The sequence below is a fragment of the Leifsonia sp. NPDC056824 genome, from assembly GCF_042789575.1.
In the GTDB taxonomy this organism is placed as follows: domain Bacteria; phylum Actinomycetota; class Actinomycetes; order Actinomycetales; family Microbacteriaceae; genus Leifsonia.
Genome location: NZ_JBHUAV010000001.1, coordinates 599762 through 656163 on the forward strand (window position 1 = coordinate 599762; position 56402 = coordinate 656163).

A 56402-nucleotide genomic window follows, 5' to 3' on the forward strand; every position below is an offset into this window, starting at 1 on the left:
CTCCACAACCACCGGCCCCCCCCCCCCCGCCTACACGGCCTACCCCCCCCCAACTCCCCGCCCCAAGGACTACTCGGCCCCCCCCACATCCTAATTCCGCCACGAATCGCGGCGGTCAGTTCCCCTTCGTGCAGGTCTGCTGCGCCGCCGTCTGGCCGGTGACCGAGGAGGGCAGGGCGACGTCCGTGGACGTCGGAGCGGGCGTCGGAACGGCCGCCGTGCCCGTCGGCGCCGGCGTCGGCGCAGCGGCCGTGGTCGGTGCGGTCGGCGTCGGTGCGGCCGTAACGGTCGGAGCCGGCGTCGCACCGGGCGCCGCGACCGTCCCGGAGCCGAGCGTCCCAGTGAGAGTGACGGGCGCATCATTCTGGAGCGCGCTCTTGAGCACCCTCGCCGCGTAGGTCGCGGGGACCACGCGGTTCGGGTCGTCCGGGTCGGCGGCGGCCGGATACTGCAGGAAGACGATGTTCGAGAGGCTGACTGTCTTAAGCGTCAGCGCCAGCGAGACCAGGGTGGTCGGCTGGGTCAGCGTGTCCGAGAGCTGCACGTTGGTGACCGCGGCGTGGGCGAGCTGGTAGAGCGTGATCGGGTTGCTGAGGACCCCGGCGCTCGTCATCGTGCGCAGCAGCGCGGAGAGGAAGAGCTGCTGGTTGCTGATCCGGCCCAGGTCGCTGCCGTCGCCGATGCCGTGACGACTGCGGACGAACGCGAGCGCCTGGGCACCCACCAGGGTCTGCGTGCCGGCCGGGAGGTTCAGGCCGACGTACGGGTCGTCCAGCGGCGTCGCGAGGCACACGGTCACGCCGCCGACCGCGTTGGACATCGCGATCACGCCGTCGAAGCTGATCAGTGCGGCGTCGCTGATGGTCAGACCGGTCAGCGCCTCCGCCGTCAGGACGATGCAGGAGAGCCCGCCGCGGGAGAGCGTCGTGTTGAACATCGCCTGATCGGTGGCGGGAACGGTGCCGCCGTTCGGGCCGGGGCACTCGGGGATCGGCACCATCAGGTCGCGCGGGATCGAGATCACCTCGGCGTGCTGGTGGTCGGAGGAGACGTGCAGCACCATCGTCACGTCGTTGCTGCCGGCCCCGGAGCTGCCCGAGAGCTCGTCCTGTGTGTTGAACTGGCCGCCCTGCCCGGTGCGGGTGTCCGTGCCGGCGAGGAGGATGTTCACCGCCCCGCTCTCGGCGCCGACGGTCGCGACGTTCTGCGCGGTCAGCGACTTGCCCTTCGCGGTGACCAGGTGGATGCCGGGTTTGATCGAGCGCACGGTGTCGAGCACCGCGTACGCGGCGACGCTCGCCGTGCTCACCATGCCGACCGTCACCAGCGCGACGAGGAACCGCACGATAAAGGTCCGCGGCCTCCGCCGGGGCAGACGGCCGTGCCGGATCGCGACGCCGTGCGACCGGCGAGGCCGTCGAAGCGACCCCTCGGTCGGGAGAGCGCGCGGGCCCGGTTCGTGATTCACACCCAGAAAATAGCGGATCGACCCGAAGACATGCACTGCCTGAATATGTGAAACACCAAACGATCCAGCGCCGATCGCACCCCAGTTCGGGGCGGAGCGCTATCCCGCCGCGACGCCGAGCTGTCCGGCCCACTCCAACGCCGCGGCCGCTGTCCACGACTGGTCGTGGCTGCCCAGCGGCTCCCCGGTGAACGGCTGGTAGTACTCGCCGAACGCGAGGTCGGCGAGCTGGGCGAGGGAGGCCGTGCGGAGGTCGGCCGCGAGTTCCGGGTCGCCGTGCCGGTCGACCGCCCAACCCAGCAGGAGGGTGAGGAACGGCCAGGTCGGGCCGCGCCAGTAGGTCGACGGCCGGAAGGCCGGGCTCGCCGGGGACGTCGACGGCGGCAGCGGGAAGCGCAGGCGGGGGTCGCCCATCCAACGCTCGCCGCGCAGCAGCGCGGTCTGACCGGACGCGATCCCGGCCGAGGTGCCCGCGAACAGCGGGGCGAACCCGGCGATCGTCTCGGCGCCGATCCACTCGCCCGCGCGCACGTCGAAGTCGCGCGCGAGCTGCGTCGCCGGGTCGATGGTGGAGCGCACGCCGAGGCGGAACCGGTCGGCGATGTCGCGGAGGCCCGGCACGAGGTCGGTGCGGCAGAACTCGTCGGCGAGGTCGGCCAGGACGTCGCTCGCGACGGCGAGGACGGCGGAGAAGAAGACGTCCTTCACCCGGAAGTCGACGACGTCCAGCGCGGCCGCGTCGTCGTAGTCGACCGACTTCAGTTGCTCGACCAGCCAGAGGTAGCGGGTGTACTCCTCGTTCGTCGGGCGCTCGCTCGCGTCGGCGACGTGCAACGTGTCGCGGCGCTGGAAGGGCGGCACCTCGCCCGGGTGGATGCGGGCGTACGCGGCGTCCCAGCGCGGCGAGTTGTCGAAGCCGGACTCCCAGCTGTGGTGGATCTCCACCAGCCCGGACCGGTCGGGGTCGCGGACCGACGCCAGCCAGTGGTGCCAGGCGGTCCACGCGTCGAGCGAGCCGCGCGCGAACTCCTCCGCCGCGGCCTCGTCCGCTCCACCGCGCTCGCGGCCCCGGTCGAGGATGTGCCGCACCGCGATCGAGTGCACGGGTGGCTGGCAGATCCCGCTGGTCTGCACGCCGGCGGGTCGCGCAGCCGCGCGTTCGGTCCCCCACCGGGCGAAGTCCGGGAAGTAGCCCGGCTCGTCCGGGTTGAAGACGATGTGCGGGATCATCCCGGTCGACCACTGCGCGTCGAGGAGGGTCTGCAGCTCGCGGATCGCGCGCGGCACGTCGAACCGCGCCAGCCCGATCGCGATGAAGGCGGAGTCCCAGCTCCACATGTGCGGGTACAGGCCGGGCGCGGCGCGGGTCATCGTGCCCGCGTCGTTGCGGCGGAGGACAGCGGCGGCGGCGCGGGCGATGCCCTCGACGGCCGGCCCTGCTGGCGTGGTGGTCATCGGGAGTCCTCCGTCGTTCCGTCGGGGAGGTGGCGGAACCGTCACCGTCCAGCCGATCGTCTCCCTCAGGTGGACGAACGTCAACTCGTCGTCGCGGCGGGGCTCACAGAGTGGACGGTTCCTCCCCGTCCGCGGCGCGCGAGGCCCGCCGCCGGACCGACGAGGCCGTGCCACGCAGGAACATCCACGCCGCGTAGAGGATCAGCAGCACGCCGACCGCCGGCAGCACCCAGGAGCGCTGGCTCTGGTCGAGCGCGCTGTTGACGTAGCCGATCAGCGGGACGCTGTACCAGACCACACCACGCACCTGCGCGGGCACCACGGGAGGGTCGGCCTCCGCGTTGTTGTCGCCCTTCGTCGTGAAGGTCATGCCGTTCGTGGTGGAGGTCGCGATCGCGATCACCCGGTGCGAGATGACGGCCGGGTCGCCCGACCGGATCTGGTAGGTCATCACGTCTCCGACGTGGATATCGTGGACGGCCTTCGGCTTCACCACGACGAGCGTCCCCGGCGGCAGGGACGGCTCCATCGAGGAGGTCAGCACGGTCACCGGGGTGGCGCCGGCGGCCCGCGGGATGACGATCACCACGGCCGCGACGAACAGCACCAGGCCGAGCAGGCCGACGCTGAGGCCGGTGACGACATACTGCAGCAGCGACCTGGTCGGTCGCGGTTCGGTTTCGCTCACGGTGTCACCTGCCTGAGGAAGAAGGACTGGGTCGAAGCGCCCGCCGTGCACGTCGTGGTGGTGAGCTGGCCTCCGCCGGCCGCCGCGGCGGTGGCGCACAGGGTCGTCGTGTTGCCGTAGCCGTTGCCGTTCCCGTTGCCGTTGTCGCCGGTGATCGTGTTGGCGGTGGTGAAGGACCCGTCGGCCTGCACCGTGAACGTCCAGAGCGTCGAGCCGTTCGTGGCCGTCCGCGAGGAGGTCACCGCAACGGGCGCGGTCCGGGAACCGGCCCAGATGTACTGGCCGCTCGACAGCGACGGGAGGGCGGAGGTCACGGTCGCCGTCGTCCCGGAGGAGGTGGTGAGGAGCCACTCCTGGCTGCCGCTGGCCGGGCTGGCGCACGCCGACTGGGTCAGCACGCTCCCGTTCGCGATCGCCGAGGGGACGGTCACGCACTGGCCGGTCGCCACGTTCACGAGCTGATACCAGGAGCCGGAGCTGTAGGAGCCCGCGGCCGACACCGCTGCGGAAGGCGTGGAGACGTTCCCGGCGGCGTCGGAGGCCGTCACGGTGTAGCGGTGCACGCCGGTCGCCAGGCCGGTGTCGGTGTACGTCGTGGTCGCGCCGCCCACCGTCGCGATCGCCGTGCCGTCGCGGTAGATCGTGTACGCGCTCACGCCGACGTTGTCGGTCGCCGAGAACGACAGCGAGGCGCTCGAGCCCGTCGTGCCGGTCAGAGTCAGCGTCGGCGTGCCCGGCGCGGTCCGGTCGTCGAGCACGGTCGCGGCCGGGGAGGTGAGCCCCACGGCGTCACGAGCGACGACGGAGTACGTGTAGGAGGTGTTCGGTGCGGCTCCCGTGTCGGTGAAGGACGTGGCGGCGGTCGAGCCGATCGGCGCGGTGGTCCCGGAGCGGTAGACGTCGTAGGCCACGACGCCGACGTTGTCGGTCGCCGCCGTCCAGGAGAGCGCGACGGAGGCGAACGTGCCGGGGCTGGCGGCCAGCCCGGTCGGCGCCGAGGGCGCGATGTCGTCGACGAAGGTCTGCGCGAGGCCGGCGGAGGCGGTGCTGGACCACACCGTCCCCGCGGTCACGGTGGCGGTGAAGAGGGGGTTCACGACGGACCCGCTGGCGATGCCGTGCGCCGAGGTCACGTCCATCGACTCCCGGACGCAGAAGGCGTAGGACGCACCGGCGGCGAGCGTTCCGGTGGTGGGCGCTGCGGTGGCGAGCGTCGCGAGTGTCCCGGTGACGGCGCCCGCGGGGATGACGGCGGCCGCCGTGCACGCGGAGGCCGACGCGACCGGCCAGACGCTCACCGCGACGACGGCTGCCAGCGCGGACGACGTCCCGGCCGCCAGCCCGAGCGACGAGCTGAAGGTGGTGCCGACGTTCCCGGTGTTGGTGACGACCACGCCGCCGGTCGTGGCGGTGTGGCCGGTCCTGAAGACGGAGTCGAACGGCTGCGGGATGGTCACGGTCGCCGAGACGGTGGCGGCGGTGATCGCTCCGGCCTTCGTGGCGGCGACACCGTTCCACAGCGCGTAGGTGCCGGCTCCCGGCATCAGCAGGAACGTGACCAGGGCCGCGCCGACGGCGGTCAGGGGGAGGGCGAAGCGTTTCATGTCTCTTCGCACCTCCCCCCGGCTCCGCTCGTGCGCTGGCCCGCGTGGGTTACTGCTGGGCCAGCTTGAACCCGAGCGCGCTCAGGTCGACGGTGCCGCCCTGCGCGACCGTGCCGGTCGTCGTGGAGTCGAACGGCAGCGCCACGGAGACGGTCAGCACCTTGGTGCCGGTGGTCCCGCTGACGGTGTAGGTGTTCGCGGCGGACCCTGCGGTGACGCCGGTCGGCAGCGGCGCACCGACGACGACGGTCATCCCGCTCGTGAGCGCCGTGACCAGGGCGGCGCTGGCCGGGGAGGCGTCTCCGGCCTTGATCGACATCGGGTCGATGCTGAGCACCGCGGAGAGGTTGTCGCCAGTGGCGGTGACGTCCACCTTCTGCGTGAAGGTCAGGACGTCGCCGGGGACGGCGCGGAAGTTCGCGATGTTCGGGATCGCGGTGGCCGAGCCGGAGCCGTGGGTTACGCTCCAGGTGCCCGCCGCGGCGTCGGCCGCGATGGTCATCGTTCCGGACTGGACGGAGCCGGCCGCGGCGCTGGCCGAGCCGTTCCACAGCGCGAAGGTGCCCGCGCCGCTGAGGAGAAGGAGGATACCGGCTGCGCCGGCGATCGCGCCCTTGGCGAACCTGTTCATGGGGACGTGCTCACAATCTGTCCGTGACATCGTCCGGGCAGCGCAGGGGTGAGCACCCGGGCGATGACGCACGGGTGTTACGGCCCCGACGTCGCTAGGTCGACGTTCGAGCTGAAGCCCTCCGGTCTCCCGGAGAGGTGGTGCACGAGGGGAGGGTCGGGTTCCACTCGGTAGGCCACCCGCGACCAGATTGTCGGGTAGGTCACGTCGGCCCACTTCGGACAATAGTGGGTCCTCATATTGGAGGACAAGAATTCCCGCGCACCCAGATCAGGGGTCATGCCGGGTAGCATGCGGCCCGGGAGGACGCGATGCGGGAACGGGTGCTCGACCTGGTGTTCCTCGTTGGCGTGCTGTTCAAAGGACTCGACGGCCTGGTGGAGCTGGTGGGCGGGTTCCTGCTGCTGTTCGCGACCCCGGCCACGCTGCTGAGCGCCGCGAACCGGGTGACGGCCGAGGAGCTGTCGGAGGACCCGCACGACCTCATCGCCAACCTGATCGTCCACGGCACAGCCCGCCTCCACGCCGGCGGCGTGTTGTTCGTGGCCGCGTACCTGCTGCTGCACGGCGTGGTGAAGCTGACGATCGTGGTCGCGCTGCTGGTCGGCTCGCGCCGGGTCTACCCGTGGGCGATGGCGGCGCTGGGCGTGTTCCTGATCTTCCAGCTGTACGAGCTGGTGACGAAGCCCTCCGTGGGGGTGGCGGTCCTGACGGTGCTCGACGCGGTCATCATCTGGCTGACCTGGCGGGAGTGGCGGCGCGGCCGCGAGCTGCGCACGACCTGGCGCGGGACGGTCGACTGGGTGTTCAGGCGGCCGCCGCCACCAGACCCAGCGCGCTGAGGATGCCGGCGACGATCGCCTCCGGCTCGGCGGCGACGTCGACCGTCACGGCCGCCTCGTCCGGCTGCGGCGGCTCGAGGGTGCGGAGCTGGGAGTCCAGCATCCCCGGCTTCATGAAATGGCCGCTGCGCGCGGCGATGCGGCTCTCGAGCAGTTCGCGCGTGCCGGACAGGTAGGCGAAGACCACGCCCTTCCCGCGGAGGACGTCGCGGTAGCGTCGGGCGAGCGCCGAGCAGGCGACCACCAGCGGGCGCCCGGCCGCGGCGCCGTCGCGGACGCGGTCCGCGATGGCCGCGAGCCAGGGAGCACGGTCGGCGTCGTCGAGCGGGACGCCGGCGCTCATGCGCTCGACGTTGCGGGCGGGGTGGAGGCTGTCGCCCTCCAGCAGCTCCCAGCCCAGCCGGTCGGCGAGGAGGGCTGCGACGGTGGACTTGCCGCAGCCCGCGACACCCATGACGACGATCGTGCTCGGCACCACATCGGTGCCCGCCTGGCTCGCGGTCATGTCAGCCTCCGATGACGAGCGCGATCACCAGCGTCCCGGCGAGGCCGACGACCGAGGCGATGCACTCCAGGACGGTCCAGCTGCGCAGCGTCTGCGGGACGCTGAGGCCCAGGTACTCCTTGACCAGCCAGAACCCGGCGTCGTTGACGTGCGAGAGGAACAGCGAGCCGGAGCCGATCGCGAGCACCAGCAGCGACACCATCGGGGTCGAGAGGTGGGCGGCGAGCGGCACCATGATGCCGGCCGCGGTGACCGTGGCGACCGTCGCCGAACCGGTGGCGACGCGGATGAGCGCCGCGATGAACCAGGCGAGCAGCAGGATGCCGATGCCGTTGCTGCCGTGAGCGAAGGACGCGATGACCTGGCCGATGCCGGTGTCGATGAGCACCTGCTTGAAGCCGCCGCCTGCACCGACGATGAGCAGGATGCCGGCGATCGGAGGCAGTGACGAGGTGAGGCTGGCCTGCAGCGACGTGCGGTTCATGCCGGCCGGGATGCCGAGCAGGAAGAAGCCGGCGAGCACGGCGATCGTCAGCGCGATGGCGGGTGTTCCGAGGAAGTCGAGGATCAGCTTCCACTCGGCGGTGGATTTCGAGGCGGTGATGTCGGCGAGCGCCTTGCCGAGCATGAGCACGACGGGAAGGAGGATGCTGATGAGGGCGAGCGCGAACGACGGGCGCTTGCGCCCCCTCTCCGCTGCGTCCTGCTCGTCGTCGCCCTCGGTGCCGAGGAAGAGGCCGGGGACGTCGACCGGCACCCACTTGGCGGCGAAGCGGCTGAACACCGGGCCGGCGAGGATGATAACCGGGATGGCCACGAGCACGCCGAAGGCGAGGGTCACGCCGAGGTTCGCGCCGAGCGCGCCGATGGCCACGAGCGGCCCGGGGTGCGGCGGGACCAGGCCGTGCATGGCCGACAGGCCGGCGATGGCCGGAAGCGCGACGCGCATCAGCGGCAGCTTCGACCGGCGGGTGACCAGGATGATCACCGGCATGAGCAGCACGAGGCCGATCTCGAAGAACATCGGCAGGCCGATGATCGCACCGACGAGGCCCATCACCCAGGGCAGGGCGCGGACGCTCGTGCGGGACACCAGCGTGTCGACGATGCGGTCGGCGCCGCCGGAGTCGGCGAGCAGCTTGCCGTACATCGCGCCCAGCGCGATGAGGATGCCGACGCTGCCCGAGGTCGCCCCGAAGCCGGTGATGAAGCTCGTGGTCGCGGCGTCGGCGGGCATCCCGGCGACCAGGCCGGTGACGAGCGAGCCGAGGAGCAGCGCGAGGAACGGGTGGATCCGCAGCCAGGTGATGAGGACCACGATGACGGCGACGCCGACGACCGCGGCGAGGATCAGCTGCGGCTCGGAGGAGGCCGGATGGGGGGCGGGAGGCGCGGCGGCCGCGGCGACGCGGAGCGCGCTGGACAGGACGGTGATCATGAGCATCCTTGGTCAGTGATGGGACGTGTGCTCGGCCACCCTACAGATAAATCAGGTAAATGCGAAGTTGCCATCGTTTTCATAAGCATTAATCGCGTCCAAGTTGCGTTTGATCGCACGTAAGGAATCCTCGATAATGAGGGGATGCCTCCCACGGACTCCCTCCACGAGCTGGCCATCGAGTCCGTCGGCCGACGCATCGTCACCGGCGAGATCGAGCCGGGATCGGTGCTGACCCCGGAAGGGCTCGGCATCTCCCGCACCGTCCTCCGGGAGTGCATCCGGGTGCTGGAGGCGCTCGGCCTCGTGCAGGCCAGGCGGCGCCGCGGCACGGTCGTCCAGCCCGCGAGCGAATGGCGCGTCCTCGACCCGCGGGTCATCGCGTGGCGCCTCTCCGGCCCCGACCGCCTCGCCGCCCTCGGCAACCTGAGCGAGCTGCGACTGGCGATCGAACCCGTCGCCGCACGCCTCGCCAGCGCCCGCGCGACCCCGGAGCAGTGCGGAGCGCTCACCGAGGCCATCGTCGGCATGGCATCGACGCAGCGCGCGGCCGACCACGGCGAATATCTGGCCTACGACCAGGCCTTCCACCGCATCCTGCTCGAGGCCTCGGGCAACCCGGGCTTCCGCGCCCTCAGCAACGCGGTGGTCGAGGCGCTCTCCGGCCGGACGCACCACGCGCTGATGCCGCACACGGCCAACCCGGAGGCCATCCGGCTCCACGAGGAGGTCGCCGGGGCGGTGCGCGCGGGAGACGGGGCGCGGGCGGAGGCGGCGATGCGGGCGATCGTCGAAGAGGCGGACGCTGCGGTGCAGGGGATGGCGCGGGAGGGTGCTGGCGGGTAGCCGGGGGTCACTCCACGAGGGCGTGGGTCAGCTCGTCGGCGTCGCCGGGGATGCAGCCGCCGGACATGTGGATCACGGCCGAGTAGTCCGTGATCCCAGCCTGAAGGAACACCCGCTCGGCGTCCATCGGATACGTGATGTCGAAACCGTTGCCCGATGGTTTCCGTTCGACGGTCACTCCGCCATACCCCCGAGACTCCCACAACTCCGCAATCTGCTTCACCACCGTCATTGAGTCGATCGTGACAAAGACACCGTCCTGACGGATGTATCTGGCTCCGGCGCTGCCATCAGGCAACGTGCACGTCCCGTACCACTCGCCATCTATCTCCCAATCGGTACCACCGATCAGTTCCCGCGTTGCCTCGAACAACTCCAAAGTGGCCGCCCGCGATTCGTCGGGAGTCGGATATGTAGCTGTTATCGAAGAAACTGCCTTTCCAGTCGGGGGCGCCGACGCGCAACCGGTGAGCTCTAGAACGGCGATGACAAGCATCGCGATCGCTGCCCAGCGACGCTCGCCTCCAAACGTGAGCACCGTCATCAACTCACAAGTGCGTGGGTCAGCTCGTCGGCGTCGCCGGGGATGCAACCGCCGGACATGTGGATCACGGCTGAGAAATCCGTGACGCTTGCGTGCAGATACAGCCGCTGCGCGTCCATTGGATAGGTGACGTCGTAGCCGACACCGTCGGGGTAGAGCTTGACCGTAACTCCGTGGTGGCCGCGGGATTCCCAGAACTCCGCAATCTGCTTTGACACTCTTACCGAGTCGTTCGTCGCCCTGACACCATCCTGGCGAACGTACTCGGCACCCTCGCTCCCATCAGGGAGGGTGCAGGTCCCATACCCGTCGCCATGGATTTCCCAGTCAGCCCCACCGATCAAGTCCCGGGTTGCCTCGAACAATTCCAAGGTGGTCGCTCGCGATTCTTCCGGAGTCGGATACGTAGATGTCATCAAAGGAACTGCCCTTCCAGTCGGGGGCGCCGAAGCGCAACCTGTGAGCGTTAGAACCGACAAAACGACGGCAACGGTAATTGCCATGCGCTTGCTCATTTCGCGACCGCCTCCGGGTGGCCCGTTGTGTGGGCGGCCATGTTGTAGAGCGACGTCGTGCCCTGGTCGTAGTAGCCGTACTTGGTGGCGTCGCTGGCGTGCACCGTCGCAACATGATCGGTGGTCCCCGCGGTCGTTTCCCCTTCGGGCGTACGGGCGTCGTCGGTGCTGAACGGTACGGCTCCATGTTCGGAGGGATCGGCCCGCCCACTGGAAAACCTCCCCAGAGTCGCGACGGTGTCGCTGCTGGCTTGGCCCGAGGCGATCCCGCCGTCGGGGACGTTCAGCGGAGCTCGATACGGGACTCGGCCGGCCACTTCAGTCGGGATACCAGCGGACCCGACCGACACGAACGCCCCGGCCGACGCCTGCTTCAATGCCTGGCCGGCCACCGCTGACCCATACGAGAAACCGACAACGGACAAGTGCTCGGATCGAGAAGGCCACTCCCGCGCGGCGAGCGTCCCCTCCAAGGCTCCCGCCAACGCCTTCCCGCCCGACCGGGCGGCCGAACTGTTGTTCACCTCCAAGAAGTCCTGCGGGACGTCGTAACCGATCCACGCGACCACCGCAATGCGAGCCGAGCCTCCCCTAATCTGTGCAAGGTCCTGCTGCTGGTAATAGAGGTTCTTACTCGCGTTGGTCCACCCACCGATATCCTTCGCCACAGTCGTCCCCATCCCCGGCACGTTGTACGTCACATGGTCGGCCGTATCCAGATCCCCGACCGCGATCGCCGCCTTCGGGTTCACTCCCGACAGGTCCAGCAGCAACAACTGCAGCGGCGGTTTCAGCTTCTCGGGGTTGTTGCCGAGCTTCTTCCGGATCGCCTCGATCGCCCGCAGTTTCACCTGGGCGGCCTCGTAGCCCGGGTCAGCCTTCCCGATCTTCTTCAGCTTCGCGCGCAGCCGTTCGAGCTCCGCGCGGTTCGCCGCGGAACGCGACGCCGCATCCACCCCGTCGAGGCCGCCGATCACCCCGGGGAGCTTCTTCAGGTAAGTTCGCCGCTCGGCCGGCGTCAGCGCCGCCCACCACGCCACCACCTGCGCGGGAGTCATCGCCGTCAGCTTCGCGGCCGGCAGTGTCGAGCTGGGCGCCGTCGCGGCCGAGACTGTCGAGGTGGAGGCCGTCACCACCCGGAGGCGCTCGCTCCGGTCCCGCGCGGTCGCGTGGAGCGCCCGGATCGCCCGCTCGAACTCGGCAGCGAACTCCTCGGCGGCGCGGTTGAACGCGGCGACCTCCCGGCGTGCGTTCTCCTCGCGCGCCAGCGCTGCGGGGACCTCGTCGACCTCCGGGTAGCGCATCCCTCCGTTGGCGGCCATCCACTCCTCGAGGAGGGGCGGGAGCTCCCACGCGTACATCCGCTGCACCGCGTCGAGTAGTTCGTCCCGCCGCCGCACCAGGTCGCGATGCGCGTGATACGCGGCCTCGGTCACCTGGCAGAGGTCCTGTGTGGTCGCGTGGACGGCCTCCAGCGCCGCCCGGTCCGGAGTCACGAGCCGGGCCACGGTGTCCGGCAGCCTCCGGGACCGGAAGCTCTCGGCGAACCGGCTTTGCGCACTCTCCGCCTCGCGCGCGTGCTCGACCAGGCGCGCGGCGGTGTCCCGGTAGTGCACGGCGGCCTCCGCGGCGCGGGAAGGGTCCACTATCGTCAGGTCGAGAAGGTCCTCCTCGCGGATCATGTGGCCACCCCGGGTGCCGGGATCGCGGCCATCATCCGGGCGCCGTCCTCGTCCACCGCGACCATGCCGTCCACGGCGTCCGCGCCCGTGCGCGCCAGTTCCCGGAACCGGAGGGCCGCGTCGCAGGGGGCGGGCGCCAGGCCCTGGACCAGCTCCGTCAGCGCCCACCCGATGGGGGCGTGGCGCACGGAGGAGGCCAGCTCCTCGCCCGTCGACCGGAAGACGGCCGCATCATGGTCGACGGCCTCCGCGACGGCCGCGAGCCTCGCCATCGCAGCGCGGGCGTCGTCGGGTCTGATCTCAATCTCCGCCATAGCGGACAAATATTACACGACACCATCTAGGCGTGAAACTCCACGCCCGAGTCGTTCAGCCTACGGGCCGGAGTTCGAGACGTCGTGCTCGAGCTGCTTGAGGTGGTCGCCGAGCGTGCCGCCGACCGCGGGATAGGTCTTCACCGGATCGGGGGACGACTGGCCGCCCGACGCCATCGAGCCGAGGGCGATCGCGATCACCAGGAGGACGAGCGCTCCGCAGGCGATGAGGATGCCGAGCATCCGTTTGCGGAGGCCGAGCACACGGCGCGAGGACCGCGACGCGTTCGCCGGCTTTTCGGCGGGCCGCTCGATCGGCGCCTGGCGCGTGCGCGGGAGCACGGTCGTCGCCGCCGTCGGCTGGAGCGCCTCGGTCTCCGCAGCATCGGTCTCCGCAGCATCGACCTCGCCGGCCGCGCCCGCGCCGGCGGCGATCCCCTCCGCAGCGATGCCCCCCTCCGGCGGCGGCAGCAGGAGCGTGCGTTCGAGTGTCTCGGTCGCAGCAGGAGCGCCGCCCGGCGCGCCCCGCGCCAGCAGTGCGGCCAGCTGCTCGGCGACCGTGTCCGCCGTCGGCCGGTGCCCGGGCTCGCGGGCCACCATCGACCGGATCAGGCGCCGCCACTCGGGGTCCAGTGTCTCCGGCACCTCCGGATCACGGGAGAGCCGGGCCGCCGCCGACTCCACGCCGCTGCCGGGGAACTCGCGCTCGCCGGTCAGGCACTCCAGGAGGACGAGGCCGAAGGAGTAGACGTCGCTCGGCGGGCCCACGGGCAGGCCGCCCGCCTGCTCGGGGCTCAGATAGCTCGCCGTCCCGATCACGAAGCCGGTCGAGGTGATCCTGGCGTCGTCGACCAGGCGGGCGATGCCGAGGTCGGTGAGCTTCGCGGCCACGCCGGACGAAGTGGCGCCGGGGAGCAGGATGTTCGCCGGGGCGATGTCGCGGTGCACGACGCCCTTGCCGTGGATGTAGGCGAGCGCCCGGGCGATGTCCACACCGAGCGCGGCCACGGCCGCCTCGGGCAGCGGGCCGTCCTTCAAGCGCGCCCGTGCGTCGGTGCCGTCGACGAACTCCAGCACCAGGACGCCGCGACCCTCGTCGTCGGACGTGGTGTCGAACAGCGTGACGAGCGACGGGTGCGACAGGTTCGCCAGAATCTTTACCTCGGCACGCTGGCGTCGGAGGTCGTCGGCCGAGGCGAACTCGCGGCGGAACACCTTCAGCGCGACGTCACGGCCGAGGAGCTCGTCGTGGGCGCGGAACACCTCCGCCATGCCGCCGGCGCCGATGCGGTCGAGCAGCAGGTAGCGGTCGCTGATCCGCTCACGGGTCGCGCTCATCCGCCGTCACCGCCCCCGTCGCCCTTCTTGCCCTTGCCCTTCTTGTCGGGCCCCGGCTGCTGCTGCTGGAGTTGCTGGAGCTGCTGCTGGAGCTGGGCGTTCTCCGCGGCGTCTCGCAAGTGGGTGAGGTCCCCTTTGACGGCGTCGATGGACTTCGCGATCGCGTCGTGACGGTCCGCGGCGATGGTCCCCGCCTTGAGGGCGGCGTCGTTCTTCTGCTGCAGCGCCGCGAGCTGGGTCAGCGCTCCTGCGTAGTCCTTGCCCTCCGCGGCCGTCACCACGCTCAGCAGCCCGTGCTGCAGCGTGCTGGCGGTGTCCTGCGAGTACGTCGCTCCCCCTGCGCAGCCGCTGAGGCCGAGCGCGAGGGCGACGCCGGCGGCCGCGATGGGTAGTCGTCTCATAGCCCAGAGCACAGTAGTCCCGGATCGGCGCTCTGTCGAGTCCGGAAGGCATCCTGACCTGTCGGATCAGCGCCCGCCGAGCCACTCCAGGACGGCCCGGTTGAACGCCTTCGGCTGCTCCATGTTCGCCGCGTGGCCGTCGTCGTCGAGCACGACCGCCGTCCCGTCCGCGGCGAGCGCCGCCGACGCCGCCGCGTGCCCGCTCGGCCAGTACTCGCTCTCCGCGCCCGCGACGAACAGCAGCGGGATGCCGGCCGCGGCGATCGCCGGGCGCCAGTCGGCGACGGCGTGGTCGTGCAGCAGCGCGAGCTCACCCGGCGTGAACTCGCGGTTCATCCCCTTCATCGCCGTCATCAGGCGCACCAGCCGCAGCCCGCGCTTCGCCAGCGGCGTGCCGTGGCCGGTCTCCGGGATGCCCGTCGCGAAGTAGGTGTCGCGGTTGGCGGCGTCGTAGCCGTAGAAGCCGAACGGCCAGCCGTCGTCGTTGAGCATCTTGGGCGTCTGGTCGATGGAGACCGCCGCGGCAACGCGGTCGGCGCCGGACTGGGCGAGGAAGGACCAGATCGTGTTCGCGCCCATCGAGCCGCCGACCAGCACGGCGTCCCGGAGGTCGAGTCCCTCCAGCACCGCGGTCACATCCCGGCCGCGGCGGGCCATGTCCACCCCGTACTCCGGGTGCTCGCTGGTCCCGTGGCCGCGCAGGTCGACGGCGAGGACGCGGTAGCCGGCGTCGGCGAACGCGGGCACCTGGTAGCGCCAGGTGGTCGCCGGGGCCTTGAAGCCGGCGATCAGGACGACGGGACGGCCGGCCGCGTCGCCGTACTCGGTGTAGTCGAGGCGGACACCGTCGTCGGCGGTGAGGGAGGGCATGGGGCGCCTTTCGGTTCGGTGGTCAGGATGCGGCGGCCGGCGCCGGGAATGCCTTCCCCGGGTTGAGGATGCCCTGCGGGTCGAGCGCGTGCTTCACGGCAGCATGCATGCGCAGCACAACGGGGCTCAACTCCGCCGCCGCCCCGTGCAGCTTGAGGAGGCCGACGCCGTGCTCGCCCGTCACCGTGCCGCCGAGCTCGCGGCACGACTCCACGATGAGGTCGAACGCCGCCTTCGCGCGCTCCTTGGCGGCGTCGTCGCCCTCCGGCGCGATGATCAGCGGGTGCAGGTTGCCGTCGCCGGCGTGCGCGATGTTGGCGATCACCACATCGGCGTCGGCCGCGATCCGCTCGATGCGCGCCAGCATCTCGGGCACGGCCGAGCGCGGCACGCACACGTCCTCGGTGAGCACAGGGCCGAGCCGTTCCAGCGACGGGTAGGCCAGCCGCCTGGCGAGGAACAAACGGGCGACCTCCTCCGGGTCGGTCGCGCGCTCCACGTTCGCGCCACCGGCGGCTAGGAACAGCTCGGCGACGCGGCCGGCGAGCTCCTCCCCGGACGCGCCGACCTCGTCGACCGAGGCGAGCAGGAGGGCGTTCGCGTGCTCCGGGAGCTTCCAGCCCTGCCACTCGGCGACGGTGTGCAGGCACATCCGGTCGATGAGCTCGAGCGCGGAGGGCACGATCCCCGCGGCGGAGACCGCGGCGACCGCGCGGCCGGCGTCGGTGAGCGAGCGGAAATAGCCGATGACGGCGCGCTCCTCCCGGCCGCCGATGGGCCGGAGCTTCACGGTCACGTCCACCACGATGCCGAGGGTGCCCTCCGAGCCGACCATCAGCGCGGTCAGGTCGTAGCCGGTGACGCCCTTGGCTGTCGTGCGGCCGAGCCGGGCGATGGAGCCGTCGGCGAGCACCACGGTCATGCCGAGCACGTAGTCCCGGGTGACGCCGTACTTCACGCAGCAGATGCCGCCCGCGTTGGTGGCGACGTTGCCGCCGATCGTGCTGATGGCCTGGCTGGCGGGGTCCGGCGGGTACCAGAGGCCGTAGGCGGCGACGTGACGGCGGAGGTCGTCGTTGATGACGCCGGCCTCCACGACGGCGTACCGCTCCTCGACGTTCACCTCGCGCACGGCGGTCATCCGCTCCAGCGACACGACGACGCAGCCTGCGACCGCGTTCGCCCCGCCGGACAGGCCGGTGCCCGCGCCGCGCGGCACGACGGAGACGCCCCGTTCGGCGGCGACCCGCACGGCCGCGGCGACCTCCTCGGCGGAGGCGGCGAGGACGACAGCGGCGGGCAGGGCCGAGTCCGCCCACTCGGCGTCGTCGTGCCGGTAGCGCTCCAGCTCGGCGGGCTCCGTGAGGAGCGACGCGGGAGGGAGCACCGCGCTCAGAGCGGCGACGACATCGTGCATACCGGGGATGCTATCCCCACAGGCACGGAGGCCGGCCCGTTGACGAACCCGCGTGCAGGGGGTTCGGTGTGGTCATGATTGCTCTGATTGTCATCCTGCTCGTGATCTGGCTCGTCCTGGTCATCCTCGGCTTCGCCATCAAGGGGCTGATCTGGCTGGCGATCCTCGGGATCGTCTTCTTCATCATCACCGCGATCGTCGGCTGGATGCGGCGCAGGGCGTCGCGAAGCTAGCGGTGGCCTCAGCCGATCGCGGAGATCCCCGACAGCACCACCCCGGCGAGCGAGGCAGCGGACATCGCGCAGAACAGCAGTCCCAGCGCGATCAGCCGCACCCGCAGGGAAGGGATGGCGGCGCGGGCGGCGCCCATCCCGAGAAGAAACAGCAGCACCAGCCCGGCGGCGCCGAGCGCGACGCCCGCCTGCATCCCGCTCAGCGGGACGAGGACGGCGAGCGATACGGCGGCGAGCAGAACGCCGAGCCCCAGCCACTCCCGGCCGGGGGATTGCACGGGAGCGGCCTGGACGTCGTCCCGTAGGGGGTCGGGGCGACGGATGCTGCTGTGAAGCGGGTCCACCTGCATGTGACGATTGTCCGCGTCCCGGATTCGGCCACCGACCCCTTGACAATCGACTCATCCGTGCAGGGGAACAATCGCATCGACGTCCCGTGTTGGACGAACCCGCTCCCGTCGGCAAGGCTGGTGACATGACCTACGTACCGAACCCGTCCCGCTACGACCGAATGCCGTACCGCCGCACCGGTCGGAGCGGTCTCGACCTGCCCGCGCTGTCGCTCGGGCTCTGGCACAACTTCGGCGACGACCGCCCGTTCGAGACCCAGCGCGCGATCGTCCGCCGCGCCTTCGACCTCGGGATCACGCACTTCGACCTCGCCAACAACTACGGCCCGCCGTACGGCGCCGCCGAGGTCAACTTCGGCCGCATCCTGCAGGAGGACCTGCGGCCGTACCGCGACGAGCTCATCGTCTCGTCGAAGGCCGGCTGGGACATGTGGCCCGGCCCGTACGGCCAGGGCGGCGGCAGCCGCAAGTACGTGCTGGCCAGCCTGGACCAGTCGCTGTCCCGGCTCGGCCTCGACTACGTCGACATCTTCTACTCGCACCGGCCCGACCCGAGCACGCCGCTCGAGGAGACCATGCAGGCGCTCGACACCGCCGTCCGCAGCGGCAAGGCGCTCTACGTCGGCATCTCCTCCTACGGCGAGGAGGACACCAGGCGGGCCGCGGAGATCCTCCGCGAGCTCGGCACGCCGCTGCTCATCCACCAGCCGAGCTACTCCATGCTGAACCGCTGGATCGAGACGGAGGGACTGCTCGATGCCACGGGCGAGCTCGGCGTCGGCGTCATCGGGTTCACCGCACTGGCCCAGGGGATGCTGACCGGCAAATACCTGGACGGTGTGCCGGAGGGCTCCCGTGCCGCGGCCGGCACGTCGTTCGACGCGGACTGGCTCACCGACGAGGCCGTCGAGCGCCTGCGCGGACTCAACGCGATCGCCGAGCGCCGTGGGCAGTCGCTCGCCCAGCTCGCGCTGGCCTGGGCGCTGCGCGACCCGCGGGTCACCTCGCTGGTCATCGGCGCGAGCAGTGTCGCCCAGCTCGAGCAGAACGTCGGCGCGCTGGACACCCTGGAGTTCACGGCGGAGGAGCTCGCGGCCATCGACGAGCTCGCCGTCGACGCGGGGGTCGACCTCTGGGCCGGCGCGCGGCGCGGGGAGCTGTAGACAGTCCGTACCACCATCGGAGCGCGGCGTTAATCCCCTGCCCCAGATGCGCGAGGCCTCGTACTGTTCCCTTCAGCACGCTGGATGCGACGGAGCGTGGATCACGGACACCCCGTCTTCCCGGCGTGTGTGGGGCGGACCCCGGGCGGCAGGGACAGTGCGCCCGCCACCCGGGGTCCAGTACGTCTGCCGGGGCGCACCTTTCCACTCGGCAGAAGGCGGGCCGGGTGAAATATGTGTTTCCGCAGCAGACCTTCAGGCTCTCCCCTGGCAGGTCTGCTTCGCTTGTCCCCGTACGTGCGTGTGCCCAGAACGCGCGTATGTACGTGGACAGAGACGGGGGTGGGATGAGCGCGGTGACAGCCACAGAGCGCGAGACCGCCGCCCCGCCGTTGCGTGCGGTCCGCCCGTGGATCATCGCCGTGGCGTTCGGCCTCGCCGCCACGGTGATCTGCGCGGCAGGGAGCTGGATCCCGTCGCTCTGGGGCGACGAGGCGGCCACGCTGCTGTCGGCGAAACGCCCGGTGTCCACGCTCATCCCGATGCTGTTCCACGTCGACGCGGTGCACGGGCTGTACTACCTCGGCATGCACGGCTGGATCCGGCTCGCGGGCGACAGTCCGTTCGCCCTGCGCCTGCCGAGCGCCGTGGCCATCGGCCTCGCGGTCGCGGCGGTCACCCTGCTGGCGGGGCGCAGAGGCGGTGCGATGGCGGCGATCGTCGCCGGCCTGGTCGCCTGCGTCCTCCCCCGGATGACCTACGCGGGCGAGGAGGCGCGCTCGTTCGCGTTCACCGCTGCCGCCGCGGCCTGGCTGACCCTGCTGCTGGTGTGGCTGATCGACGGCGGGGGGCGCTCGGCGCCCGCGCCGGTACGCCGCGCCTGTTGGGCGGTCTACGCGGCCGGTATGGCCCTCACCTCGTACCTCTTCCTCTACACGGCGTCGCTCCTGCTCGCCCATCTCGGCATCCTGCTGCTCTCCCGGGCGTCCCGGCCGACGCTGCGGGCCTGGCTGATCGCCACCGGCTGCGTGCTCGTCGCGCTCGCGCCGCTCGGCCTGCTCGCGTACTTCGAGCGCAGCCAGATCGGCTACCTCGCCGACCAGCCCCAGGACCCGGCGAGCCTGGTGTGGCAGCCGTGGTTCGACAACGGCTGGCTGGCACTCGTGGCGTGGGCCCTGATCCTGCTCGCGATCGGCGCGTGGGTGCGTGACCGCTGGGGACGGGAGGCCAGGGCGGCACGGGCAGCCGGCTCTGATCCGATCGGCCCCGCACCCGCGGGCCCCCTGCCCATCGACGCCACGCTCGTCGGCGCGACCTGGCTCATCCTGCCGACCGGCGCGATGCTGCTGATCAACCTCGTCTTCCCGATGTACACCGGGCGGTACTCCACGTTCGCCGCCCCGGCGGCCGCGCTGCTGATCGCGGAGGGCCTGCTCCTCGTCGGCCGGTTCGTCGCGCGGCGCGGCGCGATCCCGGCCGTCGCGGCGACCGGCGCCGGCGCGCTGCTGTTCATCGCGATCAGCACGCCGGCCTACCTGGGCCAGCGCGGACCGTACTCGAAGAACGACTCGGACTGGTCGGAGGTCAGCAGCGCGATGGCGTCGGTACGGCAGCCGGGCGACGCCGTCGTGTTCGATGAGTCGACCCGGCCGTCGCAGCGGCCGCGGCTCGCCATGCGCACCTACCCCGCCGGCTTCGCGGGCGTCGCCGACCCGACACTGCGGACCGTCTACACCCGCAACATCGGCTGGGCCGACCGGGTCTGGACCATCCCCCAGGCGGCCGAGCGCGGCCGCTTCGACGGCGTCACGCGAGTGTGGCTGGTCGAGAACGACATGGACGGCCGCCTGCACAGCTACGGCCTGGCAGACCTGGAGGCGCTCGGCTTCCACAAGACCGGACGCACCGTCCCGACCCACCGGAGCATGTTCATCGAGCTGACCCGATCGAGCTGAGCAGCCCCTCTTCAGAACGGCGACCGCTCCCTACACTCAAACCATGAGGGAAGCCGTCTCGGAGCACGGCGTCGGTGAGCACGGCGCGGCCGATCGAATCTCCCGCCGGCTGCATGCGGCCTCCGTGGAGTCGCTGGCGCTGGGCGCGGGAGGCATCGCGTTCGTGGCCGTGTGCCTGATCGCCTTCTTCGTCTTCGCCGGACACAACCTCTCCATCTCCGGCGCGGGCTCGGTCGGCCAGTTCGCGGCGATCGCCTGCTGCGCCGTGACCCTGGTCGTCTACGGCGGCGGACGGGTCGCGACGTGGAGCATCCCCTGGTACAGCCGCCCCAAGGAGCACCGCTCCCGGATCGGCGCCGCGATCGAGGTGTTCGACTCGCTCGCCATCGCGGTCGCGCACGCCGTCGTCGTACTGCTGCTCTGGACCGTGCTGAGCGACGTACTCGCCCGCAGCTTCCAGGACGCCCAGGTCTTCGCCATCCCGGCCACCCTGCTGGTCGGCACGGCGGCCGCGGTCACCGGCTACTACGTGTTCCTCGCGGCGGCGAACATGAACCCGCTGCTGCTGTCGGCGGTGCTGGCCGTGTTCCTCGTCGTCGGGGCGCTGACCAGCATGCTGACCGCGTCCAACCCGCACTGGTGGAAGCAGAACCTCAGCGTTTTGGGCGTCACGGACGACTGGTCGTCGGCGACCTTCAACATCACGGTGATCGTGGGCGGCGTCCTCGTCACGGCCATCGCCCGCTACGCCACCGACAGCGGGCCGGACCGGCGTCCGTCGCGTGGCGAGCTGCAGGTCCGCACCGCGCTGGTGATCGTCGGCGCCATGCTCGCCTGCGTCGGGCTCTTCCCGGTCAACCACTTCTTCCTGCTGCACAACACGGCGGCGACCGGGATGGCCGTGGTGTTCTGCGTGCTCGCGGTCGGCATCCGCTGGGCGATGCCGCACCTCCCCCGCGCCTTCTACGCGCTCGGCTGGGTGTTCATCGCGGTGATCGCGCTGGTCACGCTGTTCTTCGCGGTGGGGTATTACAACCTGACGGCCGTGGAGTTGGTGGCTGCGGTGCTGATCTTCAGCTGGATCATCGTGTTCCTGCGGGTGAGCGTGGCGGCGGGGAGGGATGTGCGAGGCGGAGCGACGCAGTAATATGTTTTCACTGTATTAGCTCAGCCCGCGAACGCCTGTCCCCCCGCTCCTTCCGGGCGCTACACCCCCAGGAACGGGAAGCACTCATGACGATCGCTCGCATGCTCTATGTCGACGACTCCGGCTCCGTGGACCGCGGTCTCATCGTCTACGGGTGGGTCGAAGTCGCACCCGATCGCTGGCGGCACGGGCTGAGGTCGATTCTCGAACTGCGCAAGCGGTTGTATCGCGAGCATCACGTTCCTCCGGCGACCGAGTTGCACGCCACCAAGTTCGTCAACGGGCGCGCACGGATCTCGACGCGCCCGAGTGAGGACCGAGTCGAGTGGAAGACACTCGGTCGAGCGGTCGCAGTGGAGTGCCTGAGGATGCTGGCGGCATGCCCCGATCTCGCCGTCGGGGCGATCTGGCGGGCGACCTCGGCGACTGGCCGCGCTTACTATGACGAACGCGGCGAGGTGTATCGCACCCTCATCGAATCCTGGAACATGGAGCATCGGGCCGCGGGTGACCTCGCGTTCGTCAGCATGGACGGAAACGGCGACGATCCGAACTACTTCAACGCACACCGTTCCCTCTCACTCGATGACCGGCACATCATCGAGGACCCGATGATGCACGACTCCGCCCGGTCGCAGTGGGTGCAGATGGCGGACCTCGTCGCGTATTGCGTCTTCACGCATCTGAACCGGCACAGGGGTAACGAGTTCGGCTGGCGGTGGTATGAGGATCACCTGCTCGGGAGCGACGTCAACAGCGGCCCGAAACGGGTCTAATCGTTAAACAGCTAGACCCGCTCATCCACGAGTGTGGGGCGGGTCCGCGTAACTAGTATGAGGCATACGGGCGTGGTTCGCAAACCTCAGCCCTCGTCGACCGGCCTGATCAGCTCCGGCCCGTCTCCCACGACCGGCCCGACCCGGTCGAACACCAGCGCGTCCGCCACGGGCAGCGCCGCCCGCACCGCCTCGTCGACCAGCGCCTGGTCGCCGACCACCGTGGGGTCGATCCAGTGGTCCCAGAGCTCGCGCGGCAGCGGCACCGGGTTGCGGTCGTGGATGTCCGCCAGCGTCTGCACGGCGTCCGAGGTGAGGATGGTCGCCGTGAGGTGCCAGCGCTCCGGGTCGTCGCGGGACATCGCCGGGTCGGCCCACCAGGCGTAGAGGCCGGCGAAGCCGAGCAGCTCGCCGTCGGCGGAGTGGATGAAGTAGGGCGTCTTCTTCTTGGTCGCCGGGTCGGTCTGCCACTCGTAGTAGCCGCGGGCCGGGATGATCGCGCGGCGGGAGGCCACGGAGGCCTTGAACATCGGCTTCTCCGCGGCGGTCTCGGCGCGGGCGTTGAAGGTCGGCACCTTGGTCTTGAGCTCTTTGGACCAGGAGGGCACCAGCGACCAACGGGCGAGCTCCAGGCGGCGCACGCTCGGCTCCTCGCCGCGCTTGCTCTCCAGGAACACCGGGATGGGGTCGGTCGGCGCGATGTTCCAGCTCGGGCGCCAGTCGCGGAAGTCCCCGCCCTCGGCGACGAAGTCCTGGATCATGTCGTCGGTCTCTTTGTCCAACGCGAAGCGCCCGCACATGCTGACAGCTTAGGCGCGACCCCCGACAGCAGAGGGGGAGGCGCCGATCGTCCGCACCCCCCGAACGCGGGTCCCCGTCCCCCCTAAAAACGATGTATTCTCACCTTTGTGAATTGGTGAGGAACAATCACTTTACGTCGGGGGAAAGTACCCGAACCCCGGCGCGAATGCTCTCCACCGATGCACCTCAACCCGAAAAAGCACCATCCGAACCCAGGGACGACCCGTGAACCCGACACGATCGCACCGAGCGTCTCACGCTCTCGACCCCAGCAGGGGCGCGCGGAGCACGTCGAGCGCAGGTCGTCCCTCGCGGAACGGAGTCGGCGGCGGTGAATCCGTTCGAGACCACGGTTTCCCCCAAGCCGCCGTCGGCTCTTCCACGCGCGCCCACGCGGCGCACCCCGCGGAGACGGAGGCGGCACGATGACCGTCCTCCGCCCCCGCCTCGGCACGCTCACCCACGCGCACGCCAACGCCCGCCCGCTCAGCTCCGAGCAGAGCTGGGCCCGGCACTACCGCTACCGCCTGCTCGCGACCGACACCGCCCTCATCCTGCTGAGCACGATCGGCGCCATCTTCGTGCGGTTCGGCTTCGAGGACACCCCGACAACCACGGGCGAGGGCTTCCGCGTCGACTACCTCACGGTCTCGCTGCTCATCGCGGCCACCTGGATGTTCGCCCTCACGGCGTACCACACGCGCGACCCGCGCGTCGTGGGCGTCGGCGTCACCGAGTACCGTCGCGTCGTGGCGGCCACGGCCATCACGTTCGGGCTGCTCGCCATCTTCTTCCTCGTGGGCAAGGTGGACATCGCCCGCGGCTACTTCGTGCTCGCCCTCCCGCTCGGGATGGGAGGCGTCCTGGTCTCGCGCTGGCTCTGGCGGCACTGGCTGATCAAGCAGCGGACGTTCGACCACTACCTCTGCCGCGCGTTGGTCGTCGGCCGGTTCGACGATGTCGACACGGTCGTGCGCCAGATCCACGCGAACTCGGGAGCGGCATACAACGTCGTAGGCGCCGCTCTCGACACCGGTAAGCGGACAGGCGCCAAGAAGGATGCGGAGCTGAGCCGCCGCATCGCCTCCCCGCAGCGGGAGGTGCCCGTCGTCTCGGACCTGTCGGGGGTCGCAGAGGCGGCCGCCCGGCTCGGCGCCGACACCGTGATCGTCGCCGGCCGGGCGCTCAGCGGCGGGGACTTCGTCCGCCGCCTGGCGTGGAAGCTGGAGGGGACGGCGACCGAGCTGGTTCTCGCGGCGCCGCTGACCGACATCGCGGGCCCGCGCATCCACTTCCGGCCGGTCGAAGGGCTCCCGCTCATCCAGGTCGAGATCCCGCAGTTCGAGGGCGGCAAGCATGTGCTCAAGCGCGCCTTCGACTTCTTCGCGTCCGGGCTCGCGCTGATCCTGCTCTCCCCGGTCTTCCTCGCCGTCGCCGTCGCGATCAAGCTGGACGACGGCGGCCCGGTCATCTTCTCGCAGGAGCGCGTCGGCCGCGGCGGCGAGAAGTTCCGCATGCTCAAGTTCCGGTCGATGTGCGTCGACGCGGAGGCCAGGCTCGCCGGACTCCAGGCCGAGAACGAGGGCAACGGCCTCCTCTTCAAACTGCACGACGACCCGCGGGTGACCCGCGTCGGCCGGACGCTGCGCAAGTACTCGCTGGACGAGCTGCCGCAGATCCTCAACGTCTTCCTCGGCGACATGAGCCTCGTCGGACCCAGGCCGCCCCTCCCCGCAGAGGTGGCCGGCTACGAGAACCATGTGCACAGACGCCTGTACATCAAGCCGGGACTCACCGGGATGTGGCAGGTCAACGGACGATCGGACCTCTCCTGGCAGGAGAGCGTCCGCCTGGATCTCTACTACGTGGAGAACTGGTCGCTCACCGGCGACCTCGTCATCATGTGGCGCACCCTCAAGGTGCTGACACATCCCGTGGGGGCGTATTAGCTGCGCCCCCGGAAACCCCGCACCGCAATCCCGAGCACCTTCCCGACCGAAAAGACACGAGGTTGTCATGAGTACAGAGAAAGGCCCACGCGCTCGCTCGTTGGGCATCTTGACCGCCGTTATCACGGCCGTCGGCCTGGTCTTCGGAGGGCTGGCCATCGCCCAGCCCGCCGCAGCCGACAGCAATCCACCCGATCCCACGAACCCCTCGACCCCGCCGACCGTCACCGCCGACGTGCTGCCCACCCCGCAGATCAACGGCGTCGTCTGGTCGCAGACGGTCGTCGGCAACACGGTCTACGTCGCAGGCAAGTTCACCTCGGCGCGACCGGCCGGCTCGCCTGCGGGGACCAATGAGACGCCCCGCAACAACCTGCTAGCCTACGACATCACCACGGGCGCACTGCTGCCTTTCGCGCCGAACCTGAACGCGCAGGCGCTCTCGGTCACGTCGTCCCCGGACGGCTCGCGCATCTACGTGGCGGGCGACTTCACCTCGATCGACGGCAAGGGCTTCTACCGCCTCGCCGCGTTCTCCACCGCCACGAACACGATCATCAGCGCGTTCAGGCCGATCCTGTCGACGACGGGACGCGCGGTCACCGCGTCGAACTCGGCCGTGTACGTCGGCGGTGACTTCACGACGGTCAACGGTGTGGCACGCACTTACCTCGCGGCAGTGAGCGCCACCGACGGCTCGACGCTCAACTGGCAGGCGAACGCCGACGACTCGGTCTACGCCACGGCGCTCACCAAGGACGGCTCGAAGGTGATCGCCGGAGGCCGGTTCCAGAACGTCGGAGGCCTCGCCAACTACGGCCTGGCCGCCGTCGACGCCAACACCGCGGCCATCCTGCCCTTCGCAGCCAACCAGTCCGTGCGCGACGCGGGATCGCAGGCGAGCATCTACTCGCTGGCGACCACCAACGACCGCGTGTACGGCTCCGGCTACGTGTTCGGCCAGGGAGGCAACCTCGAGGGCAGCTTCTCCGCCGACCCGAACACCGGCGCCATCAACTGGATCGAGGACTGCCACGGTGACACCTACTCGGTGTTCCCGCAGGCCGACAACGCCCTCTACATCGCCGGCCACATCCACTACTGCGGCAACATCGGCGGCTTCCCGCAGACCAGCCCGACGTGGACGTTCCACCACTCGCTCGCCTTCAGCAAGGCGGCGACCGGGACGATCACGAACGACCCCTACGGCTACTTCAACTGGGCGGGCAACCCCTCCCCGTCGCTGCTCGACTGGTTCCCCGACTGGACGACCGGCTCCTTCACCGGCCAGGGCCAGGCGACCTGGAACGTCTCCGGCAACGACAAGTACGTGGTCTACGGCGGTGAGTTCCCGTCGGTGGACGGTGTCGCGACGCAGGGCCTCGCCCGCTTCGCACTGACGTCCTCCGCGCCGAACAAGGTCGGCCCGGCCGGCGTCCCGCTCACCCCGACGGCAGCGTCGTTCAACGCCGGCCAGGTGCGCGTCAGCTTCGCCGCCACGTACGACCGGGACAACGGCTACCTGACCTACAAGGTCTACCGGGACAACGGGACCACTCCCGTCTACCAGTCCACCGTTCACTCGAACTTCTACACGCGGCCGATCATCGGGTTCGTCGACTCGGGACTCACACCGGGAAGCCATCCGATCTACCATGTGAAGGTTTCCGACCCGGTGGGGAACACGACCTCGCGTGACACGAACGCGGTGACCGTCGCCGCCACCGGCAACGGAAGCGCCTACTCCGACTCGGTGAACCAGGCGGGTGCATCCTCGTACTGGCCGTTCGACGAGTCCAGCGGCACGACCGCTCTCGACCACATCGGGTTCACCGATCTGACCGAGACCGGGGTGACGCAGGGCGCGACGGGTCCGATCACCGGGGTGACCGCGTCGACCTTCAACGGGTCGAGCAGCCTCGCCGTGACGCCCACCGCCATCCAGGGACCGAACACCTTCACCGTGTCGGCGTGGTTCCGCACCACCTCGACCTCCGGAGGCAAGATCCTCGGCTTCGGCAACTCCAACACCGGGCTCTCGTCGAGCTACGACCGGCACATCTACATGGACAACGCCGGCCGGATCTTCTTCGGGGTCTACCCCGGCGGAGTGGCGACGCTGAACACCGGCCCCGGCTACAACGACGGCCAGTGGCACCAGGTGACGGCCTCGCTCGGAGCCAACGGGATGCGCCTGTACCTCGACGGGAAGCCGTCCGGATCGCGCACCGACGTCACGGTCGGCCAGGGCTACACGGGATACTGGCGGATCGGCGGAGACAACCTCAACGGGTGGCCGAACCAGCCGTCGAGCAACTTCTTCGCCGGTGACATCGGCCAGGTGTCGATGTACCCGACCGTGCTCGACAAGACGACGGTCGTGAACCAGTTCGTCGCCTCCGGCCGGCCCTCGCCGCTGAACCCGGCTCCGGCCGACGCCTACGGCCAGGCGGTCTACAACGCCGGGCCCGACATCTACTGGCGGCTCGACGAGACCTCCGGCAGCACGGCGCTGGCCTCCGACCCGTACAGCGAGACCGGGGCCTACTCGGGCACGTCGACCACCAGGGGCGTCGCAGGGCCGCTCACCATCAACGGCAGCCCGGACAACGCGGTGCGGTTCAACACGAACGGCAACGGCTCGTCCGGCGGCGTCGTGGCGAGCAATGTCCCCGCGACGAACCCGACGGTCTACACCGAGTCGATCTGGTTCAAGACGAACACCACGCACGGCGGCAAGCTGATCGGCTTCGGCGACCAGCAGTCCGGCCTGTCGAGCAACTACGACCGTCACATCTACATGCAGGACGACGGCCGCCTCGTGTTCGGCGTCTGGACCGGCCAGACCAACACCATCACCACGCCCAACCCGCTGAACGACAACAAGTGGCACATGGCGACGGCGACGCAGGGTCCGGACGGCATGAGCCTGTACATCGACGGCCAGCTCGTGGGCGCCAACCCGCAGACGCAGGCGCAGTCGTACACCGGCTACTGGCGGATCGGCGGCGACAACACCTGGGGCTCCACCGGACCGTACTTCAACGGGACGCTGGACGAGGCCGCGGTCTACTCGAGCGAGCTCTCTGCCCAGACGATCGCCAACCAGTACGCCCTGGGGACGACCGGCACGCTGCCCAACCAGCCGCCGGTGGCCTCCTTCACGAAGACCACGTCGCAGCTGACGGTGAACGTCGACGGATCGGCTTCGACCGACTCCGACGGCACCATCGCCTCCTACAGCTGGAACTTCGGCGACGGCTCCGTGGTGACCGGTCCGACCGCGAGCCACACCTACCTGCAGGGCGGCAGCTACAACGTCTCCCTCACGGTGACCGACAACCAGGGCGCGACGAACACGACCAGCCAGGGCGTGAGCGTGACCGCACCTCCGCCGAACCAGCCGCCTGTGGCCTCGTTCACCTCGAGCGCGACCTACCTCGCGGCGTCGTTCGACGGGACCTCGTCGTCCGATCCTGACGGAACGGTCGCCTCGTGGGCCTGGGACTTCGGCGACGGCTCCACCGGCGCCGGATCGACCGCCAGCCACACCTACGCGGCTGCGGGCACCTACCAGGTCAAGCTGACGGTGACCGACAACATGGGAGCGCAGACGAGCGTGACGAACCCGATCACCGTGGTGGCCAACCAGCCCCCGGCGGCGGCGTTCACCTCGTCGGTGACCAACCTGGGGGCGTCGTTCGACGGCTCGACCTCGTCCGACCCGGACGGGACCGTGGCCTCGTACGCCTGGGACTTCGGTGACGGAGCCACGGGCACGGGAGCGACGGCGAGCCACACGTACGCCACGGCGGGAACCTTCACCGTGACGCTCACCGTGACGGACAACGCCGGCGCCACCAACCAGGTCCAGCACCAGGTCACCACGACCCTGCCGCCGAACCAGCCGCCGGTCGCCTCGTTCACCGCCACGGCGACGGGCCTCGGCGTCGCGGTCAACGGCTCGGCCTCGTCCGACCCCGACGGCACCATCGCCTCCTACGCCTGGAACTTCGGTGACGGCACGGGCACGGCGACCGGTGCGACGGCGAACTACACCTACGCGACGTCCGGAACCTACACGGTCACCCTGACCGTGACGGACAACCAGGGCGCGACCGCGACGGCGACCAAGTCGGTCACCGTCACGACAGCCCTCGCGCAGGACGCCTTCGAACGGAGCACGACGAACGGCTGGGGCAACGCCGACACCGGCGGGGCGTGGACGCTCATGGGCGGCGCGACCAGCTTCAGCACGGCGAGCGGGTTCGGTCAGCAGACCGTCGCGGCCGGGACGACCAAGACGGCCACCCTGCCGTCGGTCACCTCGACCCGCAGCGACCTGACGGTCACCCTCTCCGGTGACTCGGCGGTGAGCGGCGGCGGCCTCTACTACTCGGGCATCGGCCGGATGGTCGGCAGCACCGACTACGAGGCCAGGGTCTGGGTGAAGGCCGGAGGCGCGGTGCAGCTCCAGCTGCTCCAGGGCTCGACGACCCTCTCGGCGGTGAACGTGACCGGCCTGGCCATCGCGACCGCCACCGACCAGCTCAAGCTGAGGGTGCAGGTGTTCGGCACCTCGCCGACCACGATCCGGGCGAAGGTCTGGCTCGGAACCGGCACGGAGCCGACCGCCTGGACGCTGAGCACGACCGACTCCACCGCGGCCCTCCAGGTCGCCGGGACCGTCGGCCTCCGCTCATACCTCTCCGCAAGCGCGACCACCACCCCGGTGGTCACGCGCTGGGACAACTTCGCGGTGGTCCCGGTACCGTGACCCGGTCGCCTCGCGCGGCCATCCTCGTGGCGCACCCCGGTTCGGAGCTGTACGGCTCCGACCGGGTGCTCCTCGAATCGGTCAGCGGACTCATCGCCGACGGCTGGGACGTGCTGGTCACCGTCCCGGCCGACGGCCCCCTGATCGCCGAGCTGCGGCGGCGGGGGGCCAGGGTGGAGCTGTGCCCCGCCCCGGTGGTCCGCAAGAGCGTCCTCAGCCCGCGGGGGTTCGTGCGGTTCGCCGCCACGAGCCTCCGCGGGCTGCGGCGCGGGAGCGCCCTGCTCCGCCGTGAGCGGCCGGCCGCGGTGTTCGTGAACACCGTCACCGTCCCGCTCTGGATCGGGCTGGCCCGGCTGGCCCGCATCCCCGTCATCGTCCACGTCCACGAGGGCGAGGGCAGCGCCTCCCCGCTCGTGAAGAAGGTCCTCGCCGCCCCGCTCCTGCTGGCGCAGACGGTGATGGCCAACAGCGCCTTCAGCGTGGAGGTGCTGCGCAGCGCCTTCCCCGCCCTCGGGAGGCGCGCGACCGTCGTCTACAACGCCGTGCCGGGGCCGGAGCACCGGCGTCCGGCGCGGCCATCGATCGAGGGCGACCTCCGCGTCACCTACGTCGGGAGGCTCTCGCCGCGCAAGGGCGTCGACGTCGCGATCGACGCGATCGCCGAGCTCGAGCGCCGCGGCGTCCCCGCCCGGCTCGACCTGGTCGGCGCCGTGTTCCCCGGCTACGAGTGGTACGAGCGCGACCTCCGCCGCAAGGTCGACGAGGAACGGCTGCAGGCCCGCGTCGCGTTCGTCGGCTTCCAGCCGTCGGTGTGGGACTACCTGGGCGACGGCGACGTCCTGCTCGTCCCGTCGGTCGCGGACGAGCCGTTCGGCAACACCGCGGTCGAGGGCATCCTCAGCGGACGCCCGGTGATCGCCAGCGCGACCAGCGGCCTGCTGGAGGCCACGGACGGCTACCGCACGGCCGTGACCGTGCGGCCGGGCGACGCCGCATCGCTGGCGGACGCCCTCCAGAGCACGGTCGAGCACTGGGCGGACGCGGCGGCGCTGCTTGAGGTCGACGTGCGCGCGGCCGAGGAGCGGCACAGTCCGGCGTCGTACCAGCGGCGCATCGCCGAACTCGTCCGGTCGACCGCGCACCGGACGACTACACTGAGCCCACGCTGAGCTGAGGGGGTGCGCCATGGTCGAACTGGCAGCCGGCCCGCTCAACGCCCCTGCGCTCGACAAGACCCTGGTGATCTGCGTCGGCGTGGCCGTGGCGGTGCTGGGCTTCGTGGTGCTGCGCAGGTACCCCAAGCTGGCCGTCGTCGCCTGGATCGTCTCGATCTGCTTCGTGCCGATCTGGTTGGGCTTCGGCATCGGCTTCAACGGCAACTACTACATCCCGCCCGCGACCGCCGCCGCGCTGCTGGTGGTCGCCGCGCTCCTGCCGACGCCGCGGTTCCGGCTGAGCTGGCTGGACGGCGTGATGACCCTCGTCGTCGTGTGCGCCGTCTGCTCGCTGTTCACCGGCAACGCCGGGATCGCCTTCAGCTCGGTGATCCTCGTGGTCACCTATTTCCTCGCCGGCTACGCGGTCGGCAGGATCGCGCCGTTGCGCGTCGACCCGCTGTGGGTCCACGGCGCCATCGCGGTCTGCTTCACGGGGGTCGCGCTCCTGACGATCGTCGAGGGCCTCACGCATTTCAACCCGTTCGTGCTGATCAAGGCCAACAACTCGCTCTACGAGGCGTGGGGCTCGATCCAGTCGCGCGGCGGCGTCCCGCGTGCGGAGGGCGCCTTCGGGCACTCCATCGCGCTCGGCGCGAGCCTGGCGATGGCCATCCCGATCACGCTGGCGTCGCCGTTCCGGCTCTGGTTGCGGATCGGCATGTCGTTCCTGATGCTGCTGGCGACCGTGTTCACCTACAGCCGGATCGGCATGATCTGCGCGGTGCTGGGAGTGCTGCTCTCCGTGCTCTTCATGCGGGACGCGATCTCGCGCCGCGCGCGCATCGCCATCGTGGCGATCGTCGCGATCGCGGGCGCCGTGCTGTTCCCGGCGATCATCACCGTCTTCGACGACGCCGGCGCGGAGGCGACGGACAGCGCGAACTATCGTGGCGACCTGCTCTCGCTGTTCGGCACGATGAACCCGATCGGGGTCGCGACCTCGGCCGAGAAGAACTCGGCAGGTGTCCTCTACTTCGGCAACTTCCACTCGATCGACAGCCAGCTGATCCTGACCGGGCTGACGAACGGCCTCATCGTGCTGGCCGCGGTCGTCGTCGCCCTGCTCTTCGGCATCGTGCTGGTGCTGCGGGGGAAGGCGACGGCGGCCACGATCGCGCTGGTCGCGCAGATCCCGGCCCTCGCGACGGTCGCGCTGATCACCCAGTACGCGATCTTCGTCTGGTTCGTCGCCGGCCTCGCCGCGACGACGCAGCTCGCTCCGCAGGCCCTGCGCGCCGGCGTGCTCGACACCCCGCGCCGCCTGCCCGAGCCGTCACCCGCCGCCGACCGCGCATAGCGTGCGCTCCGGCGCTCCCGCGCGGAGCGGGTCAGGCGTTGGCCGAGGAGGTGCGCTCGGGGTCGGATTGAGCGGGCTCGGGCAGGAGTTCGTCCGGCGCGAGCCTGGCATCCGGCTCGGCGGGCTCGCGCTCCGCCGGCACGATGGCTTCAGGCTCCGGAGCTGCCGCCTCCTGCTCCGCGGGCTCCTGCTCCGCTGGCTCCTGCTCCACGGGCTCCTGGGCGGCGACCTCCTCCGCGGGATGCTTGCGGGACGCCTTCGTGGCACCCGCCTCGTGCTCGCCGGCCTTCCTCGCCGGGAGTCCCAGTCGCCTGCTCGGTGTCTCGCGCAGGTAGTAGGCGCCGCGCTGCTTGAGCGAGCGGTCGCGGTTGAACACGATGCCGAGCACGGTCGAGCCGGACTTGTGCAGCGAGTCGACGGTCTGCGCCAGCAGCTGCCTGCGCGCCTGGGTGCGGTCGACGACGACGAGTGCCCCGTCGACCTGCCGGGCGAGGATGGACGCGTCGGCCACCGAGCCCAGCGGCGCGGTGTCGATCACGACCACGTCGTACTCCCCGCGCAACCGCGCGAGCAGGTCGGACATCCGGCGGGACGAGAGCAGCTCACTGGGGTTCGGCGGGATGGGACCGGCCGCGAGCACGTCGAGGCCGCCGGCGCCCCAGCGCTGCACGACCTCCCCGAACTCCGCGCGTCCGGCCAGCACCGAGGTCAGGCCGGCCCCGCCGGCGAGGCTGCTGTAGGTGGCGATCATCGGCCGGCGGAGGTCGGCGTCGATCAGCAGAACGCGCTGACCGGTCTCGGCGAGCGCGAGGGCGAGGTTCGCGGAGATCATCGACTTGCCCTCGCCCGGCACCGACGAGGTGACGACGATGGCGCGGTTGGGCGAGCCCAGCGTGACGAACTCCATGTTCGAGCGGAGCTTCCGGTAGGCCTCCGCCCCCACCGAGAGCGGCGCGGAGACCAGGACGGGCACCTGCAGCCGGCCGCGTTCGCGCGGGATGGTGCCCACCAGCGGGGCCTTGGCGACCTCCACCGCGGTGTCGGCGTTGTGCACGCGGGTGTCGAACGCCTCCCGGAGCACGACGATGAGCACACCCACGATGAGGCCCAGGATGAGACCGGCCAGGACGTTGAGCCGGACGTTCGGGGAGGACGCCGCGTCGGGGACGGCGGCCTTGGCGATGACGCGCACCGACACCGTGGGCTTGCCCGTCGCGGTCTTGGGCGCGATCTGCTCGACCGTGCTGCCGAGGCTGGCCGCCACGGCGTTCGCGATGGTGGCCGCCTGTTCCGGGCTCGTGTCGGAGACCGCGATCTGCAGGATCACCGTGTTCTGCGGCGTGCTCACGCTCATCGCGCCGGCGAGCTGGGCCGGCGTCTCCGTGAGCTTCAGGTCGTCGATGACCGGCTTCAGCACGGCGGGCGTCTGGGCGAGCTGGGCGAACGACAGCATCTGGTTCTGCGTGTAGGTCGCGCCCTGGCTCAGGTCCGTGGCCGTACCTCCGAAGTTCAGCGAGAAGTAGCTGCTGGTGGTCGCGGTGTAGACGGGAGTCGCCAGCTGCGAGAGGCCGAAGCCTGCGACCGCACCGACGAGCGTCGCGATCACCACGACGTACCAAAACCGCCGGAACGCCTGACCGTACTGTTTGTTCATCGGATCATCTCCCACCCGACTCGCGTTGAGGACATCCTAGACACCGGGGGCCGCTGCTCCACCAGTCCCGATCCGCCGCCTGTTCACTTGAACACCACCAGCCGCGCGCCGGCCTGGTCGCTGAGCGTGAGCGTGACGTCGCCCGCGTCGGCCGCCGGGACGGTGAACACGTAGACCGCCGTCGCGGTCGCACCGGGCTTGAGCGTCCCGCTGAACGGCTTGGCGGAGGAGTCGCCCTGCACCGGGGCGGCCGGGGTGGAGGCCGAGCCGTAGTAGGCGTTGACGGTCGCCGTGGAGAGCGCGAAGTCGGAGCCGGTGCTGTTCACGAGCGTGAGTGTCACCTTGACGGCCGGGCCGCTGACCTCCCCGGGCCGGGTCGCGGTGGCGGTGTAGGACTCGACGGAGGCGACCTTGGCGGTGAGGCCGCCGGGGGTCTTCACGTCGTGGGAGACCTCCGCGGTGCTCGCGACCACCCCGCCGAAGCGGGGGTCGAGCGTGCCGGGCTTGGCCGGCGCGGGCGCGGTCGTCGACGGGGCGGCCGTCGACGCGTCGGTCGAGCCGGCGGTGGGCGCAGGGACCGGCGAGTCCGACGGCCGTGGCAGCTGTGACGCGACCGGGTCGAGCGCGTTCGCCACGCCTTTGCCGGGCTGCGGCGTGGCGCCGTGGACCGCCGCGACCACGATGGCCGCCACGATCGCGGCCGCAAGCACGCTTCCGCCCGCGATCAGCCAGCCGCGCCTGCGCCGGGCGCCGGCGGGCAGCTGCTCCTTCTCGGTCTCGTGTCCGTTGGTCATGATGGACTCCCTTCGGGGCGGAGTTCGCGGAACCACCTGACCGCTGCGGCCAGGAGGAAGAGTGCGGTGGCGACGAGGATGACGGTGTAGACGACCTGGAAGGCCGCCATCCAGCCCAGCAGGACGAACGAGAGGCAGAGCACCCCGTAGTCCATCGGCAGCACCAGGACGGCCCGCAGCCAGGAGGGCCGGCCGGGCAGGTCCGCGGCCAGCGGGACGCCGCTGTAGCGCCGGCGCAGCTGCTCGGTGAGGATCATCCCGAAGAACAGCACGGACGAGACGACCGCGGAGAGCAGCGGGACGACGAGCCACCCGACGGAGGTCGTGCCGTGGAGGTAGAAGCCGACGAGGAGCGCGAGCGGCATGCTGACCACCTTGGTGGCGTCGACCATGTGGTCGAGCCATTCGCCGGCGGGGCTGCTGCGTCCGGTCAGCCGGGAGAGCTGACCGTCCGCGCTGTCGAAGGCGTAGCCGATCAGCAGGAGCACGGCGACGCCCACCCCGAGGCCCCACGACGCGGGCAGCACGATCAGGAGGACGACGGCGGCGAAGGTCCACACGGCGCTGATCGCGGTCACCGCGTTCGGCGACAGGCTCGCGCGGTACGCCCAGGCGGCGAGGTAGCGGCCGATCCGGCGGTTCACGAACCGGGAGTACGCCGGCGCGCTGCGCGCGGCGGGCTTCTGGGCGGCGGTGAGCCGGCGGAGCGTCGCCCCGTACGACTCGCGCGGCGCCGGGCCGTCGAGCGCCGAGCCGGTCACGACTCCACCGCCTCGGCCGTGCGGGCGACCCGCTGGGCGGTGAGCGGGCGGTGCGCCCGCACCTGCACGCGGTCGGCGAGGTCGCGGCAGAGCGCCTCGTACCGGTCCGCGACGTCGTCCCAGTCGTAGGCGAGCGCGCGGGCGCTCGTGGCCTGCCGGAGCGGCGCATCGTCGGCGACCTCCTCCGCGGCCTCGATGCGGAGGGCGACGTCGTCTTCCCCGCCGAAGTACGTCCCGGCCGCGCCGAGGACTTCGCGGTTGAACACGACGTCGTAGGCGATGGTCGGCGTCCCGGCCCCGACGGCCCGCAGGAGCGAGGGGTTGGTGCCGCCCACCGAATGGCCGTGCAGGTAGGTGCGCGCGTTGGCGTAGAGCTGGTCGAGCAGCCGCTGGTCCCACACGCCGCCGAGGAAGCGCACCCGCTCGTCGGCCAGGGCGTGCACCCGGGCGGTGTACGCGTCGGCGTACGGAGCCGATCCGACCACCACGAGCGGGAGGGTCGCGGAGCTGCGGGCGTAACCGTCGACGATGGTGTGGACGTGGTTCTCCGGCTCGAAGCGGGCGACGACCAGGTGGTAGCCCCGTGTCGCGAGCCCCGACCCGGCGAGGAGGTCGTCTCCGCCGGCGATCCGCGGGGCGCCGTAGGCGATCAGCCGCGAGTCCGCGTGGAACTCCTCGCGGTAGTAGTCGGCGATGCCCTGCGCGTCGGCGATGAGGGCGTCGGACCAGCGCACCGCCGCCGACTCGGCCATCCGGTAGTACCGGCGGCCGGCGCCCTTCCACTTGTCGCGCTTCCACTCGAGCCCGTCGACATGCGTGGCGACCGGGATGCGGGCGGCGCGGATCAGCGGGAGGTAGGGGGAGTTCGCCGCGTTGAAGACGATGGCGACGTCGGTGCGATGGGTCATCAGGTGGGCGACGGACAGCCCGCTGTGGCTGAGCGTCTCCAGCGACCGGCGGCGGAGGGCTCCGCGGTGGACGAGGGTCATTCCCCGGTACTCGGCCGGCGTCCGCTCGCCCGGAGCATCAGAGGCGAGCGTGCGGCAGTAGACGCGGACCTGGTGGCCGCGCTCCGCGAGCCGGGCGCCGACCTCCTCGACCGCCGTCTCGAAGCCGCCGTAGTGGGCCGGCACGCCGCGCGTGCCCACCAGCGCGATGCTGAGCTCAGGTCCCCCACTGTGCATCGGACTTCTCTCGTTCGTCGTCTTCGAATCGTGCGGCCCGACGCGACGAAGGGGCAGCGAGGAGGACGAGGGCGAGTTCCTGTCGTCTCCGGCTGTCGGTGCATCAGGGTCGGGTCTCTGTTGCGCGATCAGTCTATGCGAGTAATCCTCAATTGTTGCTCCCCCGTTAGGGGGGCGTTCACCTGGGCGACCCGGCCGCGCGCGACGCCCTCAGGCCGTCCCGGACTCCGCGGAACGCCGCGCGAAGCGGGCCGATCGGGCGCAGGAACTGACGCCTGCCGCCCTGCAGCAGCACCTCGTAGGCGATCGGGAGGCTCGCCCGGCGCCACCGCGCCACGCTCTCCCCGTCGAGGTTGCGCGCCGCGAACACCAGCCGGTTGCGGATGTTGAAGTAGTAGTAGGTCTCCGACTTCGCCTGCCCGCTGCGCTCGAGCCCCGCGCCCTGCGTGCCGCCCTCCGCGTGCACCGCCGTCGCCTCCTGCACCACGAGCACGCGCGCCCCGGCCCGGCGGGCCCGGTAGGACAGCTCCACATCCTCCCAGTACAGGAAGTAGCCGTCGCCGAAGCCGCCGATCGTGCGCCAGAGCCGCGCCGGCAGCAGCAGGCAGGCCCCGCTCAGCCAGAGCTCCGCGTCGCGCACCCCGAGCTCGGCCCGGTTGCGGGTGGCCGAGATCCTGCCGTCGCCCAGGTGGAGGTCGGACCCGTCGAACCAGACGCTGCCGTCGGGTCGCAGGATGCGCGGCGCGACCAGTGCGCCCGGCTCCTCGTGGCCGGTGTCGTGGACGACCGCGAGCAGGGCGGCCACATCGTCCGGCGCGATCGAGGCGTCCGGATTGAGCAGCAGGAGCTCCTCGGCTCCCGCGTCGAGCGCCGCAGCGACGCCCGCGTTCATGCCGGGACCGAACCCGAGGTTCGTGTCCGGCTCGACCAGCAGCCAGCCCTCGGCCGCGGCGAGCTCCCGCATCCGGCGGCGCTCGTCGTCCGTCGTCCGGTTGTCGACCACCACGGCGGACGCACCGGGCAGCGCGCGGGTGAGCGGGGCGAGGTTCGCGGCCAGCAGGCCTGCGGACCCGTACGAGACGACGACCACGGCGAGCCCGGCGAACCGGCCGGTCGCCCCGCCGCCATCAGCCCCGGTCATCGTCCGCCCCTCCCTGCCCGCGACGGCGGCCGCGCCCGCCACGCTGGCGTGAAGCCTATACCTGTGTGAGCATGGAGACCCACCGAAGCCCGTGAGGACCGTTCATGGCCGAGCACCGCGACCGCGTCACCATCGCCGTGCCGACGTTCCGCCGTCCCGCCCTGCTGGCGGCGCTCCTCCCCCTGCTCGTGGATCAGGCGCGCGACCTCGCCGGCGACGGCACGACGACCGAGATCGTGGTCGTCGACAACGACCCGGAGGCCGGGGCGCGGCCCGTCGTGGAGGCCGCGGCCGCGCACGCGGCGACCGGCGACCGGCCCGTCACGATCCGCTACGCGCACGAAGCCGTGCCCGGCATCGCGTCGGCGCGCAACCGCGCCCTGGACGAGGCCGCCGGTTCGGGCCTCCTCGCCTTCATCGACGACGACGAGCGTCCCCGCCCCGGCTGGCTGCGCGAGCTCGTGCGGACCTGGCGGGCGACGGGCGCCGCGCTCGTGCAGGGCTGGGTCGTCCCGGAGTACGAGGTCACGCCGTCGTCGTGGATCCTCGCCGGGCGGTTCTTCGTCCGCCGCACCTGGCCGACCGGCACGGAACTCGGCGTCTCCGCGTCGAACAACGTCCTGCTGGACGTCGAGCAGGTGCGCGCGAGCGGCCTCCGGTTCGCGCTCGACCTCGGCTTGAGCGGCGGCGAGGACACCCTCTTCACCAGCCAGCTCGGCCGCCAGGGCTACCGGATGGTGTGGTGCGCCGAGTCGGTGGTCGACGACCTGGTCCCCGGCTCCCGGATCAGCCGCGGATGGGTGCTGCGGCGAGCACTGAGCCACGGGAACTCCGCGGCGGTGGTGCGCATCCGGCTCGCCGGCGGCCCCGCCTCGCGCGCGGTCGCCCGCGTCGCCGCGACGGCAGGCGGGATCGCCCGGATCGCGGGCGGCGTGCTTCGCTGCGCGCTCGGCGTCGTGACGGGCTCGGAGGAGCACCAGGCGCGGGGCTCGCGGGCCGCCTACCGGGGTGTGGGCATGATCGCCGCGTCCGCCGGCCGCGTCGTGCAGGAGTACGCGCGACCCTAGCCGGCAGCTCGACCGCGCGAACGGCCGGACCGGCGCAGGTCGATCGCGCGGCGATAGGCGTCGAGGTGCCGCCGGCCGGCGTCGGCCCAGCTGCGTGCGCTCAGGTCGGGCCGGTCGTCCGGGTCGAACGCGGCCGCCCGGGCGATCGCCGCGGCCAGGACCTCGGGCGTCAGCCGGTCGTAGCGCAGCACCCACTCCTCGCCGACCTCGCGCGCGAGCGCCTCCGTCGTCTCGTTCCCCGGCACCAGCACCGGGCGGTCGAGGGAGAGCGCGGCCAGCACTCCGCCGGAGTTGTGCATGTCGCGGTACGGCAGCGCGATCAGCTCCGACCGGCCGACGAGCTCGGCGATCTCCGCGTCCTCCAGGAACGCCAGCGTCACGCTCACCCGCGGGTCGCGCGCCGCCAGGGCCCGCACCGAACCGGCGAGCTCCTCGGTGGAGGGCCGGCCCGCGACGGCGAGTCGCAGCCCGTCTCCCGGCACGGCGGCGAAGACCTCGATGAGCTCCTCCACCCCCTTGTACCGCCGGATCAGGCCGAAGTACCCGACCCGGCCGGTCTCCCTGTCCGAGTGCGGGAAGCGGGCGAACCACTCGCGGTAGTCGCCGTGCAGGATTGTCTCGTGCGCGGAGCCGGCGGGGAACGGCGTCGTCGGGTTCAGCCCGATCCACAGGACCGTGCGCCGGTCGAACCAGCGCAGCAGCGCGCGCTCGCGCCGGGAGATGCCCTGCGGGAGGTGGAGGTTGTGCAGCGTCCGCACGACCGGCGTCCCGGTCGCCGCCAGCCGGAGCAGCAGGAGGCCGGTGAGCGCCTGGCGTCCGAGTGATTTGACCGGGCCGTGGCCGGTCACCAGGATCTCCGGCCAGTGGGCATGGAACACGTCGTAGCGCCCGAGCAGCGCCGACCGCCAGCCGAACGTGCGCACCTCGACGCCGGGGGTCGCCGCCAGGCTGTCCCGGAGCATGACGATATAGGGGTTCGTCGTCGGCCGCGGTACGGGGAAGGACTGCTGCACCACGATGCGCTCGCGTCGGCTCATTGTGCGACCACCCTAGCCGCGACCCGTCCCGGAGGGTGCACCCCCACTTGTGAGGGTATTTTGTGAGAATCTCTCGTTATTCGCAGCGCGGGTCCCTAGAATCGCGAGCAGGACGCCGCGACCGATCCGCGGCGATGACCCGAGACGCGGAGCGGACAGTGGCCGGCGAAGCACCAACTCTGCACCACCAGCATGTGCGGCTCTACGAGCAGGTGCGCAGCGTGCACCTCGAGCGCGCACGAGAGCTCGCCCCCGCCGCCATCGTCTACCGCGCCAAGCGCTACGACTTCGACCCCGCCCTCGCCGACGGCGTCGAGCTGGCCCAGGCCGGCACCCTCGGCGCCGCGCGCCTCGCCCTGCGCAGCCGCATCACCCGGGTCGAGATCGACGAGCCGCTGTACCTGGACTCCCTGCCCCGGACGGCCGCCGTGCTGGCGGTGCTGGGGATGAAGCACCTCGCGGGAGCGCCGCGGGCCGAAGTCGCCACCTATGCGATCGAGGACCTCGACCCGTTCGCCATCCGGCCGCCGCGCGTGCGCAGCCGACTGCGCCGCTCCGTCGAACGGGTCCTCGCCGGCTACATCTGGCACCGGCTCGACACGGTCGTCTACGGCACCTCCGAGGCCGACGCGCTCTACAACTCGACGTTCACGCACCCGCCGCGGCGGCAGCTCACCGTGGAGGCGCTGCCGAGCCCGTGCCTGTGCGCGGCCGACCTCATCGAGCGGGACCAGGACAGCGTCCTCTTCCTCGGCGCGTTCTCGCCGCGCAAAGGCTTCGCGGACGTCCTGGAGGCCTGGCCGGCGATCCTCTCGCGGCACCCCGGTGCGCGGCTGACCCTCGTCGGGTCAGGCGAGCTCCTGGACGCCGCCCGGGACGCGGCCGCCGCCGACCCCAGCATCCGCCTGATCGTCGACCCGCCCCGCTCCGTCGTGCACGAGGAGCTCCGGCGGGCGCATGTGCTCGTGCTGCCCTCCCGGCGGGTGGGCGCGTGGCGCGAGCAGGTCGGCCTCCCGATCGTGGAGGGCCTCGCCCACGGCTGCGAGATCGTCACGACGAGCGAGACCGGGATCGCCGAGTGGCTGATCGACGCCGGCCACGTCGTCCTCCCCGCCGCCATCGACAGCGCAGGCATCGCCGACGGCGTCGTGGACGCGCTGGTCGCCCCGCGCGGCGCGGCCGACGTGCTGGCAGCACTCCCCGGCGTCGACGGCCGCATCGCGGCAGGGCGCGCGCTCTTCCGCGACCTGGGGGCACGCGCATGACCCACGTCCGGGCCGCCCGAGCGGACAAGGCGGAGGCGAAGGCCCACCCTGGCCAGGGACGCAGGGGCATGGTCCGGGCGGTCGGCTCGACGGCGGTGATGAAGGTCCTCGTGATGGGCCTCTCCGGCATCATCGGCATCGTCAACAGCCGCCTCATCATCCAGCACTTCGGCACGGATGCCTACGCGCAGTACGGCCTGCTCGCCGCGCTGCCCGCGCTGCTGCCGTTCGCCGACCTCGGCATCGCCGCGGTCGTCATCAACGCGGTCGCCGGCTCCGACGCCCCGGCGTCCGACCGCACCGTGCGACGCACGGTCGTCACCGCGTTCCGCATCCTGCTGATCTCCGCGGCGGTCATCATCGGGGTGGGCATCGTCATCAGCCTGCTCGGCTGGTGGCCCGCGATCCTCGGCGGCGGCCTGCTCCCCGACGGCGGCAGCCTCGCCGCCTTCCTCTGCCTCGGCACGTTCGCCGTCGTGCTGCCGCTCAGCGTCGGCTCGCGCATCCTGGTCGGGCTGGGCCGGACCAGCACCCAGGTGGCCAGCCAGGCGGTCGTCGCCCCGGCGATGTTCCTCGGCCTCGCCACGCTCGTCGCGGTCTCGGCGCCCGCGGGGAGCTTCCTCGCGGTGCTCTCCTACCTCGCCAACGGGCTGGCCTCGCTGATCTGTCTCGTGATGGCCGCGCGGCTGATCAAGCCGCAGGTGGGCAGGGCGCTGCGCGAGGTGCCGTTCCCGCGCAAGTACCCCGGCGTCCCGGCGATCGGGGTCGCCTGGCCGATGCTGGTGCAGATGGTCGCGCTCCCGATCGCGATGCAGACGGACCGCCTGCTGCTCAGCCATCTCACGACGGGCACCGAGCTCGCGCAGTACAACCTGGCCTCCCAGCTCTTCGGGCTGGTGGTGCAGACCATCGCCGCCGCGGGTATCGCGCTCTGGCCGATCTACGCGAAGGCGCGCTCCGAGTCGCGCATCGAGTCGCCGATGAAGCCGACGCTGTGGTTCCTGGCCGGAGGGCTCGTGCTCGGGCTCGCGCTCGCGGCGCTGTCCCCGCTGCTCACGCACTTCATCGCCGGCGACCGCTTCGCGCTCGACCCGTGGCTGGTCGGCGGCTTCGTCGTGTTCGTCGCGCTGCAGGCCGCCAAGTACCCGGCCGGGATGTACATGACCGACAAGCGCGGACTGACGTTCCAGGTCTGGCCGATCCTGATCAGCGTCCCGCTCAACCTCGCGCTGTCCTGGTGGCTCGTCGGGGTCATCGGCGCGGGCGGCCCGATCATCGGGTCCGCCATCAGCGTCCTGCTCTGCCAGGTGATCCCGAACCTCTGGTACGTGAGCCGGGACCTCGGACGCCGCCGGGCCGAGAAGCCCGACGGCGTCGAGGTGCGCTGAGCGCGCGGTCAGGGTCGCAGGGTCACCAGGCCCCGAGGTGCGCCGTGCCGGCGGTGTGGCCCACGAGCGCTGCGATGGCGGCAGGGAGGGCCGCAGCGGCGCCGGTCGCCGAGGCGTCCAGCTGCGTGGTGGACTCGACGGGGGCGTTCTCCACGAGGGTGCTGTGCGCATCCCTGCCGGTCGCCGCGGTGAACGCCGCGAGGGTGTTGTAGACCGCCGGGTTCCCGGCACCGCGCGACCAGACCGCGAACCACGTCGGTGCGCTCGTCGAGGGCCGGCGATACAGGTTGTCGTCCGGGTCGATGCCGAGCTGAGCCGCGGAGTACGTGTGCGAGTAGTCCTCGACGCAGAGCAGGCAGTTGCCCGTGCCTCCCGAGACGATGTTGTCGCGGATCGTGTCGGGGCCGGTGATCCACGTCATCGTCGGGTCGGGGAACGCCTGCCGCGGGTCGTGCCCCGCGTCGCTCGCGTTGTTCCCGCGGCGGGCGTCCTGGGTGATGTCCAGGTTGCGGCCGGTGTTGTCGGTCAGCGTGTTGTTCCAGACCTGCACGCCGCCGCCGATGTCGTCGAGTTTGAGTCCGTCCGAGGTGTTTCGCGACACCACGTCGTCCGCGATGGTCGCCTTCGCCGAGATCTCCAGGACGATGCCGTTGCCCGCGTTCCGCAGCGAGTCGTCGTGGACGACCGTCAGGTCGTAGACCGACTCGTCGAACCACAGACCGTGCGACAGGTTGTCGACGAACGCGCTGTTCTCCACCGTGACCGTGCGGGAGCGGGTGATCTTCACACCGCCGGAGACCGGCGAGGTGTTGAAGTGCTCGGCGTCGTTCCCCGACGCGAGGACGCCGTCCAGCCGCAGGCCGTCCGCGTAGTTCGCCTGCACACCGAGGAGGCCGTTGCGGGCGACGGTCACGTCGTGCAGCGTGTTTCCCGCTCCGCCGAGGGAGACGCCCGTGGTGGCGTTGTCGGTGAACGAGACGTTCTCGAACGTCGCACCGCCCTGATAGTCGGTCACCGCTCCCATGTCCGGCACCGAGGGTGCGTAGCGGCGGACTCCGACGCCCTTCAGCGTGAACCCGGCGGACCCGACGGTGATCGCCTTCTGCAGGTCGCTCGCGCGCACCTCCGCGCCCGACGGGTTCGTGCCGAGCACCAGGGTCTGAGCCGCAGTGTCGTAGAAGAACGTCCCTGCCGTGACCTGGGCCGCGCTGGCGACCTGCTTCATGGCGGTGCCGCCGACCCAGAGCTGGTCGGGGTGGGACGCCATCGGATACGCCGGGTTGATCCACTGCCAGCCCGGCGTGGTGCCGTCCGCAGCGCCGCGGGTGAACGTCGGGCTGGAGTCGAACACATGGTTCCAGCCGGTCGCCTTCCACACCGAGCCGCTCTGCGCCCAGTTGGAGACGACCGTGCTTCCGTCGAGGTAGACGGTCTCCTTCGGGTACGACTGGACGGTGAGCTTCTTGCTTCCCGGGACCGTCAGCGACTCGTGGTAGCTGCCCTGGCGCAGGACGATGGTCGCGCCGCTGGGAGCCGCATTGAGCGCCTTCTGCACGGTCGCGTACGGCGCGGCGAGGGTGCCTGCCGCGCTGTCCGATCCGGACGGCGAGACCACGATCGCACCGGACGGGACCGGATAGGAGGTGCTGCCGATCGGGGCGGACCCGGTCGTGAAGCGCGTGCCGGTCGTGTCGATCGACGGGGAGGCGGCCGGGGCCGGGCCGGGAGCGGGGACGGAGGGCGCCGGGGCCGTGGTGGGTGTCGGAGTCGGCGCGGGAGCCGGGGTCGCCACGACGGCCGTCAGCGCCGACGCCGTGAGCGCGTCGAACTGGACGGACTGCACGGGCGTCGCCCCCGAGAGGTACGACCACGCGCCGATGCTGCCCGCGCCGCTCAGACGGGTGGACGACGAGTCGTCGGCCGTGAGCTGCCAGCCCGGCTGCGCGGCGCCGGCGACCCAGGCGCGCGCCTGAAGGTGCACTGGGTTCGAGCCCGTGGCCTGGAACTGCAGCTGCACGGCGGAGCCCGCCTTCAGGCCGCCGGCGATGCCCACCTCGGGCGCGACGGTCGTCTGGGTCGAACCGTTCACCCGCACGATCGTGAGGGTCAGGACGCCGCCCGAGCCGACGCGGATGTTGGCCCGGTAGTACGAACCTCCCGTCGCCCTCAGCTCCACGCCGGCGAAGACGCCGTTGCCGCTGGCGGGGATGGTCGGGACGTCGATGGTCGCGGACGTCGTGACGTCGGCCGCCGTGACGGACGGCAACGAGGCGGTCAGCGTCGCTCCCGGAGCGGGGAACTTCATCGTCCCCACCCCGCTCGCCGTCGAGAACGACGACGCGGCGTTGACGGCGTAGGCTCCGCCGACCGGAGCGGCGCCCCAGCCGTTGGAGGTCGTGCGCGAGAACGCGTCCGACACGAGTTGCGAGCCGACCGAGTAGGCCGGAGCCGCGGTGGCAGCGGCGGCCGAGATCGCCGGCACGCACGCGGCGGTGACGGCGACGAGCACTGCCGCAGTGACAGTGATGGATGGGCGAAGTGATGGCATGAGTTCTCCAAGCTGTTCGTGGACTCGGAAGAACAGACCGGAAGAGAGGCGAAGCCATTACGCGGGATCGTCGAATCCCCGGGCGCACGCAGCGACGCCGCCGGGCGGAGGGCCCGGCGGCGTCGAGTGCTCGGAGAGCGGGTCAGGCGGTGGGGATCACCACGCGCCCATGTGCGTCGTCCCGGTCGCGCGACCGACGAGCGAGGCGATGGCCGACGGGATGCCGGTCGGGGTTCCCCCCGACGCCACGTTCGGCTGGGCGGCGCCCTGCGGCGCGCTCTGGACGAGCGTGTTGTGCCCGCCCTTGCCGGTGGCCGACGTGAACGCCGACAACGAGGTGTAGATCGCAGGGTTGCCCGAACCGGTGGACCAGATCGCGAACCAGCTCGGCGCGCTCGCGGACGGGCGGCTGTACAGGTTGTAGTCCGCGTCGACGCCCATCTGGCTGGCCGAGAGGAGGTGCGCGTAGTCCTCGACGCACAGCAGGCAGTTGCCCGAACCACCCGAGATGACGTTGTTGCGGATCGTGTCCGGACCGGTGATCCAGGTCATCGTCGGGTCGGGGAACGCCTGGCGCGGGTCGTGACCGGCGTCGGATGCCCTGTTCCCGCGGCGTGCGTCCTGGGTGATGTCCAGGTTGCGGCCGGTGTTGTTCGTCAGCGTGTTGTTCCAGACCTGCGCGTTGCTGATGTTGTTCAGCTTGAGGCCGTCCGACGCGTTGCCGGACACCACGTTGTCGGCGATCTTGGCGGTGGCCGAGATCTCCACGACGATGCCGTTGCCCTGGTTGCCGAGCGAGTCGTTGTGCGCCACGTTCATGTTGTAGACCGACTCGTCGAACCACAGGCCGTGCGACTGGTTGTGCAGGAACGCGCTGTTCACGACCGTGATGTTGCGCGAGCGGGTGATCTTCACGCCGCCGGAGACCGGCGAGGTGTTGAAGTGCTCCGCGTTGTCGTCAGCGGCCAGCACGCCGTCCAGCGTGAGGTTGTCCGCGTTGTTCGCCTGGACGCCCAGGAGGCCGTCACGGGCGACCGTCACGTTGCGCAGGGTGTTGCCCGAGCCGCCGAGCGCGACGCCGGTGGTGGCCATGTCGGAGAACGAGTCGTTCTCGAACGTCGCACCGCCCTGGTAGGAGCTCACAGCGCCCATGTCCGGGACGGACGGGGCGTAGCGGCGGACGCCGATCCCCTTGAGCGTGAAGCCGGGGGCGCCGACGGTGATCGCCTTCTGGAGGTCGCTCGCGCGGACCTCCTTGCCGGCGGGGTTCGTGCCGAGCACCAGGGCCTTCGCCGCGGTGTCGTAGAAGAACGTGCCTGCGGTGACCTGCGAGGCGCTGGCGACCTGCTTCATGGCCGTGCCGCCGACCCAGAGCTGGTCGGGGTGGGACGCCATCGGGTAGGCCGGGTTGATCCACCGCCAGCCGGCGGCCGTGCCGTCGGGAGCGCCGCGGGTGAAGGTCGGGCTGGAGTCGAACACATGGTTCCAGCCGGTCGCCTTCCACGTCGAGCCGCTCTGCGCCCAGTTGGACACGACGGAGCTGCCGTCGAGGTAGACGGCCTCCTTCGGGTACGACTGGATGGTCAGCTTCTTGCCGCCCGGGATCGTCAGCGACTCGTGGTAGCTGCCGCCGCGGAGCACGATGGTCCCGCCGTTGGGGGCGGAGTTGATCGCGCTCTGCACGCTGCCGCCGGGGGACACCACGATGGCGCCGGCGGGCACGGCGTACGACGTGCTGCCGATGGCCGCCGCACCGGTGCCGAAGCGGGTGCCGGAGGTGTCGATGGCCGGGTCACCACTCGTGGCCGGCGACGGGTTGGACGTCACGGGCGCGGAGGGCGTCGAGGTCGGGGTGGACGACGGCGTGGACGTCGGCGTCGACGTCGGAGTCGACGTGGGCTTCTGCGTCGGCGTCGCCGTGGGCGTCTGCGCCGGGGTGCTCGACGGGTTCGAGCCCACCGGGACCAGCTTCGACGCGGTGAGCGTGTCGAAGGCGACGGGCGTGACGGCGCTGGCGGCCGACAGGTACGACCAGGCGGCGACGCTGCCCGCGGCGCCCAGGCGGGCGGACGAGGAGTCGTCGGCGGTGAGCTGCCAGCCGGGCTGCGCGGCGCCGGCGAGCCAGGCGCGCGCCTGGAGGTGGACCGGGTTCGTGCCTGTCGCCTGGAACTGGAGCTGCACGGCGGAGCCGGCCTTCAGGCCGCTCGCGATGCGCTTCTCCGGGCTGACGACCGTCTGCTTCGCGGTCGAGCCGTTGACGCGCACGATCGTGAGGTTCAGGGTGCCGCCCTTGCCGACGCGGATGTTGGCCTGGTAGTGCGACCCGCTGACCGACCGGAGCTGCACGCCGGCGAAGACGCCGTTGCCGCTGGTCGGGATCGTCGGGACGTCGATCGTCGCCGAGGCGGTGACGTCGCCGGCCGAGACCGAGGGCAGCCCCGCGGTGAGCGAGGTGCCCGGCTTCGGGAGGGCCATCGTTCCGACGCCGTTCTTCGCGGAGAAGGACGACGCACTGTTGACCTTGTAGGCGCCGCCGACGGGGGCGGAGCCCCAGCCCGCGGCGGTGGTGCGAGAGAAGTCGTCGGAGACGATCTGCGCGCCGGTCGCGTAGCTGGTCGGGGCGGCCGTGGCCGTCAGGGCGGGGAGGCCGACGACGGCGAGCGCCGTCGCGGCGGCGCCGGCGACGCCGGCGATCAAGAGGTTTCGGTTTTTACGGGGGGCAGGGGAATGCATACCGCCGGAGCGGTGTCGTGCTGATGCCATGGAAGGGGGGTTTCCAATGCTGCTCGTCGCGGAGAGCGAGAAAGTGAGACCAAGCCTTCTGCGCGGGAGTATTGAATGGCAACCTATCAGACGCTGCCTGAGAGCGCGCACAGCTCAAGAGATTTTATCGTGTGCTAGCGCGTCGCGCCAGAGAGCAATGACCCCCTCTTCGGGTGCCACCTTCCGCTTCGGCCAGAATGGCAGCATGACGGCATCGACGGGCTTCGAGATCCTCGCCATCTGCACCGGAAACATCTGCCGCTCCCCGGCGATGGACCTCCTGCTGGCGCACGACCTGGCCGGCGCGGACGGGCGCTTCGCGGTGTCGTCCGCCGGCACGCACGCCATGACAGGCTGGCCGGTCAACCCGCCGATGGACGAACTGCTCGAGGCCCACGGTGTGGACGTCGGCGGTTTCGCCGCGCGACAGGCCGCCGCCGAGCTGCTGACCGGAGCCGGCCTCATCCTCACAGCGACCCGGGAGCATCGGGCCTGGGTCACCGACCACGCACCGTCGACCGTCCGCCGGGCCTTCACGCTCACCGAGTTCGCGGACGCCGTGCGCGCGGCCGACCCGTCGACGCTCACACCCGCCGGGCTGGTCGAGTGGGCGGCGGCGCACCGGCCGCCGGCCGGCGTGGTCAGCCGGAGCCGGTCGACGCGACGCGGGTACGCGGAGGGCGACGTCCTCGATCCGTACGGTCTCGGCGACGCCGCGTACGAGGCGGCCTTCGCGCAGATCGCGGCGGCGACCGAAGTCATCGCGGCGGCCCTCCTCGCCACGAAGGGCTGACCCCGCGCGCATGCCCGGCCGGCCCGTCCGGATTGGGGGGTGACAAATCCTCACTAATTCGCCAAACTAGGTGAGGATACCTCACCCGAAGGGGGCAATCGAAGTGAGCATGCGCGTCGGTTATGCCGCAGGAGCGTTCGACCTGTTCCACATCGGACACCTCAACATCCTCAAGCACGCCAAGAACGAGTGCGATTACCTGATCGCGGGCGTGGTCTCCGACGAGATGCTGCGGCTCACCAAGGGCGTCGACCCGGTCATCCCCCTCGCGGAACGGATCGAGATCGTGCGCCACATCGCCTACGTGGACGAGGCGGTCGCCGAGACCGTCCCGGACAAGCTCGACATGTGGCGGGACCTGCGCTTCGACGTGTTCTTCAAGGGCGACGACTGGCGCGGCACCGAGAAGGGGCTCCGGCTGGAACGGGAGTTCGCCGTGGTGGGCGTGGAGGTCGTGTACTTCCCGTACACGATGACGACCTCGTCCACGCAGCTCAGGAAGGCCCTCGCGGCCCTCGCCGGCTGAGCGAGGGCTACTTCTCGCCCTCGTCCTCCTCGCCCTCGTCCTCCTCGTCGGTGGCTTCGTCGTCCGCGACGTCGTCGTCGAGGTCCTCGGCATCCGTGGCCTCGTCCTCGTCGTCTCCGTCGGCGTCCGCATCGCCGGCGAACCGATCGGTCGCCTCGATCAGCGCGTCCAGGATTCCCGGCTCGTCGTACGCGTGCCCGGCGTCCGCCACGATGTTCAGCTCGGCCGCCGGCCACGCCTTGTGCAGGTCCCACGCCGTCATCGCCGGCGTGCAGACGTCATAGCGGCCCTGCACGATGACGCCGGGGATGCCCTCCAGCTTGTACGCGTCGCGGATGAGCTGGTCCTCCTCGAACCAGCCGCCGTTCACGAAGTAGTGGTTCTCGATGCGCGCGAAGGCCACCGCGTACTTCTCCTCGGTGAAGGTCTCGACGACCTCCGGCCGCGGCAGCAGCGTGATCGTGGACGACTCCCAGCGCGACCAGGCGACGGCGGCCGGACCGTGCACGGCCGGGTCCTCGTCGGCGAGCAGCCGGCTGTACGCGCGGATCAGGTGGCCGCGCTCCGCCGGCGGCACCGGCTCGACGAAGCCCTCCCACAGGTCGGGGAACAGCGCCGCGGCGCCGCCCTCGTAGAACCATTCCAGCTCGGCCGGGCGCAGCGTGAAGATGCCGCGCACGATCAGCTCGGTCACCCGCTCGGGATGCGTCTCCGCGTACGCGAGCGCCAGCGCGCTGCCCCACGAGCCGCCGAACACCTGCCAGCGCTCGACCTCCAGGTGCTCGCGCAGTTTCTCCAGGTCGGAGACGAGATTCCAGGTGGTGTTCGCCGACAGGTCGGCGTCCGGGTCGCTCGCGTGCGGCAGGCTGCGACCGCAGTTGCGCTGGTCGAGCAGGATGATCCGGTACCGCTCGGGATCGAACAGCCGGCGGTGGGAGGGCGTGGTGCCGCCGCCGGGGCCGCCGTGCAGGAACACCACCGGCTTGCCGTCCGGGTTCCCGCTGGTCTCCCAGTACACCTGCTGGTCATCGCCGACGTCCAGCATCCCGCTGTCGTACGGCTCGATCTCCGGGTAGAGAGTGCGCATGGTGCGACTGTAGCGGCGCACCCCCCGCTCCCCCACGCGCCGCGCCCACCCCTCCCACCCCCGCGCACACGCGCACAACGGAGGACATCCTCCCTGAATGGGGCCGCCCCTCCTCCGTAAACTGCCACGAGGGGGGTCGTTGCGAGCGGATGTCCTCCGTTGCCGACAGCGCTAGGCTCGCCGCATGAGCACCCCCGTGACCGTCGCCGTCACCGGCGCCGGTGGACAGATCGGCTACGCCCTCCTCTTCCGCATCGCCTCCGGGCAGCTGCTCGGGCGCGACGTGCCGGTGCGGCTGCGGCTGCTGGAGATCCCGGCCGGGCTCGGCGCCGCCGAGGGCACCGCCCTGGAGCTGCAGGACGGCGCCTTCCCTTTGCTGCACGGGGTCGACGTGACCGACGACCCGCGCACGGCCTTCGACGGCGCGAGCGTCGCCCTGCTCGTCGGCGCCCGGCCGCGCACCGCCGGGATGGAGCGCGCCGACCTCCTGGAGGCCAACGGCGGCATCTTCGGCCCGCAGGGCGCCGCGCTCAACGACGTCGCCGCCGACGACCTGCGCGTGCTCGTCGTGGGCAATCCCGCCAACACCAATGCGCTCATCGCGAGCGCGCACGCGCCGGACATCCCCGCCGAGCGCTTCACCGCGATGACCCGGCTCGACCACAACCGCGCGGTCGCGCAGCTCGCGGCGAAGCTCGGCGTCCGGGTCGCCGCGATCGAGGGCGTCATCGTGTGGGGCAACCACTCGGCGAGCCAGTACCCCGACCTCAGCCACGCGACCGTGAACGGGAGGCCCGCGACCGAGCTGGTGGACGAGGGCTGGCTCGCGGAGGAGTACATCCCGCGGGTGGCGAAGCGCGGGGCCGAGATCATCGCGGTGCGCGGCTCGTCGTCGGCGGCCTCCGCGGCGAGCGCCGCCATCGACCACGTCCGCGACTGGGTGGACGGCACCGGCGAGCGCTGGACCTCCGCCGCGATCGTCTCCGACGGCTCCTACGGCGTGCCGGCGGGCCTGATCTCGTCGTTCCCGGTGCGCGGCGTCGACGGCCGCTGGGAGATCGTCCAGGGCATCGCGATCGACGCGTTCTCGCGCGTGCGCATCGACGCCTCCGTCGCCGAGCTCGTGGCCGAGCGCGACGCCGTCCGCGCCCTCGGCCTGCTCTAGCCGCGCCCGAGAGGGGACGCAACACGCCGCGTCGGCGCACCGCAGGCGGCGTGTTGCGTCCCCTCGGACGCCACCTAACTGACAGAACACGCCGCCTTGCGAGCTCGCGAGGCGGCGTGTCCTGTCAGATAGATGGTCAGCGGCGCTTCGTCGGCGCCTTCTCGGGCGTCGGGAGGGTGCCGTCGGCGCGGCGTGCGGCGTAGTACGCCCGCGCCTCGGCCTGACGCTCGGCCTCGGCGCCGCTCGCGATCTTCGCACGCACCAGCTCGGGGCCGTAGCCGAAGGCGTCGACCAGGTCGACCGCGTGCGGGCGGATGCGAGTCAGCAGCCGGTCGATGTACGCCGATACCGCCTGCGCGCGCTGCGGCGAGAGGCGGCCGTGGATGAGGTACCAGGCCAGGTGCTTCTCGATGAGCCCGAAGCCGAACAGGTCGCGCAGCCAGGTCAGCACCTGCTTGGTGCCGGCGTCCGGAGCCTGGTCCAGGGCCTCCGTGAAGGCCTCCCACTGCAGCAGCTCGCCGTGCGCGCGGGCCGCCTCGATCAGCTCGTTCTGCTGCGAGTTGAACAGGTCGGCCGCGGCCTTCTTGCCCAGCTTGGAGGCCGGGCGCAGCCGTCCGCCGATCTCCGAGATCATCGTCTCGACGCGGTCGGTGAGCAGCTCGCGCTGGGTGGCGGACTCCTGCAGCCAGTTGACCGCGCGGGCCGTGGAGCCGAAGTCGCGCACGGTCTGGCCGACGCTGCGCAGGCCGGAGCCGTGGTACGCCTTGCCGGCCGCCTGCACGACGACGTACCGCGCGAGCGCGCCGGCGTCGGCCTTGGCGAACTTGCGGCTGAAGTCGGTCAGCAGGCGCTTGGCGACGAGCTGCAGGAGGACGTTGTTGTCGCCCTCAAACGTCACCCAGATGTCGAGGTCCTGACGCAGCGAGGTGATCCGGTTCTCGGTCAGGAAGCCCGCGCCGCCGCACGCCTCGCGCGCCTCCTGGAGGGTCTCCAGCGCGTGCCAGGTGCTGAGCGGCTTGAGCGCCGCCGCGATGGTCTCCAGGTCCTGACGGTCGGCGTCCGTGTCGGTCTTGCCGCTGAACACGTCGTCGAACTTGTGCAGGAACATCTCGTGCGCGAAGCTCTCCGCGTACGTCGTGGCCAGCAGCGGGAGCAGCCGGCGCTGGTGGCGCTGGTAGTCGAGCACGACCTCCTCGTCGGTGTCGCTGCCCGCGGTGAACTGGCGGCGCTGGTCGCCGTAGGTCAGCGCGATCTTCAGGCCGATCTTCGCCGCGATGGTCGCGGAGCCGTCGAGCGAGACGCGGCCCTGGACGAGCGTGCCCAGCATCGTGAAGAAGCGCCGGCCGGGGCTGGAGATCGGGGAGGTGTAGGTGCCGTCCTCCGCGACGTCGCCGTAGCGGTTGAGGAGGTCGGTGCGCGGGATGCGGACGCCGGTGAAGTGCAGCCGGCCGTTGTCGATGCCGTTGAGGCCGCCCTTCTGGCCGTCGTCCTCGCCGCCGATGCCCGGCAGGAAGTCGCCGTTCGCGTCGCGGATCGGCACGTAGAACGCGTGCACGCCGTGGTTGACGCCCTTGGTCACGAGCTGCGCGAAGACCACCGCTGCGGTGGCGTCGACCGCCGCGTTGCCGAGGTAGTCCTTCCATGCTCCGCGGAACGGGGTGTCGAGGACGAAGTCCTTCGTCTCGGGGTCGTAGGTCGCGGTGGTTGCGATCGCGGCGACGTCCGAGCCGTGGCCGGTCTCCGTCATGGCGAAGGCGCCCGGCACGTCGAGCGACATGATCCCCGGCAGGTAGGTCGTGTGGTGGTACTCGGTGCCGAGGTGCAGCACCGCGGCACCGAACAGTCCCCACTGCACGCCGGACTTGATCTGGAGCGACGGGTCGGCCGCGACGAGCTCCTCGAACGCAGCGATGTTGCCGCCGTGGTCCTCCAGGCCGCCGACCGCCTTCGGGAAGGCGCGATGCACCTGGCCGTGGTCGACCAGCAGCTTGAGCTGCCCGAAGACCCGCTTGCGGTGGTCGGCGACGGAGAGCCCCTCCACCTTCTGCAGCTCGGGCTGCGAGGAGAGCGCTCGGGAGGCCAGGCGGACCTCCGCCCAGGTGCCGAGGAGCTGGCGGCCCAGCGCCTCCACGTCGACGTGCGGCGCGGCGCCGGCCGGAGCGGTCGCGGCTGCTGCGGCGGCCGCTTCGTTCTCGGCCGCGTCCACGACGGGGGTGGAGGTGCGGGGCTTCTCGGGTGCGCGCTCTGCGGTGTCAACCATGAGGTTCCTCTTCGATGTCTCGGGGTCATCGTCACGCTACGGCCGGGCTGCGATGAGGAGAAACCGTCGGTGCGGAGGCGACAAAAACGGCCCGCGAGGTCCGCGGGCCGTTTGTGGGAAGCTCCAAATCGCCGTCCCGAACGTCATCGGGTATGGACAAGACGGGCCGGTGGTTGTTACGGGCTCAGGCCGCCCGGCGGGTCGGGCGCGCCTCGCGGGGCAGCGCTGCGAGGGCCGCGCGCGCGGCGGTCGCGCCGCGCAGCTCGATGACGGTCCCCGGCGCGAGCTGCTCGTCGCGGTCGACGCGGGCACCGTTTCCGATCATGGCGTTCTCGCCCACCTTCACGTTGCTGCCGATGCGCACGCCACTGCCGATGATGCAGCCCTTGCCGATGTGGACGTTGGCGCCGACGAAGGTGCGGTCGCCGATCGTCGCGCCCGAATCGATCCAGCTTCCGGCGCCGATATAGGCGTCCAGCCCGACGCGGGCGTCGGCCTCCACGTAGGCGGTCGGCTCGATGCGCGCCGACTCGGCCACACGGGCCGTGGGGGACACGAGTCCCTTCCCGTTCGCGTGCCGCCTGTACTTGATGATTGCGCCGGTCTCGTCCTCGAGCTCTTCTATCCTTCGTGCCACTTCATCCCTCCTTCGAGATCGTCGCGGGATTATGCCACCTGACATAACCGTGGACGGGGGCGAAAGATTCCCTGATCGCCCCACGGAACCGGGACTGTACGCCTCGGATCCGGGGGCGACCAGGGGGGATGCTTGGAACGTGCTGGGTCAGTAGCTCAGGCCGTGGCCGAAGCGGAACAGCGGGTCGGCCGTGTCGAAGGGCACGTCCGGGCGGTTCTCGACCACCGCCGCCATCGACGACGGCAGGTCCATCGGGAGGCGGCCCTGCGGTGCGGCCTCCCCGAACAGCACGTCGAGCAGGGCCGCGGAGTTCGCGCCGAAGTCGGCCGCGAGGGCGCGCACGTCGCCCGCGAACGGCGTGAGAATGGCCGGTCGGTCGAGGAACACCTCCAGCACGGTCGGCACCGCACGCGCGATCGCGAGGACCTCGTCCACCGTCTCCTGCGGGAAGTCGAGCGAGCCCGCGTGGAAGAAGTTCTCGAACATGGTCGATCGCTCCTCGTACGGTGCGTGCAGGCGCACCAGCGCGACGTCGGCCTCCTCCGGGCTGGCGACGACGGTCGCGTAGCCGGCCACGGCCTCCGGGTCGAAGCCGTGCACGAACACCTTCGCACCGCGGGCGAGCGGGAGGACGCCCTCGTTCTTCAGCAGCGTCACCGAGGCGCGCTGCGCGGCCTCCCCCGCCGCGACGAACGCCGCGCTGCCGACCACCTCTGCCGCGCGGGCCGGGTCGACGGTCGGCGCGTCGAAGAGGCCGAGCCGGAACTTCTCGCGCAGCAGGCGACGCGCGGAGACGTCCAGGCGCTCCTCCGCCAGCTCGCCACTGCGAACCAGGTCGATGAGGAGGTCCGGAATGGCCTCCCCGCCGAACTGGTCGGCTCCGGCGTCCAGGATCTTCTGCATCCGCTCCCGCGTCGACAGGTGCTCGACGCCCCAGGCGCGGGCGGGGAACGGCTGGCCGCCGATCTCCGCATCGGTGAGCAGCCCCCAGTCGGTGCAGACGATTCCGTCGAAGCCGTAGCGCTCGCGCAGCAGGCCGGTGATCACGGACTTGTTGAATCCGAAGCCGACCTCCTCGTGCTCGGTGCCGACCGGCATCCCGTAGTACGGCATGATCTGGCTGGTGCCCGCCTCGAAGGCGGCCTCGAAGGGCTTGAGGTGCGTCTCGAACTCCCCGCCCGGGTAGACCTGCTCGCGGCCGTACGGGAAGTGCGGGTCCTCGCCGTCCTTCTGCGGGCCGCCGCCCGGGAAGTGCTTGGTCATCGTCGCGACGGAGTCCGGGCCGAGCTCGGCGCCCTGGAAACCGCGGATGTACGCGGCGCCGAGCCGGGAGGTGAGGTCCGGGTCCTCACCGAAGGTGGCGACCTGGCGCGCCCAGCGCGGCTCGGTCGCGAGGTCGATCTGCGGGTGCAGGGCGACCCGGATCCCGACTGCGGTGTACTCCTGACGGGCGATGTCGGCGAAGCGCTCCACGAGCTCCTCGTCGCCGATCGCCGCGAGGCCGAGCGTCTCCGGCCACTGCGAGAACGGGCCCGCCATGATGGCGGCGCCCGGGTTGTCGCTGAACGAGTGCCGCGGGTCGGTGGAGAGCGTGACCGGTATACCGAGGCGGGTGCTCGCGGCGACCTCCTGGACGCGGTTGTGCCACTCGGCCATCTCGGCGGCCGAGCTCGCGGCACCGAAGACGTTGAAGTGCGACATGTGCCGGTCGCGGATCATCTCGGCGCTGTCCGCGATCCCGAACAGCGGGTTCGGGCCGGCGACAGAGCCGCCCTCGCCGATTGTGATCATGGTCTGGAAGAACAGGCCGGCCTTCTCCTCCAGGGTCATCTGGCCGAGCAGGTTCTCGACCCGCTCGTCGAGCGGGAGGCTCGCGTCGCGGTAGCGCGGGTCGACGGGGAGGTCGGCGGCGGTGGTCTCGGTGGCGGTCGTGTCGGTCATTCGCACTCCTTCGGGCGTCACGGGTTGACGGTTCCGATCATAAACCGACTAGTGCTTGGTTTTTCCCGTGAGTCTGTGCAGTTCGCGAACGCCTTGACCGAGCCGTTTCGCCGGTCCTAGGGTGGCCGCGTCGAAGGGGGACGGGATGGCGCGGCTCATCGTGGAGCA

At 71.1% G+C, this 56402-nt stretch carries 47 protein-coding genes (1 of these 47 cut by a window edge); 18 read left to right on the forward strand and 29 right to left on the reverse strand.

Features of this window, described 5'->3' with window-relative positions:
• Window positions 1-115 precede the first annotated feature (115 nt).
• The 5 genes from ACFRFH_RS03060 to ACFRFH_RS03080 all read right to left on the reverse strand — a co-directional run bounded on the left by ACFRFH_RS03060 (window position 116) and on the right by ACFRFH_RS03080 (window position 5846).
• Window positions 116-1345 (reverse strand): LCP family protein, encoded by a 1230-nt coding sequence (locus ACFRFH_RS03060; RefSeq protein WP_382461536.1) that lies wholly within the window; start codon window positions 1343-1345, stop codon window positions 116-118.
• A 222-nt stretch (window positions 1346-1567) separates the two neighbouring features.
• Window positions 1568-2923: a glycogen debranching protein gene (locus ACFRFH_RS03065; protein ID WP_382461537.1), complete on the reverse strand. Its 1356-nt coding sequence runs from the start codon at window positions 2921-2923 to the stop codon at window positions 1568-1570.
• A 103-nt stretch (window positions 2924-3026) separates the two neighbouring features.
• A complete protein-coding gene (locus ACFRFH_RS03070; RefSeq protein WP_382461538.1) occupies window positions 3027-3611 on the reverse strand; it encodes a signal peptidase I in 585 nt (194 codons plus the stop codon).
• Window positions 3608-5215: a fibronectin type III domain-containing protein gene (locus tag ACFRFH_RS03075; protein WP_382461539.1), complete on the reverse strand. Its 1608-nt coding sequence runs from the start codon at window positions 5213-5215 to the stop codon at window positions 3608-3610. The genes ACFRFH_RS03070 and ACFRFH_RS03075 overlap by 4 nt, the downstream gene beginning before the upstream one ends.
• A 49-nt stretch (window positions 5216-5264) precedes the next feature.
• Entirely contained in the window at window positions 5265-5846 is a 582-nt protein-coding gene (locus tag ACFRFH_RS03080) for an alternate-type signal peptide domain-containing protein (RefSeq protein WP_382461540.1), read from the reverse strand.
• 311 nt (window positions 5847-6157) lie between these two features.
• On the opposite strand from ACFRFH_RS03080, the gene ACFRFH_RS03085 reads away from it, so the two are divergent.
• On the forward strand, window positions 6158-6688 hold the full coding sequence (locus tag ACFRFH_RS03085; protein WP_382461541.1) for a DUF2127 domain-containing protein: 531 nt from the start codon (window positions 6158-6160) through the stop codon (window positions 6686-6688).
• Here ACFRFH_RS03085 and ACFRFH_RS03090 read toward each other — a convergent pair.
• Both ACFRFH_RS03090 and ACFRFH_RS03095 read right to left on the reverse strand, forming a co-directional pair.
• Window positions 6654-7193 (reverse strand): gluconokinase, encoded by a 540-nt coding sequence (locus ACFRFH_RS03090; protein ID WP_382461542.1) that lies wholly within the window; start codon window positions 7191-7193, stop codon window positions 6654-6656. The genes ACFRFH_RS03085 and ACFRFH_RS03090 overlap by 35 nt on opposite strands.
• A 1-nt stretch (window position 7194) precedes the next feature.
• The gene (locus ACFRFH_RS03095) at window positions 7195-8631 is read right to left on the reverse strand and encodes a GntP family permease (protein WP_382461543.1); all 1437 of its coding nucleotides are present in this window, start codon (window positions 8629-8631) and stop codon (window positions 7195-7197) included.
• Between the two features lie 144 nt (window positions 8632-8775).
• On the opposite strand from ACFRFH_RS03095, the gene ACFRFH_RS03100 reads away from it, so the two are divergent.
• Window positions 8776-9477, forward strand: a complete 702-nt coding sequence (locus ACFRFH_RS03100) for a FadR/GntR family transcriptional regulator (protein ID WP_382461544.1) — start codon at window positions 8776-8778, stop codon at window positions 9475-9477.
• 7 nt (window positions 9478-9484) lie between these two features.
• Here ACFRFH_RS03100 and ACFRFH_RS03105 read toward each other — a convergent pair whose 3' ends face one another.
• The 8 genes from ACFRFH_RS03105 to ACFRFH_RS03140 all read right to left on the reverse strand — a co-directional run bounded on the left by ACFRFH_RS03105 (window position 9485) and on the right by ACFRFH_RS03140 (window position 16558).
• Complete coding sequence (locus ACFRFH_RS03105; RefSeq protein ID WP_382461545.1) at window positions 9485-10021, reverse strand: hypothetical protein; 537 nt, start codon at window positions 10019-10021, stop codon at window positions 9485-9487.
• A complete protein-coding gene (locus tag ACFRFH_RS03110; RefSeq protein WP_382461546.1) occupies window positions 10021-10392 on the reverse strand; it encodes a hypothetical protein in 372 nt (123 codons plus the stop codon). The genes ACFRFH_RS03105 and ACFRFH_RS03110 overlap by 1 nt, the downstream gene beginning before the upstream one ends.
• A 140-nt stretch (window positions 10393-10532) precedes the next feature.
• The gene (locus tag ACFRFH_RS03115; protein ID WP_382461547.1) at window positions 10533-12218 is read right to left on the reverse strand and encodes an alpha/beta hydrolase; all 1686 of its coding nucleotides are present in this window, start codon (window positions 12216-12218) and stop codon (window positions 10533-10535) included.
• On the reverse strand, window positions 12215-12532 hold the full coding sequence (locus tag ACFRFH_RS03120; RefSeq protein ID WP_382461548.1) for a hypothetical protein: 318 nt from the start codon (window positions 12530-12532) through the stop codon (window positions 12215-12217). The genes ACFRFH_RS03115 and ACFRFH_RS03120 overlap by 4 nt, the downstream gene beginning before the upstream one ends.
• Before the next feature lie 60 nt (window positions 12533-12592).
• Window positions 12593-13870: a serine/threonine-protein kinase gene (locus ACFRFH_RS03125; RefSeq protein WP_382461549.1), complete on the reverse strand. Its 1278-nt coding sequence runs from the start codon at window positions 13868-13870 to the stop codon at window positions 12593-12595.
• On the reverse strand, window positions 13867-14271 hold the full coding sequence (locus ACFRFH_RS03130) for a hypothetical protein (RefSeq protein ID WP_382461550.1): 405 nt from the start codon (window positions 14269-14271) through the stop codon (window positions 13867-13869). The genes ACFRFH_RS03125 and ACFRFH_RS03130 overlap by 4 nt, the downstream gene beginning before the upstream one ends.
• 66 nt (window positions 14272-14337) lie before the next feature.
• A complete protein-coding gene (locus tag ACFRFH_RS03135) occupies window positions 14338-15141 on the reverse strand; it encodes an alpha/beta fold hydrolase (protein WP_382461551.1) in 804 nt (267 codons plus the stop codon).
• Between the two features lie 22 nt (window positions 15142-15163).
• The gene (locus tag ACFRFH_RS03140) at window positions 15164-16558 is read right to left on the reverse strand and encodes an FAD-binding oxidoreductase (RefSeq protein ID WP_382461552.1); all 1395 of its coding nucleotides are present in this window, start codon (window positions 16556-16558) and stop codon (window positions 15164-15166) included.
• Between the two features lie 74 nt (window positions 16559-16632).
• On the opposite strand from ACFRFH_RS03140, the gene ACFRFH_RS03145 reads away from it, so the two are divergent.
• Window positions 16633-16791, forward strand: a complete 159-nt coding sequence (locus tag ACFRFH_RS03145) for a hypothetical protein (protein ID WP_382461553.1) — start codon at window positions 16633-16635, stop codon at window positions 16789-16791.
• 8 nt (window positions 16792-16799) lie between these two features.
• On the opposite strand, the gene ACFRFH_RS03150 is transcribed toward ACFRFH_RS03145, so the two are convergent.
• Window positions 16800-17141: a hypothetical protein gene (locus ACFRFH_RS03150; protein ID WP_382461554.1), complete on the reverse strand. Its 342-nt coding sequence runs from the start codon at window positions 17139-17141 to the stop codon at window positions 16800-16802.
• Window positions 17142-17266: 125 nt separating this feature from the next.
• On the opposite strand from ACFRFH_RS03150, the gene mgrA reads away from it, so the two are divergent.
• From mgrA to ACFRFH_RS03170, 4 genes are all read left to right on the forward strand, one after another.
• On the forward strand, window positions 17267-18304 hold the full coding sequence (gene mgrA, locus ACFRFH_RS03155) for an L-glyceraldehyde 3-phosphate reductase (protein WP_382461555.1): 1038 nt from the start codon (window positions 17267-17269) through the stop codon (window positions 18302-18304).
• 356 nt (window positions 18305-18660) lie between these two features.
• Window positions 18661-20259, forward strand: coding sequence for a hypothetical protein (locus ACFRFH_RS03160; protein ID WP_382461556.1), 1599 nt, complete (start codon window positions 18661-18663; stop codon window positions 20257-20259).
• A 43-nt stretch (window positions 20260-20302) separates the two neighbouring features.
• Window positions 20303-21406 (forward strand): DUF998 domain-containing protein, encoded by a 1104-nt coding sequence (locus tag ACFRFH_RS03165; protein ID WP_382461557.1) that lies wholly within the window; start codon window positions 20303-20305, stop codon window positions 21404-21406.
• 86 nt (window positions 21407-21492) lie between these two features.
• Window positions 21493-22182, forward strand: a complete 690-nt coding sequence (locus tag ACFRFH_RS03170; protein WP_382461558.1) for a DUF3800 domain-containing protein — start codon at window positions 21493-21495, stop codon at window positions 22180-22182.
• Window positions 22183-22268: 86 nt separating this feature from the next.
• Here ACFRFH_RS03170 and ACFRFH_RS03175 read toward each other — a convergent pair whose 3' ends face one another.
• A complete protein-coding gene (locus ACFRFH_RS03175; protein WP_382461559.1) occupies window positions 22269-22982 on the reverse strand; it encodes an SOS response-associated peptidase in 714 nt (237 codons plus the stop codon).
• Window positions 22983-23408: 426 nt separating this feature from the next.
• Here ACFRFH_RS03175 and ACFRFH_RS03180 point away from each other — a divergent pair, with 426 nt between their 5' ends.
• The 4 genes from ACFRFH_RS03180 to ACFRFH_RS03195 all read left to right on the forward strand — a co-directional run bounded on the left by ACFRFH_RS03180 (window position 23409) and on the right by ACFRFH_RS03195 (window position 32223).
• Window positions 23409-24932 (forward strand): sugar transferase, encoded by a 1524-nt coding sequence (locus ACFRFH_RS03180; protein WP_382461560.1) that lies wholly within the window; start codon window positions 23409-23411, stop codon window positions 24930-24932.
• A gap of 67 nt (window positions 24933-24999) precedes the next feature.
• Window positions 25000-29709, forward strand: a complete 4710-nt coding sequence (locus ACFRFH_RS03185) for a PKD domain-containing protein (RefSeq protein WP_382461561.1) — start codon at window positions 25000-25002, stop codon at window positions 29707-29709.
• Entirely contained in the window at window positions 29706-30878 is a 1173-nt protein-coding gene (locus ACFRFH_RS03190; RefSeq protein ID WP_382461562.1) for a glycosyltransferase, read from the forward strand. The genes ACFRFH_RS03185 and ACFRFH_RS03190 overlap by 4 nt, the downstream gene beginning before the upstream one ends.
• Before the next feature lie 16 nt (window positions 30879-30894).
• A complete protein-coding gene (locus tag ACFRFH_RS03195; protein ID WP_382461563.1) occupies window positions 30895-32223 on the forward strand; it encodes a hypothetical protein in 1329 nt (442 codons plus the stop codon).
• A gap of 31 nt (window positions 32224-32254) precedes the next feature.
• Here the strand turns inward: ACFRFH_RS03195 and ACFRFH_RS03200 are convergent, their stop codons facing one another.
• The 5 genes from ACFRFH_RS03200 to ACFRFH_RS03220 all read right to left on the reverse strand — a co-directional run bounded on the left by ACFRFH_RS03200 (window position 32255) and on the right by ACFRFH_RS03220 (window position 37757).
• On the reverse strand, window positions 32255-33877 hold the full coding sequence (locus ACFRFH_RS03200) for a polysaccharide biosynthesis tyrosine autokinase (protein ID WP_382461564.1): 1623 nt from the start codon (window positions 33875-33877) through the stop codon (window positions 32255-32257).
• Window positions 33878-33960: 83 nt separating this feature from the next.
• Window positions 33961-34671, reverse strand: coding sequence for a hypothetical protein (locus ACFRFH_RS03205; protein WP_382461565.1), 711 nt, complete (start codon window positions 34669-34671; stop codon window positions 33961-33963).
• Window positions 34668-35432, reverse strand: coding sequence for a CDP-alcohol phosphatidyltransferase family protein (locus ACFRFH_RS03210; protein ID WP_382461566.1), 765 nt, complete (start codon window positions 35430-35432; stop codon window positions 34668-34670). The genes ACFRFH_RS03205 and ACFRFH_RS03210 overlap by 4 nt, the downstream gene beginning before the upstream one ends.
• Window positions 35429-36616, reverse strand: coding sequence for a DUF1972 domain-containing protein (locus tag ACFRFH_RS03215; RefSeq protein ID WP_382461567.1), 1188 nt, complete (start codon window positions 36614-36616; stop codon window positions 35429-35431). Before ACFRFH_RS03215 ends, ACFRFH_RS03210 begins: the two co-directional genes overlap by 4 nt.
• A 178-nt stretch (window positions 36617-36794) precedes the next feature.
• The gene (locus ACFRFH_RS03220; protein WP_382461568.1) at window positions 36795-37757 is read right to left on the reverse strand and encodes a glycosyltransferase family 2 protein; all 963 of its coding nucleotides are present in this window, start codon (window positions 37755-37757) and stop codon (window positions 36795-36797) included.
• A gap of 104 nt (window positions 37758-37861) precedes the next feature.
• Here ACFRFH_RS03220 and ACFRFH_RS03225 point away from each other — a divergent pair, with 104 nt between their 5' ends.
• Window positions 37862-38824 carry a glycosyltransferase family 2 protein gene (locus tag ACFRFH_RS03225; protein WP_382461569.1) on the forward strand — a complete coding sequence of 321 codons (963 nt, stop codon included), beginning with the start codon at window positions 37862-37864 and terminating at the stop codon, window positions 38822-38824.
• Here the strand turns inward: ACFRFH_RS03225 and ACFRFH_RS03230 are convergent.
• Window positions 38821-39861 carry a glycosyl transferase gene (locus ACFRFH_RS03230; protein WP_382461570.1) on the reverse strand — a complete coding sequence of 347 codons (1041 nt, stop codon included), beginning with the start codon at window positions 39859-39861 and terminating at the stop codon, window positions 38821-38823. The genes ACFRFH_RS03225 and ACFRFH_RS03230 overlap by 4 nt on opposite strands.
• A gap of 134 nt (window positions 39862-39995) precedes the next feature.
• On the opposite strand from ACFRFH_RS03230, the gene ACFRFH_RS03235 reads away from it, so the two are divergent.
• Window positions 39996-41126, forward strand: coding sequence for a glycosyltransferase family 4 protein (locus tag ACFRFH_RS03235; protein WP_382461571.1), 1131 nt, complete (start codon window positions 39996-39998; stop codon window positions 41124-41126).
• Window positions 41123-42514, forward strand: a complete 1392-nt coding sequence (locus tag ACFRFH_RS03240; RefSeq protein ID WP_382461572.1) for a lipopolysaccharide biosynthesis protein — start codon at window positions 41123-41125, stop codon at window positions 42512-42514. The genes ACFRFH_RS03235 and ACFRFH_RS03240 overlap by 4 nt, the downstream gene beginning before the upstream one ends.
• A gap of 22 nt (window positions 42515-42536) precedes the next feature.
• Here ACFRFH_RS03240 and ACFRFH_RS03245 read toward each other — a convergent pair whose 3' ends face one another.
• A complete protein-coding gene (locus ACFRFH_RS03245) occupies window positions 42537-45023 on the reverse strand; it encodes a right-handed parallel beta-helix repeat-containing protein (protein ID WP_382461573.1) in 2487 nt (828 codons plus the stop codon).
• 195 nt (window positions 45024-45218) lie between these two features.
• Window positions 45219-47759: a right-handed parallel beta-helix repeat-containing protein gene (locus ACFRFH_RS03250; RefSeq protein WP_382461574.1), complete on the reverse strand. Its 2541-nt coding sequence runs from the start codon at window positions 47757-47759 to the stop codon at window positions 45219-45221.
• A gap of 271 nt (window positions 47760-48030) precedes the next feature.
• Between ACFRFH_RS03250 and ACFRFH_RS03255 the strand changes: the two genes are divergently transcribed.
• Window positions 48031-48618, forward strand: coding sequence for a hypothetical protein (locus ACFRFH_RS03255; RefSeq protein ID WP_382461575.1), 588 nt, complete (start codon window positions 48031-48033; stop codon window positions 48616-48618).
• 103 nt (window positions 48619-48721) lie between these two features.
• Window positions 48722-49144, forward strand: a complete 423-nt coding sequence (locus ACFRFH_RS03260) for an adenylyltransferase/cytidyltransferase family protein (RefSeq protein WP_382461576.1) — start codon at window positions 48722-48724, stop codon at window positions 49142-49144.
• 7 nt (window positions 49145-49151) lie between these two features.
• On the opposite strand, the gene pip is transcribed toward ACFRFH_RS03260, so the two are convergent.
• Window positions 49152-50231 carry a prolyl aminopeptidase gene (gene pip / locus ACFRFH_RS03265; protein ID WP_382461577.1) on the reverse strand — a complete coding sequence of 360 codons (1080 nt, stop codon included), beginning with the start codon at window positions 50229-50231 and terminating at the stop codon, window positions 49152-49154.
• A gap of 184 nt (window positions 50232-50415) precedes the next feature.
• On the opposite strand from pip, the gene ACFRFH_RS03270 reads away from it, so the two are divergent.
• Window positions 50416-51396: a malate dehydrogenase gene (locus ACFRFH_RS03270; protein ID WP_382461578.1), complete on the forward strand. Its 981-nt coding sequence runs from the start codon at window positions 50416-50418 to the stop codon at window positions 51394-51396.
• 136 nt (window positions 51397-51532) lie between these two features.
• Here ACFRFH_RS03270 and ACFRFH_RS03275 read toward each other — a convergent pair whose 3' ends face one another.
• From ACFRFH_RS03275 to ACFRFH_RS03285, 3 genes are all read right to left on the reverse strand, one after another.
• Window positions 51533-53656, reverse strand: a complete 2124-nt coding sequence (locus ACFRFH_RS03275) for an acyl-CoA dehydrogenase (protein ID WP_382461579.1) — start codon at window positions 53654-53656, stop codon at window positions 51533-51535.
• A 184-nt stretch (window positions 53657-53840) separates the two neighbouring features.
• A complete protein-coding gene (locus ACFRFH_RS03280; protein WP_382461580.1) occupies window positions 53841-54293 on the reverse strand; it encodes a DapH/DapD/GlmU-related protein in 453 nt (150 codons plus the stop codon).
• Between the two features lie 147 nt (window positions 54294-54440).
• Window positions 54441-56234, reverse strand: coding sequence for a glycoside hydrolase family 3 protein (locus ACFRFH_RS03285; protein ID WP_382461581.1), 1794 nt, complete (start codon window positions 56232-56234; stop codon window positions 54441-54443).
• Window positions 56235-56379: 145 nt separating this feature from the next.
• On the opposite strand from ACFRFH_RS03285, the gene ACFRFH_RS03290 reads away from it, so the two are divergent.
• Window positions 56380-56402, forward strand: the start of a protein-coding gene (locus ACFRFH_RS03290) for a dihydrofolate reductase family protein (RefSeq protein WP_382461582.1). It continues 553 nt past the right edge of the window; the window shows 23 of its 576 coding nt (coding positions 1-23); it begins with the start codon at window positions 56380-56382; its stop codon lies beyond the right edge, outside the window.

What these genes read in the sequence shown, in the direction of transcription:
- ACFRFH_RS03065 (WP_382461537.1), bottom strand. Translation starts at nt 2,923, where the DNA reads ATGACCACCACGCCAGCAGGGCCGGCCGTCGAGGGCATCGCCCGCGCC.
- ACFRFH_RS03075 (WP_382461539.1), bottom strand. Translation starts at nt 5,215, where the DNA reads ATGAAACGCTTCGCCCTCCCCCTGACCGCCGTCGGCGCGGCCCTGGTC.
- ACFRFH_RS03080 (WP_382461540.1), bottom strand. Translation starts at nt 5,846, where the DNA reads ATGAACAGGTTCGCCAAGGGCGCGATCGCCGGCGCAGCCGGTATCCTC.
- ACFRFH_RS03085 (WP_382461541.1), top strand. Translation starts at nt 6,158, where the DNA reads ATGCGGGAACGGGTGCTCGACCTGGTGTTCCTCGTTGGCGTGCTGTTC.
- ACFRFH_RS03090 (WP_382461542.1), bottom strand. Translation starts at nt 7,193, where the DNA reads ATGACCGCGAGCCAGGCGGGCACCGATGTGGTGCCGAGCACGATCGTC.
- ACFRFH_RS03095 (WP_382461543.1), bottom strand. Translation starts at nt 8,631, where the DNA reads ATGATCACCGTCCTGTCCAGCGCGCTCCGCGTCGCCGCGGCCGCCGCG.
- ACFRFH_RS03100 (WP_382461544.1), top strand. Translation starts at nt 8,776, where the DNA reads ATGCCTCCCACGGACTCCCTCCACGAGCTGGCCATCGAGTCCGTCGGC.
- ACFRFH_RS03105 (WP_382461545.1), bottom strand. Translation starts at nt 10,021, where the DNA reads ATGACGGTGCTCACGTTTGGAGGCGAGCGTCGCTGGGCAGCGATCGCG.
- ACFRFH_RS03115 (WP_382461547.1), bottom strand. Translation starts at nt 12,218, where the DNA reads ATGATCCGCGAGGAGGACCTTCTCGACCTGACGATAGTGGACCCTTCC.
- ACFRFH_RS03120 (WP_382461548.1), bottom strand. Translation starts at nt 12,532, where the DNA reads ATGGCGGAGATTGAGATCAGACCCGACGACGCCCGCGCTGCGATGGCG.
- ACFRFH_RS03125 (WP_382461549.1), bottom strand. Translation starts at nt 13,870, where the DNA reads ATGAGCGCGACCCGTGAGCGGATCAGCGACCGCTACCTGCTGCTCGAC.
- ACFRFH_RS03130 (WP_382461550.1), bottom strand. Translation starts at nt 14,271, where the DNA reads ATGAGACGACTACCCATCGCGGCCGCCGGCGTCGCCCTCGCGCTCGGC.
- ACFRFH_RS03135 (WP_382461551.1), bottom strand. Translation starts at nt 15,141, where the DNA reads ATGCCCTCCCTCACCGCCGACGACGGTGTCCGCCTCGACTACACCGAG.
- ACFRFH_RS03140 (WP_382461552.1), bottom strand. Translation starts at nt 16,558, where the DNA reads ATGCACGATGTCGTCGCCGCTCTGAGCGCGGTGCTCCCTCCCGCGTCG.
- ACFRFH_RS03145 (WP_382461553.1), top strand. Translation starts at nt 16,633, where the DNA reads ATGATTGCTCTGATTGTCATCCTGCTCGTGATCTGGCTCGTCCTGGTC.
- ACFRFH_RS03150 (WP_382461554.1), bottom strand. Translation starts at nt 17,141, where the DNA reads ATGCAGGTGGACCCGCTTCACAGCAGCATCCGTCGCCCCGACCCCCTA.
- mgrA (WP_382461555.1), top strand. Translation starts at nt 17,267, where the DNA reads ATGACCTACGTACCGAACCCGTCCCGCTACGACCGAATGCCGTACCGC.
- ACFRFH_RS03165 (WP_382461557.1), top strand. Translation starts at nt 20,303, where the DNA reads ATGAGGGAAGCCGTCTCGGAGCACGGCGTCGGTGAGCACGGCGCGGCC.
- ACFRFH_RS03170 (WP_382461558.1), top strand. Translation starts at nt 21,493, where the DNA reads ATGACGATCGCTCGCATGCTCTATGTCGACGACTCCGGCTCCGTGGAC.
- ACFRFH_RS03175 (WP_382461559.1), bottom strand. Translation starts at nt 22,982, where the DNA reads ATGTGCGGGCGCTTCGCGTTGGACAAAGAGACCGACGACATGATCCAG.
- ACFRFH_RS03180 (WP_382461560.1), top strand. Translation starts at nt 23,409, where the DNA reads ATGACCGTCCTCCGCCCCCGCCTCGGCACGCTCACCCACGCGCACGCC.
- ACFRFH_RS03185 (WP_382461561.1), top strand. Translation starts at nt 25,000, where the DNA reads ATGAGTACAGAGAAAGGCCCACGCGCTCGCTCGTTGGGCATCTTGACC.
- ACFRFH_RS03195 (WP_382461563.1), top strand. Translation starts at nt 30,895, where the DNA reads ATGGTCGAACTGGCAGCCGGCCCGCTCAACGCCCCTGCGCTCGACAAG.
- ACFRFH_RS03200 (WP_382461564.1), bottom strand. Translation starts at nt 33,877, where the DNA reads ATGAACAAACAGTACGGTCAGGCGTTCCGGCGGTTTTGGTACGTCGTG.
- ACFRFH_RS03205 (WP_382461565.1), bottom strand. Translation starts at nt 34,671, where the DNA reads ATGACCAACGGACACGAGACCGAGAAGGAGCAGCTGCCCGCCGGCGCC.
- ACFRFH_RS03215 (WP_382461567.1), bottom strand. Translation starts at nt 36,616, where the DNA reads ATGCACAGTGGGGGACCTGAGCTCAGCATCGCGCTGGTGGGCACGCGC.
- ACFRFH_RS03220 (WP_382461568.1), bottom strand. Translation starts at nt 37,757, where the DNA reads ATGACCGGGGCTGATGGCGGCGGGGCGACCGGCCGGTTCGCCGGGCTC.
- ACFRFH_RS03225 (WP_382461569.1), top strand. Translation starts at nt 37,862, where the DNA reads ATGGCCGAGCACCGCGACCGCGTCACCATCGCCGTGCCGACGTTCCGC.
- ACFRFH_RS03230 (WP_382461570.1), bottom strand. Translation starts at nt 39,861, where the DNA reads ATGAGCCGACGCGAGCGCATCGTGGTGCAGCAGTCCTTCCCCGTACCG.
- ACFRFH_RS03235 (WP_382461571.1), top strand. Translation starts at nt 39,996, where the DNA reads ATGACCCGAGACGCGGAGCGGACAGTGGCCGGCGAAGCACCAACTCTG.
- ACFRFH_RS03240 (WP_382461572.1), top strand. Translation starts at nt 41,123, where the DNA reads ATGACCCACGTCCGGGCCGCCCGAGCGGACAAGGCGGAGGCGAAGGCC.
- ACFRFH_RS03255 (WP_382461575.1), top strand. Translation starts at nt 48,031, where the DNA reads ATGACGGCATCGACGGGCTTCGAGATCCTCGCCATCTGCACCGGAAAC.
- pip (WP_382461577.1), bottom strand. Translation starts at nt 50,231, where the DNA reads ATGCGCACTCTCTACCCGGAGATCGAGCCGTACGACAGCGGGATGCTG.
- ACFRFH_RS03270 (WP_382461578.1), top strand. Translation starts at nt 50,416, where the DNA reads ATGAGCACCCCCGTGACCGTCGCCGTCACCGGCGCCGGTGGACAGATC.
- ACFRFH_RS03275 (WP_382461579.1), bottom strand. Translation starts at nt 53,656, where the DNA reads ATGGTTGACACCGCAGAGCGCGCACCCGAGAAGCCCCGCACCTCCACC.
- ACFRFH_RS03285 (WP_382461581.1), bottom strand. Translation starts at nt 56,234, where the DNA reads ATGACCGACACGACCGCCACCGAGACCACCGCCGCCGACCTCCCCGTC.